The 57,671-nt window shown below is 50.6% G+C and carries 51 protein-coding genes (1 of these 51 running past the window's edge); 37 read left to right on the forward strand and 14 right to left on the reverse strand.

All coding sequences use genetic code 11. The annotated features are described in order from the left end of the window. Positions 1 to 136: 136 nt before the first annotated feature. Together K7P76_RS06905 and K7P76_RS06910 are read right to left on the reverse strand one after the other, a co-directional pair. Positions 137 to 1,267 (reverse strand): copper amine oxidase N-terminal domain-containing protein, encoded by a 1,131-nt coding sequence (locus K7P76_RS06905; RefSeq protein ID WP_232184482.1) that lies wholly within the window; start codon positions 1,265 to 1,267, stop codon positions 137 to 139. 80 nt (positions 1,268 to 1,347) lie between these two features. After that, positions 1,348 to 2,001 (reverse strand): GntR family transcriptional regulator, encoded by a 654-nt coding sequence (locus K7P76_RS06910; protein ID WP_232184483.1) that lies wholly within the window; start codon positions 1,999 to 2,001, stop codon positions 1,348 to 1,350. Between the two features lie 206 nt (positions 2,002 to 2,207). Here K7P76_RS06910 and K7P76_RS06915 point away from each other — a divergent pair, with 206 nt between their 5' ends. The 4 genes from K7P76_RS06915 (at position 2,208) to K7P76_RS06930 (ending at position 7,000) form a co-directional block, all read left to right on the forward strand. After that, the gene (locus K7P76_RS06915; protein WP_232184484.1) at positions 2,208 to 2,909 is read left to right on the forward strand and encodes a PIG-L deacetylase family protein; all 702 of its coding nucleotides are present in this window, start codon (positions 2,208 to 2,210) and stop codon (positions 2,907 to 2,909) included. Between the two features lie 30 nt (positions 2,910 to 2,939). Next, positions 2,940 to 3,986 (forward strand): zinc-dependent alcohol dehydrogenase, encoded by a 1,047-nt coding sequence (locus K7P76_RS06920; RefSeq protein ID WP_232184485.1) that lies wholly within the window; start codon positions 2,940 to 2,942, stop codon positions 3,984 to 3,986. After that, positions 3,983 to 5,143 (forward strand): mandelate racemase/muconate lactonizing enzyme family protein, encoded by a 1,161-nt coding sequence (locus K7P76_RS06925; protein ID WP_232184486.1) that lies wholly within the window; start codon positions 3,983 to 3,985, stop codon positions 5,141 to 5,143. Before K7P76_RS06920 ends, K7P76_RS06925 begins: the two co-directional genes overlap by 4 nt. Positions 5,144 to 5,293: 150 nt before the next feature. Then, the gene (locus K7P76_RS06930; RefSeq protein WP_232184487.1) at positions 5,294 to 7,000 is read left to right on the forward strand and encodes a S41 family peptidase; all 1,707 of its coding nucleotides are present in this window, start codon (positions 5,294 to 5,296) and stop codon (positions 6,998 to 7,000) included. 140 nt (positions 7,001 to 7,140) lie between these two features. On the opposite strand, the gene K7P76_RS06935 is transcribed toward K7P76_RS06930, so the two are convergent. Further along, on the reverse strand, positions 7,141 to 7,338 hold the full coding sequence (locus K7P76_RS06935; RefSeq protein WP_232184488.1) for a type II toxin-antitoxin system antitoxin: 198 nt from the start codon (positions 7,336 to 7,338) through the stop codon (positions 7,141 to 7,143). After that, positions 7,316 to 8,185 (reverse strand): SPFH domain-containing protein, encoded by an 870-nt coding sequence (locus K7P76_RS06940; RefSeq protein WP_232184489.1) that lies wholly within the window; start codon positions 8,183 to 8,185, stop codon positions 7,316 to 7,318. The genes K7P76_RS06935 and K7P76_RS06940 overlap by 23 nt, the downstream gene beginning before the upstream one ends. A gap of 218 nt (positions 8,186 to 8,403) precedes the next feature. Between K7P76_RS06940 and K7P76_RS06945 the strand changes: the two genes are divergently transcribed. Beyond that, positions 8,404 to 8,661, forward strand: a complete 258-nt coding sequence (locus K7P76_RS06945; RefSeq protein ID WP_232184490.1) for a sensor histidine kinase — start codon at positions 8,404 to 8,406, stop codon at positions 8,659 to 8,661. A 21-nt stretch (positions 8,662 to 8,682) separates the two neighbouring features. On the opposite strand, the gene K7P76_RS06950 is transcribed toward K7P76_RS06945, so the two are convergent. Beyond that, on the reverse strand, positions 8,683 to 9,753 hold the full coding sequence (locus tag K7P76_RS06950; protein ID WP_309244743.1) for a lactonase family protein: 1,071 nt from the start codon (positions 9,751 to 9,753) through the stop codon (positions 8,683 to 8,685). A 186-nt stretch (positions 9,754 to 9,939) separates the two neighbouring features. Here K7P76_RS06950 and K7P76_RS06955 point away from each other — a divergent pair, with 186 nt between their 5' ends. The 8 genes from K7P76_RS06955 (at position 9,940) to K7P76_RS06990 (ending at position 18,239) form a co-directional block, all read left to right on the forward strand. Next, positions 9,940 to 10,926, forward strand: a complete 987-nt coding sequence (locus K7P76_RS06955; protein ID WP_232184494.1) for a Gfo/Idh/MocA family protein — start codon at positions 9,940 to 9,942, stop codon at positions 10,924 to 10,926. Beyond that, the gene (locus tag K7P76_RS06960) at positions 10,923 to 11,792 is read left to right on the forward strand and encodes a sugar phosphate isomerase/epimerase family protein (protein WP_232184495.1); all 870 of its coding nucleotides are present in this window, start codon (positions 10,923 to 10,925) and stop codon (positions 11,790 to 11,792) included. The genes K7P76_RS06955 and K7P76_RS06960 overlap by 4 nt, the downstream gene beginning before the upstream one ends. A gap of 87 nt (positions 11,793 to 11,879) precedes the next feature. Then, a complete protein-coding gene (locus K7P76_RS06965) occupies positions 11,880 to 13,235 on the forward strand; it encodes a GGDEF domain-containing protein (RefSeq protein WP_232184496.1) in 1,356 nt (451 codons plus the stop codon). 126 nt (positions 13,236 to 13,361) lie between these two features. Further along, a complete protein-coding gene (locus K7P76_RS06970; protein WP_232184497.1) occupies positions 13,362 to 14,378 on the forward strand; it encodes an NAD-dependent epimerase/dehydratase family protein in 1,017 nt (338 codons plus the stop codon). A 3-nt stretch (positions 14,379 to 14,381) separates the two neighbouring features. After that, positions 14,382 to 15,449 carry a dihydrodipicolinate synthase family protein gene (locus K7P76_RS06975; protein WP_232184498.1) on the forward strand — a complete coding sequence of 356 codons (1,068 nt, stop codon included), beginning with the start codon at positions 14,382 to 14,384 and terminating at the stop codon, positions 15,447 to 15,449. A gap of 15 nt (positions 15,450 to 15,464) precedes the next feature. Then, positions 15,465 to 16,145, forward strand: a complete 681-nt coding sequence (gene sdaAB, locus K7P76_RS06980) for an L-serine ammonia-lyase, iron-sulfur-dependent subunit beta (RefSeq protein WP_232184499.1) — start codon at positions 15,465 to 15,467, stop codon at positions 16,143 to 16,145. Then, positions 16,142 to 17,074, forward strand: coding sequence for an L-serine ammonia-lyase, iron-sulfur-dependent, subunit alpha (gene sdaAA, locus K7P76_RS06985; protein WP_232184500.1), 933 nt, complete (start codon positions 16,142 to 16,144; stop codon positions 17,072 to 17,074). Before sdaAB ends, sdaAA begins: the two co-directional genes overlap by 4 nt. Further along, on the forward strand, positions 17,052 to 18,239 hold the full coding sequence (locus K7P76_RS06990) for a M20 metallopeptidase family protein (RefSeq protein ID WP_232184502.1): 1,188 nt from the start codon (positions 17,052 to 17,054) through the stop codon (positions 18,237 to 18,239). Before sdaAA ends, K7P76_RS06990 begins: the two co-directional genes overlap by 23 nt. 226 nt (positions 18,240 to 18,465) lie before the next feature. Here the strand turns inward: K7P76_RS06990 and K7P76_RS06995 are convergent, their stop codons facing one another. From K7P76_RS06995 to K7P76_RS07020, 6 genes are all read right to left on the reverse strand, one after another. Then, the gene (locus K7P76_RS06995) at positions 18,466 to 19,248 is read right to left on the reverse strand and encodes an IclR family transcriptional regulator (protein WP_232184503.1); all 783 of its coding nucleotides are present in this window, start codon (positions 19,246 to 19,248) and stop codon (positions 18,466 to 18,468) included. Between the two features lie 15 nt (positions 19,249 to 19,263). Beyond that, positions 19,264 to 20,022 carry an SDR family NAD(P)-dependent oxidoreductase gene (locus K7P76_RS07000; RefSeq protein WP_232184504.1) on the reverse strand — a complete coding sequence of 253 codons (759 nt, stop codon included), beginning with the start codon at positions 20,020 to 20,022 and terminating at the stop codon, positions 19,264 to 19,266. A gap of 3 nt (positions 20,023 to 20,025) precedes the next feature. Then, positions 20,026 to 21,342, reverse strand: a complete 1,317-nt coding sequence (locus tag K7P76_RS07005; RefSeq protein ID WP_232184505.1) for a M20 family metallopeptidase — start codon at positions 21,340 to 21,342, stop codon at positions 20,026 to 20,028. A gap of 20 nt (positions 21,343 to 21,362) precedes the next feature. After that, entirely contained in the window at positions 21,363 to 21,758 is a 396-nt protein-coding gene (locus tag K7P76_RS07010) for a RidA family protein (RefSeq protein ID WP_232184506.1), read from the reverse strand. A gap of 443 nt (positions 21,759 to 22,201) precedes the next feature. Beyond that, complete coding sequence (locus tag K7P76_RS07015; protein ID WP_232184507.1) at positions 22,202 to 23,308, reverse strand: alanine racemase; 1,107 nt, start codon at positions 23,306 to 23,308, stop codon at positions 22,202 to 22,204. 122 nt (positions 23,309 to 23,430) lie between these two features. After that, the gene (locus K7P76_RS07020) at positions 23,431 to 24,840 is read right to left on the reverse strand and encodes an extracellular solute-binding protein (RefSeq protein WP_232184508.1); all 1,410 of its coding nucleotides are present in this window, start codon (positions 24,838 to 24,840) and stop codon (positions 23,431 to 23,433) included. A 232-nt stretch (positions 24,841 to 25,072) separates the two neighbouring features. On the opposite strand from K7P76_RS07020, the gene K7P76_RS07025 reads away from it, so the two are divergent. The 8 genes from K7P76_RS07025 to K7P76_RS07060 all read left to right on the forward strand — a co-directional run bounded on the left by K7P76_RS07025 (position 25,073) and on the right by K7P76_RS07060 (position 34,216). After that, positions 25,073 to 26,392 (forward strand): enolase C-terminal domain-like protein, encoded by a 1,320-nt coding sequence (locus K7P76_RS07025; RefSeq protein ID WP_232184509.1) that lies wholly within the window; start codon positions 25,073 to 25,075, stop codon positions 26,390 to 26,392. Continuing rightward, positions 26,389 to 27,318, forward strand: a complete 930-nt coding sequence (locus K7P76_RS07030) for a Gfo/Idh/MocA family protein (protein ID WP_232184510.1) — start codon at positions 26,389 to 26,391, stop codon at positions 27,316 to 27,318. The genes K7P76_RS07025 and K7P76_RS07030 overlap by 4 nt, the downstream gene beginning before the upstream one ends. A gap of 404 nt (positions 27,319 to 27,722) precedes the next feature. Further along, positions 27,723 to 29,183: an ABC transporter substrate-binding protein gene (locus K7P76_RS07035; protein WP_232184511.1), complete on the forward strand. Its 1,461-nt coding sequence runs from the start codon at positions 27,723 to 27,725 to the stop codon at positions 29,181 to 29,183. Positions 29,184 to 29,264: 81 nt separating this feature from the next. Further along, entirely contained in the window at positions 29,265 to 30,194 is a 930-nt protein-coding gene (locus tag K7P76_RS07040; protein WP_232184512.1) for a carbohydrate ABC transporter permease, read from the forward strand. Continuing rightward, positions 30,191 to 31,015 (forward strand): carbohydrate ABC transporter permease, encoded by an 825-nt coding sequence (locus K7P76_RS07045; protein WP_232184514.1) that lies wholly within the window; start codon positions 30,191 to 30,193, stop codon positions 31,013 to 31,015. The genes K7P76_RS07040 and K7P76_RS07045 overlap by 4 nt, the downstream gene beginning before the upstream one ends. A gap of 24 nt (positions 31,016 to 31,039) precedes the next feature. Further along, positions 31,040 to 31,954 (forward strand): carbon-nitrogen hydrolase family protein, encoded by a 915-nt coding sequence (locus K7P76_RS07050; RefSeq protein ID WP_232184957.1) that lies wholly within the window; start codon positions 31,040 to 31,042, stop codon positions 31,952 to 31,954. A 21-nt stretch (positions 31,955 to 31,975) separates the two neighbouring features. Further along, positions 31,976 to 32,965: a Gfo/Idh/MocA family protein gene (locus K7P76_RS07055; protein WP_232184516.1), complete on the forward strand. Its 990-nt coding sequence runs from the start codon at positions 31,976 to 31,978 to the stop codon at positions 32,963 to 32,965. A 201-nt stretch (positions 32,966 to 33,166) separates the two neighbouring features. Further along, positions 33,167 to 34,216 (forward strand): Gfo/Idh/MocA family protein, encoded by a 1,050-nt coding sequence (locus K7P76_RS07060; RefSeq protein WP_232184517.1) that lies wholly within the window; start codon positions 33,167 to 33,169, stop codon positions 34,214 to 34,216. A 300-nt stretch (positions 34,217 to 34,516) separates the two neighbouring features. On the opposite strand, the gene K7P76_RS07065 is transcribed toward K7P76_RS07060, so the two are convergent. Continuing rightward, positions 34,517 to 35,113, reverse strand: a complete 597-nt coding sequence (locus tag K7P76_RS07065) for a Uma2 family endonuclease (RefSeq protein WP_232184518.1) — start codon at positions 35,111 to 35,113, stop codon at positions 34,517 to 34,519. Between the two features lie 480 nt (positions 35,114 to 35,593). On the opposite strand from K7P76_RS07065, the gene K7P76_RS07070 reads away from it, so the two are divergent. The 6 genes from K7P76_RS07070 to K7P76_RS07095 all read left to right on the forward strand — a co-directional run bounded on the left by K7P76_RS07070 (position 35,594) and on the right by K7P76_RS07095 (position 42,389). Next, positions 35,594 to 36,490, forward strand: coding sequence for an AraC family transcriptional regulator (locus K7P76_RS07070; RefSeq protein WP_232184519.1), 897 nt, complete (start codon positions 35,594 to 35,596; stop codon positions 36,488 to 36,490). A gap of 507 nt (positions 36,491 to 36,997) precedes the next feature. Continuing rightward, entirely contained in the window at positions 36,998 to 38,044 is a 1,047-nt protein-coding gene (gap, locus tag K7P76_RS07075; RefSeq protein ID WP_373692343.1) for a type I glyceraldehyde-3-phosphate dehydrogenase, read from the forward strand. Next, complete coding sequence (locus tag K7P76_RS07080) at positions 38,023 to 38,190, forward strand: GapA-binding peptide SR1P (protein ID WP_232184521.1); 168 nt, start codon at positions 38,023 to 38,025, stop codon at positions 38,188 to 38,190. Before gap ends, K7P76_RS07080 begins: the two co-directional genes overlap by 22 nt. Then, positions 38,187 to 40,856 carry a pyruvate, phosphate dikinase gene (ppdK, locus tag K7P76_RS07085; RefSeq protein ID WP_232184522.1) on the forward strand — a complete coding sequence of 890 codons (2,670 nt, stop codon included), beginning with the start codon at positions 38,187 to 38,189 and terminating at the stop codon, positions 40,854 to 40,856. Before K7P76_RS07080 ends, ppdK begins: the two co-directional genes overlap by 4 nt. 81 nt (positions 40,857 to 40,937) lie before the next feature. After that, positions 40,938 to 41,561 (forward strand): helix-turn-helix transcriptional regulator, encoded by a 624-nt coding sequence (locus K7P76_RS07090; RefSeq protein ID WP_255678403.1) that lies wholly within the window; start codon positions 40,938 to 40,940, stop codon positions 41,559 to 41,561. A gap of 12 nt (positions 41,562 to 41,573) precedes the next feature. Further along, on the forward strand, positions 41,574 to 42,389 hold the full coding sequence (locus K7P76_RS07095; RefSeq protein WP_232184524.1) for a pyruvate, water dikinase regulatory protein: 816 nt from the start codon (positions 41,574 to 41,576) through the stop codon (positions 42,387 to 42,389). Between the two features lie 584 nt (positions 42,390 to 42,973). On the opposite strand, the gene K7P76_RS33410 is transcribed toward K7P76_RS07095, so the two are convergent. Next, positions 42,974 to 43,780, reverse strand: a complete 807-nt coding sequence (locus tag K7P76_RS33410; protein WP_232184525.1) for an IclR family transcriptional regulator — start codon at positions 43,778 to 43,780, stop codon at positions 42,974 to 42,976. 196 nt (positions 43,781 to 43,976) lie between these two features. Here K7P76_RS33410 and K7P76_RS07105 point away from each other — a divergent pair, with 196 nt between their 5' ends. Next, positions 43,977 to 45,284, forward strand: a complete 1,308-nt coding sequence (locus tag K7P76_RS07105) for an aspartate aminotransferase family protein (protein ID WP_232184527.1) — start codon at positions 43,977 to 43,979, stop codon at positions 45,282 to 45,284. A 28-nt stretch (positions 45,285 to 45,312) separates the two neighbouring features. Next, positions 45,313 to 46,770 carry a M81 family metallopeptidase gene (locus tag K7P76_RS07110; RefSeq protein WP_232184528.1) on the forward strand — a complete coding sequence of 486 codons (1,458 nt, stop codon included), beginning with the start codon at positions 45,313 to 45,315 and terminating at the stop codon, positions 46,768 to 46,770. A gap of 140 nt (positions 46,771 to 46,910) precedes the next feature. Here the strand turns inward: K7P76_RS07110 and K7P76_RS07115 are convergent, their stop codons facing one another. Further along, positions 46,911 to 47,597 carry a phytanoyl-CoA dioxygenase family protein gene (locus K7P76_RS07115; protein WP_232184529.1) on the reverse strand — a complete coding sequence of 229 codons (687 nt, stop codon included), beginning with the start codon at positions 47,595 to 47,597 and terminating at the stop codon, positions 46,911 to 46,913. A 191-nt stretch (positions 47,598 to 47,788) separates the two neighbouring features. Between K7P76_RS07115 and K7P76_RS07120 the strand changes: the two genes are divergently transcribed. The 8 genes from K7P76_RS07120 to K7P76_RS07155 all read left to right on the forward strand — a co-directional run. Next, positions 47,789 to 48,622 (forward strand): AraC family transcriptional regulator, encoded by an 834-nt coding sequence (locus K7P76_RS07120; protein WP_232184530.1) that lies wholly within the window; start codon positions 47,789 to 47,791, stop codon positions 48,620 to 48,622. A 202-nt stretch (positions 48,623 to 48,824) separates the two neighbouring features. Further along, complete coding sequence (locus tag K7P76_RS07125) at positions 48,825 to 49,859, forward strand: LacI family DNA-binding transcriptional regulator (RefSeq protein ID WP_232184531.1); 1,035 nt, start codon at positions 48,825 to 48,827, stop codon at positions 49,857 to 49,859. A 26-nt stretch (positions 49,860 to 49,885) separates the two neighbouring features. After that, the gene (locus tag K7P76_RS07130) at positions 49,886 to 51,643 is read left to right on the forward strand and encodes a sensor histidine kinase (protein ID WP_232184532.1); all 1,758 of its coding nucleotides are present in this window, start codon (positions 49,886 to 49,888) and stop codon (positions 51,641 to 51,643) included. Then, the gene (locus tag K7P76_RS07135) at positions 51,631 to 52,986 is read left to right on the forward strand and encodes a response regulator transcription factor (RefSeq protein ID WP_232184533.1); all 1,356 of its coding nucleotides are present in this window, start codon (positions 51,631 to 51,633) and stop codon (positions 52,984 to 52,986) included. The genes K7P76_RS07130 and K7P76_RS07135 overlap by 13 nt, the downstream gene beginning before the upstream one ends. Positions 52,987 to 53,093: 107 nt before the next feature. Further along, positions 53,094 to 53,408: a hypothetical protein gene (locus tag K7P76_RS07140; RefSeq protein ID WP_232184534.1), complete on the forward strand. Its 315-nt coding sequence runs from the start codon at positions 53,094 to 53,096 to the stop codon at positions 53,406 to 53,408. Between the two features lie 20 nt (positions 53,409 to 53,428). Continuing rightward, positions 53,429 to 54,931, forward strand: coding sequence for a hypothetical protein (locus tag K7P76_RS07145; protein WP_232184535.1), 1,503 nt, complete (start codon positions 53,429 to 53,431; stop codon positions 54,929 to 54,931). A gap of 135 nt (positions 54,932 to 55,066) precedes the next feature. Next, complete coding sequence (locus K7P76_RS07150; protein WP_232184536.1) at positions 55,067 to 56,782, forward strand: type 2 periplasmic-binding domain-containing protein; 1,716 nt, start codon at positions 55,067 to 55,069, stop codon at positions 56,780 to 56,782. Between the two features lie 66 nt (positions 56,783 to 56,848). Further along, positions 56,849 to 57,671 carry the 5' portion of an ABC transporter permease gene (locus K7P76_RS07155; RefSeq protein WP_232184537.1) on the forward strand. It continues 80 nt past the right edge of the window, so only the first 823 of its 903 coding nucleotides appear in the window; it begins with the start codon at positions 56,849 to 56,851; its stop codon lies beyond the right edge, outside the window.

Consider the following 57,671-nt stretch of genomic DNA (forward strand, 5'->3'; position numbering starts at 1 on the left):
TGACCAAAATCGAAAAATGGTGGTTCAGGGATAAGCCTCCTGCACCACCATTTTTCGTTTTAACCATCGATTTTTGCTAAGTATGAGCTGTCTCATTCATAAACTTTCTTGCTTTTGAGACAGCCCCGTAATAGGCTTATTGTGTAAGAACAGGAAGTGAAAAAGAATATACTTTTTCGTCTTTATTAATCGGACTATTGTTTTTGAAGTACAGCGTAGGGCCGTCTCTATTCACGTATTGCAGGTAATCGCCTTTGTAAGGCACATCGTTCGTTGTGGCATATTCAATGTCGTCTGCATCGAGCAGTTTTTCGTATAGCTTGACGCTCCCTCCCGATTTTAGGTCAACGAGAGTGAGAAGTCCCGATCTGTTAGGGCGGATAAGAAGATAATCGTCCGCAATGCCTTCGATGAAATAGGTGTCATCATCGCCGCCGAGCTTAACCAGATCCAGCGTTTGTGTCACGTTGCCCGTCCCATCCTCGATGATCCGCAACGACTTACCGTCAGTGAGCAGCAAATGATTTCCGTACTGCGTCACATTGTCCGTATACCGCTGCCAATACTTCACATCGGATTGTCGGATGACGGCGCCATTTTTCAGAATAAGGGTAAAAACATGGTTATTGATATGGGGTTCCCCGTAGTTATCCAAGATCGTAACGAAAAGGAGCCCTTCGTTTGTTTTCTTGAAATCCATCGAGACCCCGTCGTATAGCTGGGAACCGAGATTCGCAATTTTCTTCTGGATGCCGTTATTGCCCGTAACAAACAGCTCGCCTGTTGATTTGACAATGCTATACGTATTGCCTGCGTAAGTTTCGCTGACGCCCGCATACGTATGCAGGCCGCTTGCGCTTATGAGCTGATGCCCCGCATCCCAACGGACGGAACCGCCCTCAAGCGTTTGAACGATGAATCGGGCGGGAACGTAAAGCTCGTCCTTATACATGAAAGGAGCGGCGCCCGCGTCGACGAGACGACCGTCCACTAATCCGATTTTACTCCCGATTCGGACGGCTGCATTTTTGCCGTAGCCGATAAATTCCGCGCGTTGATGCGCCTTATCCCACTGTACGGTCATCCCAGCCATCTCTACGATCGAAACGGGAACGTAGGCTGTTCCGTTTTTGACGAGGGCTCCCCCGGAAGATTCACCGCCGTTATCCCAAGAGAACCGGTAATTTGCGATTCCTCCCGCGTTCACGATGGAAGGAAACACAAGCGCCGCCGCAAGTGCCGCCACCCCAATCCACTTTCTTTTCAACGTAATCATCGCCCTTCTATACATAAAATGCTCTGCACATATAAGACGACTCTTGGAAAGGATAGTTGCAAATCGGGATTTTACGAGAAAAGGAAGGACTCGTCCCCCTTCATATGATGCTGCAGCTCTTCTAATATGCTGTCCATATCTTTGGAGGCCAGCTTGTCAAGCAGCGTCTGATGGTCTTGTACAATCGTATCATTCGAATAGTAACGGATATTCTTGATGAAATGCAGCCGCGTTTGGTTCAAAATACTGCGCCAGGTCATTAATACGGTTCTTTCTACTGCCAGATTGATCAAGGTCTCATGAAACAACATATCGAGCTCCACCAGCTGTTCTAACTTGCCCTCCTTGAAGCAAAGGGTCATACGATCGACGATTTGCTGCAGCTGAGCTATGAATGAATCGTCCATTTGGTGGATATACCGCTGAATGACGAACCATTCAAGATGCATGCGAATCGGAATGAGAATATCCTTCACTTCGTCGATAGTGATATCCGCAACGACGGTTTCGCGATAGGGGTAGGAAATAAGCAAGCCTTCTCTTTCCAATTGCCGGATGGCTTCTCTGATCGGTCCGCGGCTTACGCCCATCTGTTCGGCAATATCCATCTCCTTCAGTCGGCTCCCGGATTGAAGCTCCCCTGTAAGAATCGCATTGCGGATATCGTTCGTAACCTTCTCCCGCAGGGAAATGTTGCTTTGCTGGTCAAAAGTAAAGCCTGCCATCACAAATCCTCCTAGTCAACGTCCGTGAATTGCACTTTCAATAACCTTATCGAGAACATTGTTTCTTGTCAACAAAATCAGAATGACAATTCCACCTTCGAATTTTCTTAGTTTGAATATTGTTGACAATATTCATCTTGCTGTGATTAAATTCAATTTATAGGAGCAGCTCAACAAAATAATCAACATCGAGGGAGATCAATGAAATGAGGGTATTGGCAATCGGAGCGCACCCGGATGATGTAGAGGCATTATGCGGAGGAACACTGGCGAAATGCGCGGCAAGAGGCGATGAGGTAACCATTATGATCGCCACGAATGGTAATGTGGGGTCCCCTACTTTAAGCCGGGAGGAAATTGCCGAGATTCGCAAGAAAGAGGCGGAAGCTTCCGCGGCCTTGATCGGGGCGGATCTGATCTGGCTAGGATTCGATGACGAGTTTCTATTCCATGACCGGAGCACGCGGCTTGCCTTTATTAATGCTATACGTCGAGCGAACCCCGACTTCATGTTCGTACACGGTCCCAACGACTACCATCCAGATCATCGGATCTGCGGGGAAATCGCGATTGACTGTCGTATCCCGGTAACCGTTCCCTTAATCGAAACGGAATATCCCCCAATGGAGAAAATTCCGCATGTATTCATCATGGATAATATTGGTTCCATCGGCTTCGAGCCTGAGGTGTATGTGGATATTACGGAAACGATTGAGACAAGGGGACAGATGCTCAAATGTCATGCAAGCCAGGATATTTGGCTGAAGCATGTTTACGGGATGGATTATATCGAGTTTCTGGCTAGACCGGCTGCGATGCGGGGAATGGCAATTGGAGTCAAGTACGCCGAGGTTTTCCGCAGCTTGCCGATGTATCCGGTAAGCGGGGGGCCGCATCTGTTACCATAAAATGAACCAATCAAGCAGAGGTGTTAAATCATGAACGACGAAACGCAAAACCTGATTTGGGAGTGGACGGGGTACAACGAGGTGCAGTCGCGCACGCAGACTCGGCAATCGCCAGATAGTGATCAGGTCGAAGTGGCCATCCGCGCTATCGGTATATGCGGAACCGACTTGCACATCATGAGTGGCCATGCCGAATTTGGCAAACCGCCGCTCCCGCTCGGCCATGAATTGGCCGGTGTCGTCGTGCGTATTGGCAACGCAGTTACTCGCTGGCGGATCGGGGATCGCGTTTGCATTGACCCTTTAATCGGCTGCGGCACCTGTGAAGCTTGCTTGTCGGGAAACAAACACCGCTGCCCCGACGCCGGCGAAATTGGACTTCATTTCCCTGGGGGCTGGCAGCAGTATATGTTAGTACCCCAATTGAATCTGTATCGGCTGCCGGATTCCGTCAGCTTCGAAGAGGCGTCACAAGCGGAAACCTTGCACTGCTGTTTGGGCGGGATCGACAAGCTGGAAATTCGTTTAGGCATGGATGCAACGGTTATCGGAGACGGTCCGACAGGATTATATTACGTCCAATTGCTGAAAACAGCGGGAGCGGGGCGGGTTACTCTGATCGGCAAACGCGCGAGCCGGCTTGAGCTGGGACGCCTGCTTGGCGCGGATGAAACGGTAAATTTGTCGCCTTCTTTTTCGAATGACATACCTGCAATGGAATCTCAAGATATTGTCATCGACGCGGCCGGGACCGAAGCATCGCTTCAAATGGGTATCGAACTATTGAAAAGAGGCAGTCAATTGTTATTGTTCGGCTTGCCGGGAGCACCTATTTCGGTTGATATCCAAACAGTCGTAATGAAGGAGCTTAAGCTTCTAGGAACAACGAATGCTCCGCATGTGTGGCCGCGAGTCCTTAAGATGATGGCGACCGGTAACGTGAAGGTTAAACCGTTGATTACGCATCATTTTCGCTTTGAGCAGTTGGTTGAAGCAGTCGAATTTGCATGCAATCAATCAGATGAGATTATCAAAATCATTGTCCATAATGATCCAATCGAGGAGGCAAAACCATGAAAATTACAGCCGTCAAAACAAAAGCGATTAAAGTCCCGTTCTTCAAGGGGGAAAAATGGTCTGGAGGTACGCGATACAGCGCACCATCCTTAATCGTGCAGATCGAAACGGATGAAGGCTTAATCGGCATCGGGGAGTCGGTAGGCCCTACAATCCCGGTCATCCAAACGGTTGTGGACAAGGAATTCACGCCTTTTCTCATCGGCCGGGACCCGCTGGAATTGGAGTCTATCCTTGATCAGTTGGAGGAGTATAGCGTCAATTGGAAGCAGATTGGCTACTATGGAATGGCTGGCATCGAGATGGCGTTGCTCGATCTGCGGGGAAAAATATTCAATACCCCCGTATACAATTTACTCGGCGGTAAATGCAAATCGGAAGTGGAGTTTGCCGGCTACATTTTCATCGATACTCCGGAAAATAACGCGCAGGAAGCACGGACGTTCGTGGAAAACGGCTACCGCGAACTCAAGATGAAGGTCGGGCGCGACATCGATCTGGATACCGATCGGGTACGTGCCGTACGCGAAGCTGTCGGCCCCAAGGTTAAGATTCGGATAGATGCCAATCAGAATTGGAGCGTTCCAACGGCAATCAAAGCGATTCGCAAGATGGAGAAATATGATCTGCAAATGGTTGAGCAGCCAACCCGCCATCACGATGTGGAGGCAATGGCAGCTGTGGCAAGGGCAGTAGACGTTCCGATCATAGCCGATGAGGGCTGCGCTACGTTCGAGGATGCTCTGCGATTAATCGATAAGCGTGCCTGTGCCTGTTTCCTTGTATATCCGTCGGAAGCCGGAGGAATTCTCAAAGCGCGGCAAATTGTCGATCTCGCCAACCAAGCCGGCATTTGGTGCGTAACGGGGACATGGGCGGAGACGGGAATCGGCACGATGGGCAACGTCCATTTGGTCGCTTCGTCGCGTAACTTCCCGTTCGCGAATGACACGCATCTTAACTTCATGACGGGTGATGTGCTGAAGGATCCGATTGTCTTTAACCAAGGTAAAATAGCCGTAACCGACCGTCCGGGCTTCGGGCTTGATCTGGACATTAACAAGCTGGACCACTTCGGTCAGAACTTTGAACGTGAAATGGTGTTCTACGATCCGGTTGACCCGAGCTTTCAACCGCGAACGGGCAAAATATTGTAACCTTTTCTCATAATCCAAGATGACTCCTAAGCCTAAAGTCCAGTACGGGATTAGCCAAAGGTCAGATTATTAATTTCCAGTAAATAGCTACGATAGACACGAACATAAAATTTGTCTATCAAATACTAACCTACTGGAGAAGATAATCTGATGAGCGTTTATGGTTTGTTCGATTCCGTAAAGTGGCTAACCCCGTTGGAAATCATTCTATGTTTAATAAATTTAACCGTCTTGGTACGCTATGCGATTCCGGCTGCCAAACACTACAGATGGTTTGATTTCGTACCCAGCTTAGGAGTCATTATATCGATTGCCAGTGTCCTGTATGGTGACACGACTTTGCTAGCTATCGTGTTCTATTCGCTTACTTTAATTATTTTCTTAAGCACGTTAAAGAGGCTCCTTAAGCCAAAACCAAAGCTTGCATTTCCAAAGCGTAAAGTTCTAAAGGTCATCAGAGTCGTCGTGTGCGTCATCGGCATTGTACCTATTGTAATAGCGCTAATGAATGCGGGCGTATTGCGTTACAATCCGACCAGCGATTTGAGCGGAATGAGCTACTCCAAAGCTTTCCTGAAGATGAATGAGAGATTGTCCAAGGAATATCCTTTCGGAGAATGGAAGCACATCAACTGGGACGATCTGAGGAATAAGTACGAGCCTATATTCACGAAAGCCGAGAAGGACAACGATAAGGATTTATACTATAAAACATTAAGAGATTACCTGTTGTCCATTGGAGACGGGCATATCAAGATCGCAAACGACAACGTATATGAAAATAATAAGGTATTCAAGGACGAAGTCGGCGGCGGTTATGGAATAAGCACGGTTCAATTAGATGACGGTAAAGTACGAGTAAGCTTAGTGTTAGAGGGCAGTCCGGCTGCTCAAAACGGGATGAAATTGGGCGCGGAAATTGTATCCTGGGATGGGAAAACGGGAAAGGAAGCCTTTGAACAAACGACATGGAGCGAAAGCAACATGGCGACTAACGAAGTGAAGGCTTATTATCAAGGACGGTTTATGGCGCGGGCGCCGATTGGCAAACAAATCGAAGTGACATTTAAGAATAGGGACGATGATAAGCTAAACAAAGCAACACTAGTCGCCTATGACGACCAATTCGAGACGCTCAAGCAAACGAAAGTGAAAATGACCCAAGAGGATCTGGATGTTTCTCCGATTGAAGGCGACATTACGAAAGATGGATTCGGATACGTGAAAATTAAGCATTTTCTCCCCAAGTCCACTTTTACCGCACCCGAGAAATCTTTTGCTGAGAAGCTGAAGCAGTTTCAGGACAATAAGGTAAAAGGTTTAATTATCGATTTGCGGGATAATCCAGGCGGAGAGGACGCGCTTGCCGCAACGATAGCGGGATATTTCGTGAACGAAACGAAGCATTACGAATATGTCAGCTATTACAACAGATACACGGGCAAGTTCGAGATTAACCATAATGAAGTCGTTAAGGTAAATCCTATGCAGCCATACTTCGACGGCAACATCGCCATCTTGATCAATAGTAGGACCGGAAGTTCGGGAGAAGGGATTCCGCTCGTCTTGAAGGGCTTGCCGAATGTCCGGATTATCGGATTTACGTCCACGGCCGGTTCGTTCGGTATAGTAGGACAGCCGATAGAGATTCATATGCCGGACAATTATATCCTTAAATTCCCGGATGGCAGGTCGCTTAACAAAGACAAAGTGATACAAGGCGATGCCGACTATACAAGGCAAGGCGGAGCTGTTCCCGATATTAAAATTCCGCTAAACGAGCAGATGTTTACCGAAAAGTACATCGATGGGCAAGATGTGGAGATGAGTTATGCGATTGCGGCTTTGAAGAAGTAATTTGAATGTACAAAGAAATCGTTCCTTACGTAAATGGTTGGGTGGCACCTCTATTTTACCGAAGAACGGTTTCTTTTTGCGTTAACGGCAAAGAAGCTGCCCATAAGTATACTTGAACTTGTGGGAGCCTCTACTTTGCGTTATGTTTTTTTTGGCAGCCGATCTGCTTGCTTCAAGGCTTCGCGGATCAAATATTCGAGGTGTCCATTGACGCTGCGGAATTCATCGTTGGCCCATTGTTCCAATGCGCGATAGATGTCGGGATCGAGGCGAAGGGGAAACGCCTTTTTGTCGGCAGCTATATGCTTTCGCCTCTCATGTATATAACGTCCCCGCATTGATAACCGGGGTTGCGCCCTTGTCTGATACGATTGCAACCATCAGGTTGTTAGTCATGGCCGCACGTCGTTCGCTGTCGAGCGATATCCCCTTTTCTTCCAACTGACGCAATGCCATCTCTACCATTCCTACCGCACCTTCGACGATTTTATGCCGCGCGGCTACGATGGCGGTTGCCTGTTGGCGCTGCAGCATAGCGCTGGCAATCTCCTGCGCATAAGCAAGATGGGTTAGGCGAGTTTCCAGTATATGAACTCCGGCTAATTCTAATCGATTCTGGAGTTCTATCATTAATTCGCCGGCAACATCATCCGCATTTCCGCGCAGAGAGAATTTCTGGTCTTCCGAAAAGGTGTCATACGGATGCTGAGCGGCAATATGACGGACAGCCGTTTCACTCTGAATTTCTACGAATTTTTCATATTGATCTACATCGAAGCTTGCTTTCGCCGTGTCCACGACTTTGAAGACGACGACGGCAGCAATCTCCACCGGATTCCCTTCCGCATCGTTCACCTTAAGCTGCTGACTGTTGAAGTTGCGCACCTTCAGCGACACCTTCTTCTTGGAAGAGAAGGGAATGACCATCCATAACCCGCTATCCAGAACGGTGCCCTTATATTTCCCGAAGAAGGTAATGACCTTGCTCTCATTCGGATGCACGATGGTTAGTGAGGTCATGCCAATGAGGAATAAAACAGCTTGAATGATTCCAAGTACAATGAGGAGAATATTCGGCGTGTCTCCACTTCCCGCAGCAAATGAGAAAATGAGCCCAACTAGAAATAACAGGGATAGGAGCAATACGGTAAATCCATTCATGTGCCAAGCTTTCCGTTCTTTCATCGACAACACCTCGTAAGTTTTATGGTTTAGTTTAACCGGTGCTTGCAAAGGCAAACCATTATTAAAGATCAGCGAGTATCATAATGATATTTTTATGATATCATTTATTGAATAAATTTACAAATTTAAACGTTCAAATAAAAATGAACGAATCCAAAATCTTTGGACGTTGCGGGAACCGGAGTCCTTTTTCATAATGGAAGTTAAGCGCTTACAAAATGGAAAAGAGGGATGTTGATGAGAAGGATACGCCAGATCATTCTGTCCGTTGCATTGATTTTACGATTAATACAGGGGGCGAAGTTGTCCCGCTGTCCGAGGAAATCGAGCACGTTCGCAATTATTTGACGATCCAGGAGCTGCGATTCCAGAACAAATTTACCGTAAATTGGAAGCTGGACGAAACGATGTTAAGCATGTCGGTATTGAAGTTCATTCATTTCCATTTATACAATCCCTTTGACATGATTAAATAGAAGCTGATGGACCAATCAGAATCAAAGAACCGCTAAACCTTGCGATCCGAAATACGGGTAGTGGGTCGAAGCGGCAACCTGCAATCTGACTAGACTACCATCATCTTTGATATTAAAAACTGAGACTGTGCCCTGATTACCGTTAAGGGTGTAAAAATTGTATCCATCTTTGCTCACTCCAGCATCTATTGGCAGGCCGGTAGGTGTGCCTTCTGGTGTACTGGTAATATGCCCGTTAACCGTCAGTGCTCCGCTGCCATCTATAAGGTAGGTGGATATTGTGCCGCTAAGGGTATTGGTGGTATATGCAAAACGTTCATTCCTCGTTGTTGTAACCCAGCAAGCTGTCTTCTGGCCGTTCGGCACTGAGCCACTGATAACATTAAGAATCCCGTTGTCGCTCACTGAATAGGATGACAGCGCGCTAGATTGTACCTCCGCAACTAAAAGGATTCCTGACGATAAGAAACAAGCGCCCAACGGTCTCATACCATTAGAATCGTTAATGATTGGTCCTGTAACTGTACCATTTTCATTAACATGGAATACACTGAGACGGTTTGTAGTAAGCTCGGCTGCGACGATTTTACTACCATCTGGAGTGAATAAAACCTGGGCTGGCTGAGCATTAATTGTACTTAAAGAACGGTTGGAGCACGGAATATGAGTAAGACGTCCGTTATTATCTATGCGAAAACCAGAGATATTGGATGCAAAATTGTTAGCGGCATTACCTACATTTGAAACATAGAGAATATCACCGAATACATCTATGCTATTTGGCTGAGCACCTTCCGATGGCTTCACATCGGTGAGAATGGGTGCTCCGCTGTCGGTTATGACGAAACTACTGATACTATTGCTGCCTGCATTAACTGCAAAAAGGAAACGTCCATCGCGTGACAAAGTTAGTGAGCCTTGTGATGTAAGGGGATCGATGCCATCATTTGGTGCTGCAGGTGTCACTATCCTTGTACCCGTGCCTGTTCCATATGTTGGGTAGTAACCCATAAAGGTGAGTATTCCCTTCGTGTCCCGGTAAAAAGCAACGACTTCATTCATTGCTTCCCTATTGGTCATCATGTAAACCATCCTCGGCATTTTATGACTCTCCTCCTTCGAGCAGTTATTTGCTCAATGTTTAATATTATTCAATACTTCCAGACTAATACTTTATTTTCTCAAGACACATGTCGCGTTTGTGGATATACAGCTATAGGGATATTTGGTAACCTGAAGCTGTCTTATCCGATATTCATGACGCGGGAGGGTAATCGAATGAGCAAGATTCGAATCGGTATGATTGGTACGGGGGGCATTGCGGAGTGGCACGGCCGTCAATTGCTAGAGTTGCCTGAAGTCGAGATTGTCGCGATAGCTGACACCAGCGAGAAAAGCAGGGAAACGTTTATCGGCAAGTTCAACCTCTCAGACCCACGACAGTTCGCGGATTATGAAGAGATGCTTGATCTAGTAGAGCTGGACGCCGTCGTCATCTGCTCCCCTCATACGCTGCATTACAAGCAAGCGACCGATGTGCTGAACCGGGGTCTTCATGTCCTGATCGAGAAACCGATGACTTGCTCTTCCGCTGAAGCTAGACAATTAATCGAAACGGCGAAGAGGTCGGGGAAAATATTGCAGGTATCCTATCAGCGCCATTTTCAGCCAGAGTTTCTATATATTAAGGATGCCATCGCAAGGGGAGAAATCTCAATAACGGCGTCCTTGTACCAAGAGTGGAGGCAGGGGACGCCGGGAACGTGGCGTCAAAATCCGGCTTTGTCCGGAGGCGGGTTCCTTATGGATTCCGGCAGTCACATTATCGATGTCTTATTATGGACGACGGGGCTTACTCCGCTAGAAGTAAAAACGCAGCTGCATCAGCATGGCTCGCCTGTCGAGATCGACACCTTCACTTCCATCCGTTTCGCCGAAGGAGCGGTTGCCGGCCTGAACCTCGTTGGCTACGCGCCATGCTGGCAAGAAACCTACGTATTCTGCGGGGAGGAAGGCGGGATTTTCTACGATAATGGGAAGATCACGCTTCGCCGCTATAGGGAGGAGCCGATCATACCAGAGCTTCCGCCGCAAACCACGAACCAGGACAGGAGTTTCATCGATGCGATTCTCGGCCGGCAAGAAGTAGCGGTAAGCGGAGAATTTGCCTACAAGGTCGTGAAGTTCTCGGAAATGGTGTACGAAGCTGCCGGATACTCCCCTATCGAAAGTAAGGGGGTTGAAGAAGGAGGGCTTGAAGCATGAATTTACGCATAGGCATGCGAATTCCGCCTAAGATCGGGGAAGAGGGGATCCAGAAGGTTGCCAAGTGGGCGGCTAGTGCTGGCTTGGATGTTCTCGATGTGCCCGATTTGACGTCCGAAGTGAAGCAAGCGTTGGATCAAGCGGGTATTGGAATCGGTTCGGTGGATGCCCATCACGTTGGGCAACTGCTCAGCCGAGATGAGATGCGCCGCGCGGATGCGGTGGAAGCGATTAAGAAGCAAATGGATGGTATGGCGGCGCTCGGCGGACGGGTTCTGTTTATGTGTCTCGTACCCGAGGACCATACGCTTCCGCGCGCCGAAGGCTTCGCTATTTGGAAGGAGACGTTCCCGGATATCGTCAAGCATGCCGAGAGGGCCGGAATCTATATGGCAATCGAAGGCTGGCCGGGACCGGCGCCGCATTATCCGACGCTCGGATGCACGCCGGAGATGTGGCGGGCGATGTTCAAAGCGATTCCCTCGAAACATTTCGGTATGAACTACGACCCTTCCCATCTGGTGCGGCTTGGCATAGATCACATTCGAGTTTTATCCGAATTCGGCGACAGAATTAACCATTGTCATGGTAAAGATACGGAAATCTTATCGGACGAATTGTACGAATACGGTAATCTTCCGGCAACGTTCGGGGCGAAGTACGGGTTCTCGGAAGGTTCTTGGCGGTACACGATTCCCGGACAGGGAGAGGTAGAGTGGATTGAAGTCGCCATACGGTTGGATCGGCTCGGTTATCGCGGCGCGATCAGCATCGAGCTGGAAGACCATCATTATTGGGGCTCTCTGGATGCGGAGCGGCAGGGCATCCAGAATGCCGCGGCTCATTTGAAGATATATTTTAAGTGATCCTCCGTTGCCGAAGCTTAAACAAACATGCTATGCTTCATTAAAAGACTTTAAATAGACAATGTCTGTAAGCGACGGAGGATTTCCATGCAGAGCATAACCGACCCAACCACGGAGAAAGGCATTTCCATCGGCATTATCGGCCCAGACGCTTTAGTGAAGCGAATTTTGAGGGTGCTGAATTCTTTCCCTTCTTTCCGGCCGATTCCGAAGATATACGGGAAAGAAGATGAGGCACCCGGGCTGGCCGAGGAAATTTCGGGCGACGTAGAAGCGGTTCTCGTATCCGGTCCCATGCCGTACCGCAGAATCCGGGAAGAAACGAGCCTGAAAGTGGCGTTGCATCATGTGCCTTTAACGGATACGAGCTTCTACAGGGCGTTGTCCCGGATCAAAAATTCGCTCGGACCGGAGAAGACGTTGCGTGTTTCTATTGACACGCTTGGGATGCAAATGGTGGCCAAATCATTAAAAGAAATCAATGAAACCCGCATCACGGCGACTCATTTTGACGGTTCGTCTTATTCGTCCCGTGAAACCTTAATTGCTTTTCACAAAATTCTTTACGAGTCGGGTGCATGCGATGCGGCGATGACGGCAGAAGGATCGGTAGCTCAAGCGCTGTCTGAATTAGGCATTCCGAACGAATGGATTATCCCGACCGATCAGAATATTACCGTTGCCCTAGAGAGAGCCTTATTGTCGACGGAAACCCGGCAGAGCAAAGAAGCGCAAATTGTTGTCGGCCTTCTGAATGTCGATCATTTCGAGAAGCGGATTCATACCCACTCCTCGGAGCATGAGGTTCAGAAGTTCAAGCTGGAAATACACCGGATGCTGCTGGATTACGTAGAGTCGCTGGACGGTTATTTGACTCATCTCGGCGGGGATGAGTATTTGTTTTTTACGACACGCGGAATATTCGAAAGAGAAACCGGGGGCTACAAAACGATCCCGCTGGGCAGGCACGCCTACCAAAAATTCGGCCTATCCCTCAGCATCGGAATCGGATTCGGCCGTTCTGCCAATGAAGCCGGTACGCACGCAAGGGCTGCTCTTCGCAAATCGAAGGAAGCGGGCGGAGATACTTGTTTTATCGTCAGGGAGGACAAGACATTAATCGGACCGCTTGCGATGGCGGATCCGCTGGAGTTTGCCTTGTCTATAACGGATGCTGGATTAATTAAGAAGGCAGAGGATGCGGGAATGACCTCTGTTTATTTGAGCAAGATGCTGGCTCAAGTGGCTCGAACCGGCAGAACGGACTATATGGTGCACGAGCTTGCCGCCATATTGGATATTACCGTAAGGAGCACGCATCGATTATTGCTGCAGTGGATGGATCACGATTTGGTCCGAATCGCGGGAGTGGAGAAGGTTCCCAAAGGCAGACCGCGCCAAATTTTCCGCCTCTCTTTTCTGGAGGACAAAGTTGGAGGATAAACGGGGAGGAAACTCGATCCGCGGGGCTTCCTTCGTCTATTTATAGACAACTTAAAGATTTGTCTTTTATGTTTGAGGCTACTATGATGAAGATATCCTCAAACATCGAAGGGAGATCTGAAACAAGTGAGAACGGTAGAACAACTGGAGGCCAAGCTGGCCGAGCCATCGGAAGCACTCATTAAAGATATTAAGGAAATTGACGGGGATATTCTCCTGCTAGGCGTCGGAGGTAAGATGGGGCCGAGTTTGGCCAGGCTGCTGATGAATGCGATTAAGCAAGCGGGCGTCGACAAAAAAGTAATCGGGGTGTCCCGGTTTTCGGAACGAGGGCTGCAAGAGCAGCTGGAGGCGGAAGGCGTCGAGACGATCGCTTGCGATTTGTTAAACGACGAGAAGCTGCAAAGCTTGCCTGACGTTAAGAATGTGATCTATATGGCCGGCAACAAATTCGGTACGACCGGCAATGAATCTTTTACATGGGCGATGAACGCTTACCTTCCCGGTAGAGTGGCCGAGAAGTACCGGAATTCCCGAATCGTCGTTTTCTCCTCAGGCAACGTATATCCCTTTACGCCGGTAGGTTACGGAGGAGCGAGCGAATCGGTGTCGCCGTCGCCAATCGGTGAATACGGCCAATCGTGTTTGGGCAGGGAACGCGTTTTCGAACATTTTTCCAAGACGTATCAAATTCCAATGGTCATTTATAGACTCAACTATGCGATCGATTTGCGTTACGGGGTTCTGCTGGAAATCGCCAAATCGGTCAAAGCCGGCAAACCGATCAATGTGACGATGGGCCATGCGAACATTATCTGGCAGGGGGATGCCAACGAAATTGCTATCCGCTCCTTGCTCGCTTGCGAAGCACCCGCCAGTTTCCTGAACGTCACTGGACCGGAGACGATGTCGATTCGTTGGGCGGCGGAACAATTCGGCAAACGGTTTGGGACCGAGCCTGCGTTTGAAGGGGTTGAAGCCGATAACGCGCTGCTGAACAACGCATCAAAATGCCATCAAAGATTTGGTTATCCCCGCGTGTCGCTTCTGCAAATGATCGACTGGGTGGCCGAATGGGTGGAGGCCGATGGAGCGACATTGAACAAACCTACTCATTTCCAAGAGAGAAAGGGGAAATTTTAAGCCGTGAGCCGTATAAAAGAATTAACTTCAGAGCAGAAGCACGCACTTCACGACGGGCTTGTCATTCCCGCTCATCCGCTCGCGCTGGACGAGAATCGCCGGTTGGACGAAACGCATCAAAGGGCATTGACTCGATATTATATGGATGCAGGAGCGGGCGGGGTCGCCGTAGGCGTTCATTCGACGCAGTTTGAAATCCGCGACCCGAAGTTCGGCTTATATGAAAAGGTGCTTCGATTGGCTGCCGAAGAAGTTGAACGGGCAAAGCTTCAGCGCCCGTTTATCCGGGTGGCCGGTATTTGCGGTCCTACGGGACAAGCGCTTAACGAAGCTGAAATTTCGGCGGGACTCGGGTACGATGCCGGTTTGCTCAGCATGGGCGGACTGCAAGGGTGGTCGGAATCGGAAATATTGAAGCGGACGGAAAAAGTGGCTGAGGTCATTCCCGTCGTCGGCTTCTATTTGCAGCCTTCGGTAGGCGGCAAAGTGTTCAGCTTCGATTTCTGGCGGGCATTCGCCGATATTCCGGGCGTCGTTGCGATCAAGATGGCGCCGTTTAACCGCTATCAGACAATCGACGTGGTCCGTGCCGTCTGTTATTCTGATCGTAGAGATGAAATTGCTCTGTATACGGGCAATGACGATAATATCGTAAACGATTTGCTGACGGTTTACCGTTTTCGGGTTCAAGATCGGATCGTTGAGAAAAGAATGGTCGGCGGGCTGCTCGGACATTGGGCCGTGTGGACGAACAAAGCGGTGGAATTGCTGGAGGAAATCAAACGGGTCCGGACACAAGAGAACGTTTCACCGGAATGGCTGACCCGCAACATCGAAGTAACCGACTCGAATGCGGCGTTTTTCGATCCGGCTCATGGTTTCGCAGGCTGTATCCCGGGTATTCACGAGGTGCTGCGCCGGCAAGGTTTACTGAAAGGAACTTGGTGTCTTAACCCGCACGAAGAGCTCTCCGAAGGTCAAAAGGAAGAGATCGACCGGGTATATCGGGATTATCCGCATTTGAACGATGACGAGTTCGTCAAAAAACATCTCTCAAACTGGCTTTCATAGAAGGTAGTGAATGCGATGCGATTTAAGGATGTGTTTTCCATTATCGGACCGGGCATGATCGGACCGTCTAGTTCGCATACGGCGGGCGCCGTCCGACTAGGAAGAGTTGCGCGCGAGCTGTTCGGCGGACAGCCTAGGCAGGCTAATATTATGTTCTATGGTTCTTTGGCGGCAACGTACGGCGGACACGGAACGGATTTAGCCGTGACTGCCGGGCTGCTTCGGTTCGATACGGATGACGAACGGATTCCGGAATCGCTGCATTTTGCCGCTGAGATGGGGGTTGATGTCGTTTTTCAAACGAGCAGAAAACCTGCCGTTCATCCGAACACGTTAACGATTACTCTCCGTTCGGGACGCCGACGCTGTCAGATGACGGGCTGCTCGATCGGCGGAGGCAACATCGAAGTGGTGGAAGTGAATGGGTTCGATCTCAAATTTACCGCCAATTATCCGACACTCATCGCGTATCACGACGACCGTCCCGGCGTACTCGCGGACATTACGCGGTTGCTGAGCGAGGCCGGCGTCAATATCGGACATATGGATGTTGACCGAAAAGGCAGGCTAGGGGAAGCGGCGACCGCCATTGAGACGGATGGAGAAATTACGAAGGACCTGCTGGAGAAAATCAAACGGCTGCCCAATATGAAAGGCGTTAGTTACGTCGATTTGAACGGTGGTGTTCCGGTATGAGATTCAGGACATTAAAAGAATTGGCGCAAGTGTGCGTGAATGAAGGAAAGCCGATTTACCGGATCATGTTGGAGGACCAGGCGAAGGAATCCGGACGGACACCAGAGCAGGAATGGGACAAAATGAAAAGTTATTACGGCATCATGAAGGAAGCCGTAATGAAAGGGATATCCTCGGACAAAACTTCCCGCAGCGGTTTGACTGGCGGAGACGCGAAACGGGTGTTTGAATATACCCGCAAAGAGGACTCGTCGTTGGAGCCGTTCACGGGAATGGCGATGGCATACGCTTTGGCGGTATCGGAAGTGAATGCCTCCATGGGACGCATCGTCGCTACTCCGACCGCCGGATCTTGCGGCGTCATCCCGGGCGTATTCGTCAGCAGCCAGGAGCGGTTTGGCTGGACCGATGACCATATGGTGGAAGGGTTGTTCTGTGCCGGAGCTATCGGTTACGTCATCGCGAACAATTCTTTCATATCCGGAGCGGAAGGCGGCTGCCAGGCTGAAATCGGCTCCGCGATCGGTATGGCCGCGGGCGCTCTTGTCGAGCTGAAGGGCGGGACTCCGGCGCAAGCGGTTCACGCTGTCGGGCTGGCGCTTAAAAACACGCTTGGATTGATATGCGACCCTGTAGGGGGTTTGGTGGAAATTCCGTGTATTGTCCGCAACGGGTTTGGAGCCGTGAACGCGCTGGCGGCAGCCGACATGGCACTCGCGGGCGTGCAAAGCGCCATTCCTTCGGATGAGGTCATTCAAGTTATGCTTGAAGTCGGAAGCGCGATGCCGGACATTCACCGAGAGACGGCAAGAGGCGGGTTAGCTCAGACGCCGACAGGCAAACAAATTATTAAACAATTGGCCCAAGATAAAAAGAAGTCTCGTTCTGAACGGAAGGAGAAGGAGAATGACGACGAAAGCCATAAGTGATCTGCTTCCTTCCGCCAAAGCGATCGAACGCGAGCTGATCGATCTGCGAAGGAAGTTTCATCGGAACCCGGAGCTTAGCTTCGAGGAAGCCGAAACGGCGGCAGCGGTGGCCGAGTTATTGAGCGGTCTGGGACTTGAAGTGCGAACCGGCATTGGCGGGCACGGCGTCGTAGCCGATCTTACAGGAGACAGGCCGGGACCGCGGATTGCTCTGCGGGCGGATATGGATGCGCTGCCGATTCAAGAGGAAACCGATCTTCCCTACGCTTCCGAGAAGCCGGGCAAGATGCATGCCTGCGGGCATGATGCACATACGGCGATCTTATATGGTGCGGCCAAGCTGTTGTCGGAACGGAAAGATCAACTGGCCGGCAGCGTCAGGTTTATTTTCCAATCGGCCGAAGAAATCAATGCCGGGGCGAAGGCGATGATCGAGCAGGGGGTTCTGGAAGGCGTGGACGAAATATTCGGTCTGCATAATCTTCCTACGCTGTCTGCAGGGAAAGCGGGCACTCGGTACGGCGCATTGATGGGATCGGTCGACAAATTTGAGTTGACTATCACAGGACAAGGCGGACACGGCGCCATTCCCGATCAATGCATCGACCCTGTCGTCGCTGCTTCGGCCATCATTTTGTCGCTTCAATCGGCTGTCAGCCGGGAGATTTCTCCGTTCGATCCGGTAGTCGTCACCGTCGGAAGCATTCATGGAGGAGCGTCTTACAACGTCATTCCCGAACGGGTAGAGCTGTCCGGAACGGTTAGGACGTTTTCCAAGAGCGTACAGGAGACGATGCCGTCACGGCTGCTAAGGTTAATCAGCGAAACGGCCGAGGCTTACCGCTGCAAAGCGGAGCTTCGATATACGCAGCATGTACCGGTGCTTGTCAATCACGATGACCAAGTCCGACATGCTGAGGATGCGATCGACCTTATTTTAAGCTCGGAAAACCGGATTGAAGCTAATCCGACGTTGGCAGGAGAAGACTTTTCCGTCTATCTTCAGCATGTGCCCGGATGCTTCTTCTGGCTGGGATCGGGACCGGAAAATGGGGCGGAGCAAGCTTATGGACTTCATCATCCGAAGTTTTCCATTAACGAGGACTGTTTGGCGGTAGGGGCTTCTTTGCTGGCGGCGATTTCGATTACTCGGCTGGGAGCTTGAGGAGCGAGGGCACTTTATTGGCCTCCGCACTGACGCAATACCACTAACTCGCTCAGCCAGGGCACTTTATTGGCCCTCGTACCGACGTAATACCACTAACTCGCTCCGCCAGGGCACTTTATTGGCCTTCGCACCGTCACAACTCTACTAGCCCGCCGCGCCGAGGCACTTTATTGGCCTCCGCGGAGAGGCGAGTACCGTACGCACACCTTGAGAATTAACCGGTTCACTTCACAATAAGGTAACCCAGCTTTTGCGAAATCGTGCGGCCGGCTTCCTTCATCGTTGCTGCGATCTCCGCGAGCTGCTCATTAGGAAAACGATGGACGGCACCGGAGATGCTGATTGCGCCTGCGGCTTGACCGAACATGTCCAATATAGGAACGCCGATACATCGGGCTCCTTGCGTTATTTCTTCATTATCTACAGCAAAGCCTTGTTCTCTCACAAGCTCAAGCTCCTTATAAAAGGAGCTTTCTTCCGTTATGGTGTTAGGCGTCAGTCGGGGAAGGCCTTTGGCCTCGATCAATTCCTTTACTTTATCCCCATGGAGGAAAGCGGTAATGGCCTTGCCTGTAGCGGTAGCATGGAAAGGGGATTTAGAGCCGACCTTGTCCGACATTCGCAGGGCATAGGTTCCTTCAATGATCTCTACGTACATAATTTCTTGCTCCATAAGCACGCAGAGGTTGACCGTATCCCCGTATTTTTCGACTAGCTTGTTCATTTCGGACACGGCCGCTTGGCGTAAAGAGCTTCGCTCGAGCAAGTTTTTCGTGATGACCAACTGCTTGTATCCGAGGCAATATTTGCCGTCTTCTTCGCTGCGGGTGATGAACCCGCGTTTCTCCAGCGTCAAAATGATTCGGTACAACGATGATTTCGGTTGATTAACCAGCTCTGCCAGCTCTATCAAGCTCAATGAGTCCCGTGCGGATAGCACCTCGAAAACATCCAACGCTTTCTCGATGGAGTGGATCGCATAACGATCCTGTTTGTCTTTCTCCATGAATGCACTCCCCAACTAAGAAAGTTTAATGAGTTGACCTCCGTCAATGACCATGCAGTGTCCGGTCATATACCGCGATTCGTCGCTGGCCATGAATAATGCGGCTGAAGCGATCTCTTCCGGCTGCCCCACGCGATTCATCGGTATCGTTTTCAAGTATTCCGCAATGGCAGGGGGATTGTCAATGAGGGGCTTCGTCAACTGCGTCTCGATAAACCCTGGGCAAAGGGAGTTTACGCGAATGCCGTGCTTCGCCAGTTCCACGGCCATCGACATCGCAAGCAAATTAATTCCGCCCTTGGCCGCGTTGTAATGGGCTTGATCCGCTTCGGCGGCAAGACCGTTTACGCTCGACATCTGGATGATGGAGCCGCCGTTTCCGTGCTTGACCATCTCTTGGGCAACGCGTTGGGAGACAAGGAACGTCCCCTTCAAGTTAATGTCCAGATGCCAGTCCCAGTCTTCCTCTGTAATTTCCAGGAATGACGCTGTACGGTTGACGCCCGCATTGTTCACGAGAACGTCGATTCGGCCCCATTCCTGCAAAGTATTTTCGACCAACCTGTCTACGTCCGTTCGGAACCGAACATCCGCTTCGATCGCGATGGCTTGGCCGCCTAGGCTCTGTAAATAAGTCGCTGTCTCTTCGAGAGCTTCTTTACCGAGACCGGCAACGGCGACCTTCGCGCCTTCGGCAGCGAACCGGGTAGCAATCGCCCGACCGATTCCTTGAGAACCTCCCGTTACGAGCGCTACTTTATCCTTAAGCCTCATTTGCTAAACCTCCTCGTTTCCCAAAACTCCACACCAGTCGATGATGATTTCAGCATACCACTGAATAAGTGCTTCATAAGACGCGATATCGAGAAATTCATCCGCCGCATGCGCGTTGCCGCCGCTCGGTCCGAGCACTAACGCCGGGGTATCGCTGTATAAGTTAAACATAAAGCCGTCGCAGGCAAAGGGCGATCCTGTCGGAGGTTCCGGGGGGCGGCCAAGGACCTTTGTGCCGGAATTCGTGGTCAACTCCAGAAATCGAGCGGTATTATCGTCGTTCTTCATTTCGCTGGCGGACAAATAGCGGATTAAGGGCCGAATTTGCGGTTTGCATTTCTGCAGCAACGGATAATTGGCAAGCTGGGAATTATAGAATGCCCACAGATCCGCGATAATGCCCTCTCCGGTCATTCCCGGATAACCTTCAATCCAGAAATTGAGCTCTCCGGTTTCGGGAAGCTTTTCTTGCAGCTCGCGAGTGACGTCTCCGGAAAAAATAGTAAGCAGAGTGACTTCCGCTTTCCGGTCGTGCCACCACGAAGGGACTTCTAGGTTTTCTTTTCGATAATCATTGTAGGCACGCAACAGATTGGCGAATTCAATCGTCGCCTCAAGCGCGCTTATCAATTCTTCGCCCGCGAAAGCAATTCCGCTTTTGCCGGTAAAGGTAGCCTTCCAGATCCCGCCGCCGAGATGAGCCGGATAAACCCTCATGTTCGATGGCTCCGGAATGATCGCCATGTCCGGATTCGGACCGCGAAGCCGCCCGGCCAGAGTGCCGTTGGCGCCACCGTGCTCTTCGTCCACAACGCTTTCGACATATACGTTTCCTGCGATCGGGATGTTAAGATCTTGCAGACATTTGACCGCCATCAATGCAGCTGCCATGCCGCCTTTCATATCGTAAGAGCCCCGGCCGTATAATTTGCCGGATTCGACCGTCCCTGAGAAGGGGGGATAAGTCCAAGTTTCGGTTCCTTCATATACGGTATCGGCATGCCCGGAGAACATTAAGGAACGTCCCGTACCTCCGCCGAAAAATCGTCCGACCACATTCGGACGATTGTCATAGTTGCGAGTATTCATATAAGCGGTATGTTCCCGCAATCCGGGCACATCGGCAAGATCGTACAAATCTACCTCTGCATTTTGCGCGCTCATCCATTCGGCGAAGTACCGTTGGTACTCCGCTTCATGACCGGTGGGAGGATGGTTGACGCTTTCGATTTGCACGAGCTTGGAAGCTAACGCAATCGCTTCCGTCCCGTTTTCCTTCATCCACCGATTAATCGATAGGGATAGTTCATCGCGGTTCATTGTGGGCTCACCCATCCTTGTCAGTCGATTTGTTCCCGCTTGCTGGGTGCATATGCAATAACGTCGATTTCTACTAAGTAGGCGCCCATATCAACCGGAGCGGTCGTTCTGGCCGGATAAGGCGCTTTGAACACCTCAGCATACGTCTTGTTATAGCCCGGGAAGTCTTGGGTTCGACTGACAAAAGCATTGGATTTAATGACATGGTCAAGTGTCAGCCCAGCCTTCTCGAGTATGATTTCAATATTGCGGATGCACTGCCGGGTTTGCGCTTCGATCGTATCTCCTACGACCTCTCTCGTTACGGGGTCAACACCTACTTGACCGGACACGTACACGAAATCGCCTGAACGAATGGCGTGAGAGAACGGAAGCGGAAATTGCGGAGCATTTTCAACATGGATAGCTTTAGACATGATAGGATCATCCTTTCGATTTTTATTAGCGCCAGAAAGATAAAATGCATAGGCAAAGTGGGTTTCCTAATTTCACCCGAAGTCGCACCGATGGCCCCAGTAGTCGTACGAGACGTGGAAACTCTAAGTCCAAGATGTATTTAGTACAGGTGTTTTGCGTGAAACTCGATAAATGTGCCAATCAAAATGTATTTACTACAGGTGTTTTGCTTAAATTATACCGATTCACACCGTTTACTCTAAATCACCTGTACTTTTTGCAGGTGGATAGGAAGAAAAGCGGAATCTGTATTAATCACCTGTACTTTTTGCAGGTTGATCCATTAAATAACGGGTGGGCGAACCGAACTAGAACAGGGAAACCCCAAAAAGAAATTCTTCCGGATTTGCTCACTCGATAAATAAACCACTGTTCCAAGGACGTTAAGCCGTTTTCTCAACAGTTAACGTATCTTACCCCGAGCATCGACGCTAATCATACGATCTATGTGGTTTCCGCGAACCCCTTGCAACTCGTTGTGCAAGTTCGTCGTCGTGCAGCAGTGGTTCGGCAGAAACACAAGTTGGTCACCGATTTCGAATTCGATGCCTTCCGGCACGTGCACGTTACCGTGTTCCTCGCTCAGCTTCTCTACATAAACGCCTGGGTAATCGCGCGAGGTGCCATAACCCGGCACATGTGCACTGACGTCGCTGCTGAAGGTTTTCGAGCCGGCATCGACGATAACGGTTCCCTTCCGCGGGGTGCTGACGACCGTGGCTACTACGTGCATGGCGCATTCTTCAGGCGTGATGACGCCGATCGCAAGCTGCGCGATGTCTCCGAATACGTATGCTCCCGGGCGAATTTCCGTCACTCCCTCGACATCGCTTATGTACTTGGAAGTTGGAGTAGAGCCGACGCTTATTTCTTCGATATGTATTCCCGATTGCTCAAGCAACTGCTTAGTACGGACAAGTCCTTCCGCTTCTACTCGGGCTGCTTCCCTTACTTGATCCGGCGTTTTTTTGCCATAGGCAAATCCGCCGTGCGTCATTAACCCGATCACTTGCACATGGGGGAGTTTTGCAATCTCTCGAACGAGCTGCGCCGTTTCTTCACCGGGCTCTTTCCCGCAGCGATTCAATCCGGTATTGACGTCGATATAGAGCTTGATAACTTTGCCGATCGATTGGCCCAGATCAGACAGCCCTTGCGCTACTTGCACGTTGTCGATGCTGACGATGACGTTAGCACGCTCTATCAGCCGAGCCAATCTTCTCAGCTTCACCTCGCCTACGATCGGAAAAGCGACGAGAAAGTCGGCTATGCCTGCATCCGCCAACACTTCGGCTTCCCCTAGCTTGGCCACCGTAATCCCGCAAGCGCCGTAGCGCATTTGTTCCTGTGCAATCCAAACGCTCTTGTGCGTTTTGAAATGCGGCCGCAGCTTAACGCCGGCTTGACGCGCCAATTCCGCAGTGTGCCTTAGGTTTCGATCCAAAACATCGAGATCGACCAGTACGGCGGGGGTTTCCAGCTCGGCCCACGGTTGTCGATTTTGTTGCACGTTTACTCGCCCTCCTCTTGAGGTTTCATCTATCGAAACTAATGTTTCATTTATCTGAATGGTAACTGACGATTTAGGGTTTGTAAATACAAAAGTTCGCATTTCCCATCGTTTTTACGCTTCTACGACAACCGCAATAAATCTGTCGCCTGATCGCATAATGTTTGTTCATCGATCAAGTCGGACCAATATTGTTTTAACAAGGATCTCAAAGCGTTGAAGGATGCCATTGATAAATTCAAATCTCGGTGCATGCGATAGGAGGACATCGTTTCACGGAACATAAAAAATCGCGAAGGGCGATTCATGCCATTCATGCTCAAGGATGGTTCCAAGGGAGTTTCCGCTGCCTGTTTTAATGCAGGTATACTGAGCGTTTTCTCCCGAATGATTGTCTGCGCCCTGGGTGATCCCAAGTAGTCGATGAGCAGCATCGCCGCTTCTTTTTGTTTCGAGTTTCGGCTTACCGCTGCTCCGATTACGTTCAGAAGCGAACGCGGCTCGTAAATATAAGGCAAAGGGGAGACATCGTAATTCAGATTCGAGTCCTTGAAGTCGTTAATGGCCATGTAGGTGGTCAGGATCATGGACACTTTTCCTTGCGCGAACAGTTCGTTGACATCGTCGCTGTTTTCGGACAGATAGCGCGGGTAGATATTGCGGTTGTCGATCAACTCTTTGGATAGCCGAATGCTCTCCATCAAACGAGTGCCGTTCAGGCGGAACGATCCGTCCGTCTCTGGCTCGAAACGCATGCCGCTCTGCAGCAAAAGGGCGGGCCAACGGTTGTCCGACAGCAGGTAGAAATACAGCCCATGCCGTTTACCCGGTATGGTCAGCGCAGCCGCATGGGCAACGACGTCATCCCATTTCCAACTTCCGTCCGGTTCGGGGACATTTGATTGGTGAAAATGGGAGCGGTTATACGCGAGCACAATGGGGGAGAAAATGACCGGCTTGGTCAATAAGCGATGATCATGAACGAATGCTTCCTGCGTGAAGCGGTACAATTGCGTATCCAGAGTCAATGGTTCCAGCATGTCGGCGCAGCTATTATCTACGATGTGTTGGAAGTCGAGGTTATTCAATGTAAACGCATCGAGCAGGTCGTTTTCCATATATTCCTTAACGGTGCTCATGTAATCCGTGGTGGATCGCAGCGGCACCTCTTTGACCCGAATTGACGGATGCAGGCTGTGAAAATCTTCTAAAAGCGACGAAAGACCGAAATCACGCTCGATGGAGGCGCTGTAACCGAATGAAAGCGACACCGAAGCTCTAGAGGCGTTGTCCGTCACACGGCTGCCTACCCGGTCGACTTTGACGATCAGCCCTTCGCCGACCAGCATATCGAGCCCTTTGCGAACCGACTTGTTGCTTAAATGAAATTGCTCCGCGAGCTTCATTTCCGAGGGCAACAATTCCCCGGGCGAATAAGCGCCGTGCATAATGTCGGAACGCAAGCGATCGACCATATGCTGCAGGCGGATTTGAAATGATTTCCGTCCGGCTTGGGAGTGGGTGTTGTCCATGAGATCCAGCCTTTCCGCTGTTTTTACTGTATATCTTACTTGAAAGTATGCGAGTTGTACATCAGATTTGGATGGAATAAACAGCAGAAATAATAGGATTGACATCCAAAATAAAAAGTTGATAAGTTAATAAGGGTTAATACATTAAATTGTACATCAGTTTGGGGCGTATGGGCTGACAATTTAGAAGATATACATCAGCTTGTATGTCGAATATATCAAAAGCAGGAGGATGGAACGAACGATGATCCGGATCAGCGAAACGAAGCATGCGATTATGAAGGAGCCGCTGCTGTCCCCATTTGGATTCAAAGGAGCCTATCTGACGGAATTATGGCAGTCTGTCGCCGGTCTCCGAGCGCAAGACGGAGCTTTGGGTATCGGGGTTGGCGTACAAAGCGTGTTATGGTCTGACCCTCGGGTATTCGTGCGTTACGGGGAAGCTTCCGGGAACAGGCTAATGGCCGATTTGACCGAATACGCATTGACGCTCGCGGAAAATGCCGAATTTGACACACCAATCGAGCTTCTGGACCGATTGTTTCCGGATGTGTATGAACATGGCCGGAAATCCATCGGAATTTCCGATCTTCGCAGCACATTTGCGCTCAACGCGCTCGTTACCGTGGATCATGCCGCGTGGGGATTGTATAGCAGAGGGAAAGGCAAGAGCTTCGAGGAGTTGGTGCCGGATGCGTATCGATCCGCTTTGTCGGAACGACAGCGGGAGTTGGCTAGCATCCCGGTCGTTGGCTATGGTTTATCTGAGGAGTCGATCGGGCAGATTTTGGACGAAGGTTATTTTCTCCTCAAAATCAAAATCGGAGCCGACCCTGACGGTGATGGCGACCAAGCGAAGATGCTGGCATGGGACCAACAACGATTGTCGCAAATTCATGCCATTGCATCGCGATATGAAACAGCATACACCCAGAACGGGAAAATCGCTTATTATCTGGATGCGAACGGCAGATACGACGGGAAGGAGCGCATGCTGCGTTTTCTAGACCATGTGGATCGGATCGGCGCTTTGGATCGGATCGTGTTGCTCGAGGAACCGTTCGACGAGGCGAATGCGATCGACGTATCAGATGTGCCGGTCCGATTCGCAGCCGACGAAAGCGTGCACGACGAACGGGATGCAAGGGAGAGAATCGATATGGGCTACGGTGCCATTGCGCTTAAGCCTGTCGCCAAAACGATGAGCGTAAGCCTGAAGGTGGCGAAGCTTGCGCGCGAACGGGGCGTGCCTTGCTTTTGCGCCGATCTGACCGCGAACCCTGTTCTGGCGGATTGGAACAAAACGTTGGCTTCCTATCTGTCCCCTTTGCCGGAATTAAAGATCGGCGCGATTGAAATGAACGGACGTCAGAACTACCGTAATTGGGAACAGATGCAAAGCTGGCATCCTTATGCGGGAGTTGCTTGGACCGAAGCTGTTGAAGGCATCTTTAGGTTGGACGAGAGTTTTTTTGCCGCTTCCGGAGGAGCACTCGAGATAAGCCGTCATTATGAAAAATTATTGTACGACGAAGGAGGTCGACCGGAATGAAATCACTAAGAATCGGTCTTGTGGACTTGGATACTTCCCACCCCGGCAGTTTTGTCCCCCTGATCCGCGGCTTGGGACATGAAGTGACCGGAGTGTTCGATAGCGGGACGGTCTATCCGCCCGGATATGCCGAAACGTTTGCCAGAGAGCATCAGATTGAACACGCTTGTGAGTCTTTGGAGGAATTGGTTGGCCGAGTAGATGCGGTATTCATTCACAGCTGCAATTGGGATTTGCACGTACATCATGCGCAACCTTTCGTGGATGCGGGTAAAGCCGTATTCATCGACAAGCCGATGACCGGGAATGTTGGCGATTTGCAGAAGATGATCGGTTGGGCGAAGCAGGGTGCCGTCATTACCGGGGGATCGGCGTTGCGTTATTGCAACGAGGTTAGGGAGTGGAAAGAACGGAAAATCGCTGCCGAGGAATGGGTATATGGTCTTGTCGGCTGCGCGGTAGATGAATTCAACTACGGCGTCCATGCCTATACGATGCTCCACGGATTGCTCGGACCGGGTATCGAATCCGTGCGTTATCTGGGGGAAAACGTGCAGCGGCAGATCGAGTTGACTTGGAAGGACGGCAGGCAGGGGACCGTAAGCATCGGGAAAACGGCTGGGTATTTGCCCTTCTACGCGACTCTAGTTACGCAAAAACAAGTGGATTATATCAGCGTGGATAATAGTCGGTTATATCAAGCGCTGCTGGAAACCGTACTTCCGTACCTGGCCGGGGAAGCGCCGGCGCCTTTGCCGTTCGAAGAGCTCGCTGAGGCGGAAATGGCGGCAATTGCCGCAAAGCTGTCGGTCGAACGGGGAGGGAAGCCTGTTCGGTTGAATGAGATTCCGTCGGACTATGCGGGGTATGACGGGAAGGCTTTTTCCAAACAGTACAAAGCTTTAATATTTCCTTCAGAAAAGTGAGCGTAGAAAGAGGGGAGCATTCATCGGAGCTGGCTCACAGTCCTACCTTGGGTTCCTTGTATCCAAATAGATAAGTATGTAAAAAGCATAAACGAGCGGTCTTCTGTAAGTTGGAAGATCGCTTATTTGTTTATGGCTCTCCATTTACGCACATGTTCTATTACGATGAATAACATCGCTAATACCCGTTCAGAAGACCTCTTATTCAGATTTGCGATGCAAAACATCGCTAAATGATGATTTAAACGGCCGTCTTGAATAGAGATTTGCCGTCCTTTCCTTGACACGATAGTGCAAAAAAAACGGAAGTATTGATAAAGCTAGCAATGTGATTAAGCGATATGATTTGAGATAGAAAGAAACGGCTATGCGAAGTCCAAACTAAACTTGGAGGGTGTCAAGTCATGAACAAAGCAAATCTACGCGGTAAAATGTTCGCAATCATTGCAAGTCTTTCCTTGGTGTTCGCACTTGCCGCCTGCGGAAGCAAAAACTCGGATAATGGAAACAACGGCGCATCCTCGCCAAGCAGCACGTCCACGTCTTCCGAGTCTTCGAGCGAGCAAAGCGAAAGCGCTTCACCCAAAAGCGATGTAAAGCTGACTTTATCGCATTGGAAAGTTTCGTTCGATCCCGGCTTCAAGGCGGTAGCCGAAGCGTTCAAACAAAAGACCGGTATTACAGTCGAAACGCAAACGACAACTCCTGATGCGGCGTATAGCCAGAAGCTCATTGCTTCCGCGGCAGCAGCAAGCTTGCCGGATATTTGGGCGACGGATGCCTCTCCCGCTTACCGCGCATTCGACGGCAAGGCTTACGAATGGAGCGGCGAGCTAAGCAAGGATGAGGCATGGAAGAAAGGATTTCTTCCGGCTGCACTGTCCGGAGTCACGGTTGCTCAGGCCAATATCGACGCATGGGCAAAGGACGAAAAAGCCAGCGATTGGCAAAAAGCCACAAAGCCTGGTCAAGTCTATGGTATTCCCATCGACGTAGGCGCGTTCTATATGATTTACGGAAACAAAAAGATCGTAGAGCAGGCTGGCTTGGAAGCAAAAGAGCCAGCTACGTTCGAAGAATGGGTATCCATGATGAAAACGGTGAAGGAAAAAACGGGTACTCCGGGATTCGTATTCGCCGGCAACGTTGGCGGCGTCTACAATGCATGGTTCGTCAATCTGGTCGATTATATGAAAAACGGCGAAGAGTCTTTCACGAAGTTCATGAATAGGGAAGAAAAGCTGTCCGATCCAAAGCATATATGGGCGTTGAAATTCATCGAGGATTTAACGAAGGACGGTTTGTTGCTGCCCGGCGCGGCTTCATTGGATATCGATCCGGCGGATCAAGCGTTCGCTCAAGGCAAAGCGGCGTTCAGTCTGGGAGGCACGTTCACTTATGCCAACCTTACCGCAATCGGTATGAATGCGGATGACGTATTCAGCTTCAGGGTACCTGCTTTCAAAGATTCAGTCGTCCCGGATGCGAAAGTATCCCCGTTCCCGCTTGTGCAATTGGTTGTCAACAATGAAGGACCGAGCAAGGAAGCGGCAATCGAATTCGTTAAATTCCTGACTTCGGAAGAAGGCCAAGTTCTGTACGCCAACAATGCATACGATTTACCGTCGGTGCAGATCAAAGACGGAAGCAAGCTTAACTCTTCCATTCAAGCCATGGCTTCATCGCTCAGCAGCGAGAGCAACTGGTGGTCAGAGAATCCGGCGATCTGGCAGCAGGTTTTCAAGGAAGACTGGAAGGTTCTCAGCACGGGTATGGTCAAGGTGATGCTCGGAACGAGTACGGCTGAAGACGCGGCAGCCGAATACGATAAAGCTGCGGCGGCTTACAAAAAAGCAAATCCTTAAGAAATATCCATAACGCAAATGGATCAAGAAGAAAAGAGGGGGTGCGCCCCTTCTTTTCTGTCTTGCGGATGGGAGGAACGGATGAATTATCGGAAAGCCGCGAGGCGGGAAGCGCTGGCAGGGTATTTACTGATTGCTCCGGCTGTAGGGTTGTTTATCGTCATTGGTTTATTTACTGTTCTTTTTTCAATCGTGCTTTCTTTCTTTAGTTTGCCGCAGGGACAGCTAATCTGGAACGCCAAGTTTGCCGGATTGGATAATTTCAAAGATTTTTTGTTGGGCGGCAACTACATTCTATCGGGATTTTTCCGACAAGCGATCGTCAACAATATGTGGATTGCGTTTGCGATGGTTGTTATCGTCATTCCTCTAGCGCTGATTATCGCGGTGTTGTTGGAGAAAGCGACAAGGGGCGTACGTCTGTTTCGGACGATATACCTGCTGCCGATGGTCACCTCTTCCGTAGCGATCTATTACGTTTGGCAAGGCTTATATGATCCGACAGGCTCAATCAACCAATTGTTGGCGTCCTTCGGTCTTGATTCATGGATAGCGAAGAACGGGTGGATCGGGGAAATTCATACCGCTTTACCGGCGATTATCATTACCATCGTATGGGGCGCGCTTCCGCATAGCCTGATCCTGTTTTTTGCAGGACTGCAAGCCGTGGACACGCACTTGTATGAAGCCGCCGAGATTGACGGCGCTAACGCTTGGCAGAAGCTGACCCGAATTACTTGGCCGATTCTGAAACCGATAACGGTTATCGTGATCATCATGAATCTGAACGTGGCGCTGCAAGTATTCGATCAAATCTGGGTGATGACCAAAGGCGGGCCGGCTGGCGCAACTCAAGTCGTTAACGTGCTTGTCTATCAACAGGCATTTTTCCAGGACGGGGATATGGGCGTCGCGAACGCAATGGGCTGGACGATGTTCATGCTGACGTTTATCTTGTCATTGCTTAGCTTGAAGTTATTCGGGGATAAGAGCGGGAGGGAATCGCATTGACTAGAGCTAAGACGGCTGCTCTTTATTGCATTCTTCTGCTGTGGAGCGTCCTCTGTCTTTATCCTTTGTTATGGATGGTCGGTGCTTCGCTGAAAGCTCCGATGGATGTCATGAGCACTTTCTCGTTGTTCCCGCAAGGAAAATGGCATTGGGAAACCTACGCGGAAGTGTGGAACCGGTTGAATTTCTTCTCCTACTTCTGGAACAGCGTCATTGTGACGTTATCGACGCTTATCGGCATTAACGTGCTTTATTCGATGGCGGCTTTCGCCTTTGCAAAGCTGCGTTTTCCGGGAAACAATGCTCTGTTCATTCTCTTTCTAGGGATGATGTTCGTCCCTGGAATTACGGTTATGGTGCCGCTCTATTTGACGGAAAATTATTTAGGCATTCTGAATACGTACATCGGCTTGATTCTACCTTCCATTAATGGCGCGGCACCGATGGCGATTTTCCTGTTCCGCAATTATTTTCGCAGCATACCGCATGAATTGTTCGAATCGGCCAAGATGGAAGGAGCGGGCATTATGCGCACCTTGTTCCAAATCTACCTGCCGCTCTCGATTCCCATCCTTGCGACGCTTACCGCGATTAATTTTCTAGGCTCATGGAACAGCTTGATTCTTCCGATGGTCATTCTCAGCGATCAAAGCTTGTTTACGTTGCCGATCGGGGTGATACTGCTGGATTCGGGCGTATTCCGGCAATGGAACGTTCTGATGGCGGGGTCGTTAATCTCGATCGTTCCGATTTTGCTTTGTTTTGGCTTCCTGCAGAAATATTACATTAAAGGGTTGTCCGCCGGGGCGGTTAAAGCCTAAGGAAGGGTGAATACCTTGAAAAATGTGACGATAAGCACGTTTAATTTCCACTATGGGGTTGTGGAGTCGGAAGCGGATGTGGAGGCAAGCATCCAGCAAATTGAGCGTTACCTTACGCAACGGATCGGGCAGGTGCTGCCGGATCAGCCGGATCTGATCGTGCTGCCGGAGTGCTGCGATATGCCTTCGGGATTAGCGGAAGATGCCCTACAGAATTACTATCGTGCTCGCGGCGAGCGAATAAGGGATGCTTTGTCTTTAATCGCTAAGCAGAACAGCTGTTACATTGCTTATCCCTCTATTCGGCTTGACTCGGATGACAAGTGGTGGAATTCCGTTCAGTTGTTAGACCGGAATGGTGATGTGGCGGGCGTCTATAACAAGAACCATCCTGTCATCATTGAAATCGATGAAAACCAGATCCAATGCGGAAAAGAAACGCCCGTTATCGAATGCGATTTCGGTCGCGTGGCGTTCGCCATATGCTTCGATCTGAATTTCGACGAGCTGAGATTGAAATATGTCCGTGAGAATCCGGATCTGATCTTGTTTCCATCGATGTTTCACGGCGGTTTCATGCAGCAATATTGGGCGTATTCTTGCCGGGCTCATTTTGTAGGAGCGATAGCGGGAGGACTGCCGAGCTCGATCGTGTCCCCCGTAGGGCAAGTGGTGAGCTCAACGTCCAGTTATTATGATTTCGTCAGCGCGACGATTAATTTGGACTGCGCCGTTGTTCATTTGGATTATAACCGCGGCAAGCTTGAAGCGATTAGGCAGAAGTATGGCAAGAAAGTCCGGGTTACGGACCCCGGTTACGTGGGCTCGGTTCTTCTGTCCAGCGAGACGGAGGAGTTTTCGACGGAGGATCTCGTTCGCGAGTTTGAAATCGAGAAATTGGACGATTATATGGCACGATCTAGATTGCATCAACAATAGAAGGCAAGGGAGATGATCCTTTTGAGTTCGTTTAAGGTCGGAATTATCGGTTGCGGCGCATTAGGCAGGACGCATGCGGATTGCATTAAAGAGCTTGAGCATATGGAGACGGTCTCTTATTGCGACGTCTATAAGCCAAGCGCGGAGAAGCTTCTGGAGCAATTCGGCGGTAAGCTGGCTACGACGGATGTGGAAGAACTGCTCGGAGATTCGGAGATCGACGTTATATACGTTACTACGCAACACGATACGCATGCGGATTTATGTATTCGCGCTTTGCAAGCGGGCAAGCATGTTCTGGTGGAGAAGCCGATGGCTATGACGGTTGAGGATTGCGTTCGTATCGGCGAGACGGTTAAAGCGACAGGCAAAAAGCTGTTTACGGCGTACAAAATGCGATATTACAACATGCTCTGGAAAGCGAAGGAATTGATTCCGCAGCCGATTATGGTCGTTATGCAAATGATGGACAGCCGCTGGGGAGAAGGGATATGGCCTAACGATCCGGTGAAGGGCGGAGGGAACGTGTTAAGCCAGGGATGTCATTCAACCGATGTCTTGCGTTTCGTAGCCGGAAGCAACCCTAAAGAAGTGTACGCGGCTGGAGGGAATTATTATCAGCAGAGCGGCGTTATCGACAATCTGACGGCCGTATTCCGCTTTAACAACGGTGCGGCAGGAACTCTCATTCAAGGAGACTGCAATTGTCCTCCGGTAACGAGTAAATTTTTCATGCAGCTGTTTGCCGAGCATAAATCCATTACGATCTCCGAGCGCTTGACCAAGTTAACGTATGCAGAAGACGGAAAAGAGACGGTAGTTTACGAGGGATCTGAATCCGGATTTCTGGAAGAAAACCGGGCGTTCGAGAAGTGCCTGGTCGAGGATACGCCTCCGCCAATCGATCATATTGACGGTTTATATTCAACGCTGATGGTGTTGCAAGCGATTGAATCTTTGAAAAGCGGGAAGCCGGAGAAAATTGCGGAAATCGTAGAGCGGTATGTTTAAGTAATTGCCGATAGCAATTGGACAAAGGCCGGATTGACGCATAATCCGGCTTATATAACCATGCCCAAATTACGTCAATGTTGAGACGAAAATGCAACACGATTGTGCAAAAAATACGGAACGTCTGATAAATATCATTCGCCGGTAAGGTCGTATGATGGGTTTATAAATACAATTTTAACGACAGTGGGAGAGAGATCAATGACTAAATTACGTATGGGAATTGTCGGCTGCGGCGGTATGACGGCGGAAGCACATATTAACGGGCTACTGGAGCTAACGGAAGTGATGGAAGTTACCGCGGTATGCGATATCGATATTAAACAAGCAAACTTGTTGCAAGTAAAGCTGCCTAACGCGATCGCCGTAGCGGATTATCGTGATCTGCTTGATCATGTGGATGCTGTATTAATCGCGTTGCCCCATGATTTGCACTATGAGGTTGGCATCGCATGTCTTGAAGCGGACAAACACGTTCTGATGGAGAAGCCTTTGGCCAATACAAAGGAAGAGTGCGAGGAACTGATACGGGTATCCAATGAACGGAATTTAACGCTTATGACCGCGTATCCTGTCCGGTTCTGGCCGATCGTGCGAAAAATGAAGGAGCTAATCGAGGCTAAAACCTATGGTGACGTGTTCCAAATGTCGGTTTGGACAGAACAGCTAACCCATCCCCCGGAGGGGCATTGGGCTACGAAAGCCAAAAGTTTGGGTGGCGGGCAGTTTTTCAGCCATGGCTGCCATTATGTTGACTTGATGCTCTGGTTTCTGGGCAAGCCGATTAAAGGCACTCATTTCGGCACCAACTTAGGCACGCCTTGGATGGAGAAAGAAGGTACAAGCAACGTCGTCATCGAATTCGAGAACCGGGTTCTCGGCTATCATATGGGAACATGGGGCGCTCGCGGCAGCCGCCTAGGATATAGCATCCATATCCACTGCACCGAAGGGATGCTGGAATATAACCGTGCGGAAGGCAGGCTCTATCTGCATTCGCAAATGAAAGAGGAACGGGCTTCGACGGATACGACCTCCGATGTGCAAATCCTGATGGAAGAGAAGGAAGCGGGCAAACAAACGCAGTTCGAGATTATGCATTTTCTCGAATGCGTCCGCGACCGGAAGCTGCCGCTTACGAGTGGAGATATCAGCCTGCAGGGCTTGAAGGTGATCTGGAAATTGTACGATGCCGAGAATGTCGGCACGATAGCCGATTTAAGAGGACTCGGTTTAAGCGAGATTTATTGAGGAAGCGTAAAATCATAATCGATATATAAAAAAGAAGCAGCCAATTATGTAAAGGCTGTTACTGTTCAGGCGGATATTACGAATGAGCAATCGGTCTGCGGAATGAGGGATCGGATCGCAGGCTCGCTTGGTCCATGATTATTATGGCGAGCAAATTCTGCAAAATTCTGAGAACCAGGTGAGGAAGGCTCGTAAAAGCAATTGAAGTAGGCGAATAGGATAGACTTGTAAATGCACGCGGAGATCCTATTGCCGCGTGCATTTTTGATACTTCGACAGCAATAAATTGACGCGCGAATGCTAGTCAAGCATCTCCGGCTGAACTGGCAGGCTTTGAACGATCTCATTCATGCTGAATGAGGCACAGGGAACTGTCTTGGAGTGGATCGTTTCTTCTCCGGCGTAAACCTCGATCAACTCGTAGCGGTCTCCATCCAGTACGTATTGCTCCAAAGTGAAGTTGGAGAGGTCTATGATCCAGTATTCAGGAACGTTGTACTTGGCATAGACGATGCGCTTTTTCACTTTATCCCGTCTGCGTGAATGCTCGGAGGTAATCTCCGCTACAAGATCAGGAGCGCCGTTAATTCCTCTATTGCTAATGATGGATATTCTGCTGCGATGGATCATAGCGAGATCGGGCTGTCGAACCTCCGTATCGGACAAGATGACATCGATTGGTGAAGGAACAATAATAAATTCGTCTCGACAACTAGAGTTGAGTTTAAATAACAACTCAGCACACAATGTTTGATGCGTAAATGAAGGAGAAGGGCTCATAAGCTCCAATACGCCGTCCGAGATCTCATAGCGATTGCCGTCGTCGATCATATTGGCATAAATCTCGTAAGTAACGGATGACTCCTTCATGACCTCATCGAAAGTCTTCTTTTTCATTCTCATGGTCTCCTTTTCAAAAAAAATAGCACCCCGGCAAAGAAACACGTCTTGTGTTTAACTTTGTGAGGTGCTTCCCCGACTTTATTTACTTCATTATGATTGAACGAAGTTGGGCTGTCAAACTTTGCGAGTAAGAGCAGGCGGAAGTTTCGGACGGCGATAATCGCGAAAAGAAAGGCAAACAGGGATCGCTTGGTCAAGTTCGAACCGATAGGTGCGATTACCCAAGAATCCCCCACCTCAGCACAACAACGCAGGTGGCGGGAGTGTTCAATTTCCTCCATTCAAGTTATTCGTACCTCGTATTCAACACGGGTTAATAACGAACAGAAAGCAGCTCCTTCCTTATTTATTGGTCGAGCCCATCTTCTGTGTAATTTCGCGGAGTTATTTATTATAATAAGGGCAACGCAGGGTATCGATCTTTGTCATTCTTTCCGATTTTTTTATACTTTCGCGTTAAGGGAGACGATCCGGATGGCCTACAAACGAGTAACACTTAACGAAGAGATCGTCATTAACCAAATTATTACTTTTCACTACTATGAATTGCCCGGATCCTATGTTACCAAAGGGGAGAAACATAATTTTTGGGAGTTTGTCTATGTCGATAAGGGAGAAATAGATGTCCGATCGGACAGCGGTGCATTTTCCGTCAAGCAAGGAGAAATCGTCTTCTATAAACCGAATGAATTTCATTCCGGCAATTCGAATGCCAAATTCCCGCCTAATTTGATCATTATTACTTTTGACTGCGACTCGGAAGCTATGAAAACATTCGAGAACAGAAGATTCAGCGTAGATGAGCAGGAGAGAAGATTGCTCACGCAATTAGTTAACGAGGGGTATAATGCGCTGACGCCGCGTCTCGATAAACCCTATAAGAAGGAAATGCATATCAAGAAAAACTCGTTATTCGGAAGCCAGCAGTTGGTCAAGCTGTATTTAGAGACGCTGTTGATTCATTTTGTGCGCAGGTTAAGAACAACCGACACTCTCTCCAAGCTGGCGTCCACGATGAATGAAAAGAAGGATTCCGATCTGACCAAGCAGATCATCGAGTTTATGAATCGAACGCTTCACAAAAGCCTGACTCTCAAAGACATTTACAACAACTTTACGGTGGGCCGTTCGCAGCTTCTGCGGACATTTAAGATGAGTACCGGACATGGGGTCATGGAGTACTTTAATCAATTAAAAATCGAAAAGGCCAAAACATTGATCCGCGAGGAGAAATACAATTATACCGAGATTGCCGAAAAGCTTGGATATAGCAGTATTCATTATTTTTCGCGTCATTTCAAGCGTTCAACGGGAATGACGCCAACGACCTATGCAAGATCCGTGAAGGCGAGGATCGTAAATCATCGGTAATCAAATAGCGTGAAAAGGAGGCTGTCCCTTTGGTCTGAAAAGATCAAAGGGGCAGCTTTTACTATGTTTGTTAACGTATAGCGGAGCAGGTTGGCGGTGCTCGGCCGGAGCGAAGGCCAAGAAAGTGCCCTCGCGAAGCGTGTTGGCGGTGTTCAGTCGGAGCGAAGGCCAAGAAAGTGCCCTCGCGGAGCAGGTTGGCGGTGTTCAGTCGGTGCGAAGGCCAAGAAAGTGCCCTCGCGGAGCAGGTTGGCGATGTTCAGTCGGTGCGAAGGCCAAAAAAGTGCCCTCGCGAATCGAGTCAGCTGTGCTCCATCGGTGCGAACTCTATTAGTCGATCGTCACCACCATTTTTAATAAATGAGGGTTTCTTTTTGTCCCAACTTTTATTACTCATAAATCAATTTTTAATTTTAATGTGAGTTATAAATAATCTTTATTAGTTAACTATTGCATTATTTATGACTCATAAATATAATTATGACATAACATATGCGGGAGGATGAGCGAGTGCGAGTCGGTCTTAGTGGAACAGGACGAATAGGCAGGTTATGCATACGTAAAGCCTTGTCGCTAAAGTCGCGAGATTTTGAATTAACGGTCATTAATACGACTAGTCCGGTGGAAACGCTGGCACATTTGCTTCAATACGATACAGTTCATGGCAAATGGGATGCGGAAATCGAGGTCGATAAAGGCCAATTAATGATCAACGGCAATCGTATATCCATCGTTTCGGAGAAAGATCCAAGCTTAATTCCTTGGCAGGCGCATGGCGTTGAACTCGTCATAGACTCGACGGGAAAATTTAACAACCGTCTTGCGATGGAGAAACACCTGTCAGCCGGAGCCCAAAGAGTGCTTATAACAGCACCGGGAAAAGATGTCGATCTGACAATCGTGATGGGGGTTAATGAGGATGGATATGATCCGTCGAAGCATCGCCTGCTTTCTGCCGCCTCTTGCACTACGAACTGTTTGGCCCCGGTTCTCAAAATTATGGATCGAGCTTTCGGGGTAAAACAGGGATGGATGACGGCGGTGCACGCGTATACCAACGACCAGAACCATATGGATAATCCGCATAAGGATTTGCGGCGCGCCCGTTCTTGCGCGAGTTCCATCATCCCGACTTCTACGGGAGTGAGCAAGTCTTTAATCGATGTTCTTCCGGGACTGGCTCCGCGTATTAAAGGAATTTCCGTGCGCGTTCCGACCCAAGACGTCTCACTGCTGGATTTGCAGCTCGTTTTAACGAGTCCCGTACAGGCCGCAGATGTAAAAAAAGCTTTTCAAACCGCGATTACTGGAAAGTTGGGAGCTTACATCGATTATAACGAGCTGCCGTTGGTTTCTTCGGATTATATCGGTAACGATAAATCGGCCGTTGTTGATGGGTTAAGCATTATGACGCATGAGGATCAGGTGAAAATATTAGCTTGGTATGACAATGAATGGGCTTATGCCAGTCGAGTCATCGATGCCGCTCGCTTGATTGCCGAAGTTGAAAGACGGCTTCTCAAAGGGGGAGAACCATGCGTAACCACGACAGCGTGAATACGAAGAACGAGTTGGGGATGGTTATTTGCAAAGTATGCAACGAAGTCCTTTATACTTTGCCGACGAATCGCCTGAAAAAGTTTTATGTGGTTTGCCATAAAGAGCAGTGCGTAAGTAAAACCAGAGAGGGCGATATGAAATGACGTTGAAAATGGTCTATTCTTTTATCGAAGGAAATGCGAAAATGAAAGCTTTGTTGGGAGGAAAGGGTGCGAATTTAGCGGAAATGACTCGAACGGGTTTGCCGGTTCCTCCCGGTTTCACCATTACGACCGATGCATGTCATGCTTTCTTTAAAGCAGGCAATCGTATATCCGAAGATCTTCAACAACAAATTCAACTTGGGCTGAAGCAGCTTGAAAGAGAAAAGGGTCAAATATTCGGCGACCCGTCCCATCCTCTCCTAGTATCCGTTCGATCGGGATCCATAACCTCGATGCCCGGTATGATGGATACGATTCTAAATCTCGGATTAAACGATGAGACGGTAAAAGGATTAGTGGCATTAACCAATAATGACCGTTTCGCTTATGACTGTTACCGGCGGTTGATCCAGATGTTCGGCAGCGTCGTTATGGGTATTGAGGCTTTTAATTTCGAGCGTCTCTTGATTCGTCTGAAAAAAAATCTCGGCGTCGGGCAGGACCAAGAGGTTACGGCGGATGGTTGGCGACAACTCATTGCCGAATACAAGCTTTGCGTAAAGGCATATTCCGGAGTCGATTTCCCGCAAAATGTGTATGACCAGCTCAAATTGGCCGTGGAAGCCGTTTTCAAATCATGGCATAACCATAGGGCGCAAGTATACCGCAAAATCAATCGAATTCCGGATGAACAAGGAACCGCCGTTAATGTGCAAAGCATGGTATTCGGCAACATGGGGGACGATTGCGGTACCGGCGTCGTATTTACGAGGAATCCTTCGTCAGGTGAAAATGCTTTGTTCGGCGAATATCTCATCAATGCTCAAGGCGAGGATGTCGTTGCAGGCGTGAGAACCCCGCAAACCATTGAAACGCTGAACGATAAACTGCCTGAAATATATGACCAGCTTGAGCGAGTGTGCAAGCAATTGGAACAGCATTACAAGGATATGCAGGATATCGAGTTCACGGTTGAAAACGGGAAGCTGTACGTGCTCCAAACGAGAAATGGAAAACGCAACGCCCAAGCGGCATTAAAAATGGCCGTCGACCTCGTCTTGGAAGGCGTGATTAGCCGGGAGGACGCTTTGCAAAGAATCGAAGTGTCCCATCTCGACCAATTGCTTCATAGGGGAATCGATGAAAGTGCGGTTACTGACGTGTTAGCGGTAGGACTGCCGGCTTCCCCGGGTGCCGCGATCGGTGTCGTCGCGTTCGATGCGGATACCGCCGAAGAATGGCATAAATCAGGTAAACAGGTGATCCTCGTTCGCTCCGAAACGACACCGGAAGATATTCATGGCGTACTTGCAGCGGAAGGCGTTCTTACCAGCCGCGGAGGAATGACTAGTCACGCTGCGGTTGTGGCACGGGGAATGGGCAAGCCGTGCGTTTGCGGTTGTGAAGGCGTGCGCATTGATTTGCAAGCTAGGCGGATGTTCGCAGGTGAACGAATCATAGAGGAGGGAGACTGGATTACTTTGGATGGGGTGAGCGGAAGAGTCATCCGAGGTGCCGTCCCCTTGAAAGAAGCAACCGTGACGAACGAGCTTCTCCAGATTTTGCAGTGGGCCGATCAAACCCGCAAATTACGAGTTTACGCCAATGCGGATAATCCCGAAGACGCGGAAATCGCACGCGGCTTTGGAGCGGAGGGAATCGGGTTGTGCCGGACGGAGCATATGTTCTTCGCTCCATCTCGTTTGGCGGTCATGCAGCGAATGATCATGGCCGACTCCCTGGAAGAACGCAAGGCAGCGTTGGATCAGCTCTTGCCTATGCAGCAATTCGATTTCGAGGGTATTTTTAGAGCGATGGATGGGCTTCCCGTCACCATTCGGCTGCTCGATCCGCCTTTGCACGAATTCCTGCCCAATGCGAACGAGTTACAACAGAAGCTTCAGAGCACGGATTCTGAAGAGGAAAAGGCGCAACTGCAGCAAATGATCCGCAAAGTTAATGCCCTGCATGAATCGAATCCGATGCTGGGTCAGAGGGGCTGCAGATTGGGTATCGTTTATCCGGAAATCTACGATATGCAAATCGAAGCTATTTTCAAGGCCGCGTCTGTGTGCATGGATGAGGGAGTTGCCGTACATCCGGAAATTATGATCCCTCTTGTCGGAGATGCGAGCGAGTTGAGAATATTGCGGGAACTCGTCGATGACGTGGCCGAACAAGTGCTCAGCGCTGATAAAAATGGGGAAAACAAGTATAAGGTTGGGACGATGATCGAAGTGCCGCGCGCCGCTCTTACAGCTCGGCAAATCGCGGCCCATGCGGACTTTTTCTCGTTCGGGACGAATGATTTGACGCAAATGACTTTCGGCTACAGCAGGGACGATGCCGAAGGTAAATTTTTATCGCATTATCTGGACAAAAAACTTCTTCCTCATAATCCGTTCCAAGTGCTAGACTCGGAAGGGGTAGGACAATTAATCGAGCTTGCAGTAACGGCAGGACGCGCTTTGAAGCCGACGTTGAAAACGGGGATTTGCGGAGAGCATGGAGGGGATAAGGATTCCATCGCTTTCTGCCATCAAACCGGATTGGATTATGTCAGTTGTTCTCCGTATCGGATTCCGATGGCTAGAATAGCCGCCGCCCAAGCCGCGATCGAACAGAAGAGCCCGGCGGAGAAGCAAACGGAAGCAAAAGCAGTGTGATCCATCAATCGGATCGGTTACAATGGTGGAAGATGTACAACTCAATGGGAGGGGACAACGATCGAACTATCATCCCGCCAATTGGATATCATCGAATTGGTCCAGAAACGCGCTCCGATTACAGGAGAACAAATCGCTGAATTTCTCGGATTAAGCCGGCCCACCATCCGGTCCGATTTGGTATTGCTTGTGATGTTGGGTTATATCGATGCGAAGCCTAAAGTCGGTTATTTTATCGGTAATACCGTGATGAAACAGAATTCCGAGGTTACCCAAATTACGCAGCGACTTGTCCATGAAGTGATGGGTATCCCCGTGGTTCTTCGGGAAACGGCGACCGTAAGCGATGCGGTCGTCACTCTTTTTCTCGAAAATGTAGGAAGTCTTATCGTCATTGACGCATCCGGCGCGCTGGCTGGTATCGTCTCGCGAAAGGATTTGCTGAAGGTGACGCTGGGCAACGCCCAGGCTTCTTCCGTTATGCTTAATATGGTGATGACCCGTTATCCCAACATCGTCACGGTATCCCCTGACGACACGGTCCGCGAGGCGATACGCAAAATGATTTCACACCAAGTGGATGCTTTGCCTGTCGTACACCCTATCGATCCATCGGAAGGTCCGCCCAAAGTAGAAGTGATCGGCAGAATAACGAAAACAACCATAACGAAGTTGCTGTTCGATGCGACTGCGGGCGATTTATAGGGGGAATACAGGTTGAATGAACAAATAAACACCATCTTTGTTTGCTCCGATTCAGTAGGGGAAACCGCGGAGGCTGTCGTTCGCGCGACGGTTCGACAATTCGATACCGAGAACGTGAACATTAGGCGTTGGGCCCATATCAAATCAGAAGAAGAGATTCGTAAAATCATGGAAGAGGCCGCACGAATCGGCAGTTTTGTCGTGTACACGCTTGTTCTTCCCGAATTGAGAGAGATGATCCGGCAAGAGGCCGTCCGTTTAAAAGTGTTTGCCGTGGACGTTATGGGACCTGTGATGGAAGCTTTTATACATACGTTCAACTTTTCTCCGAAACAAAAGCCCGGCCTTCTTCACCAATTGGATCGGGAGTATTTCAAAAGGGTAGAAGCCGTTGAATTCACGGTAAAATGCGACGATGGGCAGGACTCGGCTTCCTGGAAACAAGCGGATCTTGTATTGCTTGGCGTCTCGAGAACGTCCAAGACACCGTTAAGCATCTTCTTGGCGCATAAAGGCTACAAAGTGGCCAACTATCCGATCGTTCCGGAAGTCAAGCCGCCTATGGCTCTGTCCGAATTGAAGGACTGCAGATTCATTGGGTTGACTATGAGAGCGGAAAGCTTGGTTAATATTCGAACGGAACGCTTGAAAGCGATGGGGCTGCCCTCCGGAGTCACCTACGCTTCATTGGAACGTATTGTCGAAGAATTGGAATATGCCCAATCTATCTTCCGGCAGCTAGGTTGCATTGTCGTAGATGTCACGGAACGGGCGATTGAAGAGACGGCGGGGACGATCATGGAGGCTTTGGCTTTCGAATCGAAATAGTGAAAAATGCACGCAGCGAGAAGATCGCCGCGTGCATTTTTATTGTCGCAAACGAATTACTCGATTTTATCGACTAAGTCCCCGCCGCTGCGCCCCCCTGAGACAGAATTACACGGTTTTTCCGTCTAACTCCCCGCCACTGCGCCCCATTGAGCCAGAATTACTCGGTTTTTCCGACTAACTCCCTGCCTTTGCACCCCAGTGAGCCAGAATTACTCGGTTTTTCCGTCTAACTCCCCGCCGCTGCGCCCCCCTGAGCCAGAATTACACGGTTTTTCCGTCTAACTCCCCGCCACTGCGCCCCACTGAGCCAGAATTACACGGTTTTTCCGTCTAACTACCCGCCGTTGCACCCCAGTGAGCCAGAATTACACGGTTTTTCCGTCTAACTACCCGCCGTTGCACCCCAGTGAGCCAGAATTACTCGGTTTTTCCGTCTAACTCCCCGCCGTTGCACCCATTGAGCCAGAATTACTCGGTTTTTCCGTCTAACTCCCCGCCGTTGCACCCCATTGAGCCAGAATTACTCGATTTTATCGACTAACTCCCCGTCTTTAGTCTTCTAACCAACAATCATCCGGAACTTAGCCATTCAATCGGTTGCTCTGAGCTATCCCATGGTAATAAATCCGCAAGCTTAATTCTTTGGCGCTCTGCTTGACCCAATCTTGTGCACTTTGCCACAACTCATCGGTCAGCCGTGTCTCGGGGATGGAAATGCCGATCGCGGCTACCGCTTCATTATTGGCATTGCAGATAGGAGCCGCCGCGCAGCGGACGCCTTGAACGGCTTCCCCATAGCTATAGAAGAGGCCTCTTTCGCGTGCTTCCCGAATCTGTTCGAGCAGCTGGTCCAAATCGTTGATCGTCGATTCCGTCAGCTTGCCCAGCGATTTATCGGAATAGATGGAGGCGATTTCGTCATCGGTGTATTTGCTTAACATTGCTTTACCCATCGCAGTGGAATGGATCGGAAGCTTCATTCCCATATGGGAAACGAACCGGACGGGATGGCTGCTTTGCTTTTCGGAGACGTAGAGGATCTTATCCCGGTCCCTGATCGACAGGAACACCGCTTCGTTAATGTCGCCTACTATTTTCAATGCGATTTGCTGAAACTCGGAGATCAAATCCGTGTTCCGAGTATATTTCGTCGCGATTTCCAGCAGCTTGTGGCCTAGGCGAAACTGTTTCTCGCTATTATCGCTCTCCAGGTATCCCCGCTCCAGCAAGTTTTGAATGATCTTATAGGTGCTGCTCGTCGGCAAGTCCAGTCTCCGTGATATTTCTACCAAATTGAGCGGATGCTGTTCATCGGCAAGCAACTCCAATATATCCAATACACGGTCTGCAGATTTAACAAAAGCGACCTGTTTCCCAGCGTTTTCCACAAAAATTCCTCCTGTGAAAACAATTTCTTAATGGCAATAAGATACAGCTAAATTTACAGTAATAATCAAAAATTGTCTAACAGCTTATTTCATATTGTAAGCATACATCATAAATCATAAATAGAAAATTATTTTCTTGATATAAAATATATGCTTTGTTATTATGGAAAAAAATCACTACACGGGAGGAATTCAAATGAAAGTATTCGAAACTTCAAAATCAAAGTTCGCGCAATCCCGCAACTATCTTGCCGGCGGCGTAGCCAGCTCTTTGCGTGCTTCAATGAAGCCGGTTCCGCTTTATGCAGCTTCAGGAAAAGGTTCGCACATCCGGGATGTCGACGGCAATGAGTACGTTGATTACATGTTGGCTTACGGTCCATTGATTCTCGGACACGCGCATGACGGCTTAACCGAGAGCATTCTTGAAGCGATGCGCAAGGGATATACTTATGGCGTTCAGCATCAGGGGGAAATCGAACTCGCACAGCTGTTATGCGAAGTACTGCCTTGCGCGGACAAAGTGTCGCTCAGCGGCTCCGGTACCGAAGCGGTCATGCTGGCGTTAAGGTTGGCTCGCGCTCACACGGGCAGGAGCAAAGTTATTCGTTTTCACGGTCACTACCACGGCTGGTCGGACGCCATTTTCACCTCTTTTCCGAGCGCGGATATGAAAGGCCATGCGGCCAATAATGATTCAGCGGTTTCACCGGGGACTAACGGACAGAGCGCTAACAGCTTGTCCGATGTCATTTTGCTGCCATGGAACGATAAAGCTGCGCTTGAATCGACGCTCCGTACCCGGCATTTCGAGATCGCTGCTGTTATAACCGAACCTGTTATGTGCAACTCGGGCTGTATTCTTCCTGAGGATGGGTACCTGGAATTGATTCGGGATCTCACTAAAGAGCTTGGAATCGTGATGATTATGGACGAAGTCATTACGGGATTCCGGCTCGGAATCGGCGGCGCCCAGGAGAGATTCGGCATTACGCCCGATCTCGTAACCGTAGGCAAGGCGCTCGGCGGAGGCATTGCGATTAGTGCGGTCGGCGGCCGGGAGGCCATTATGAAGTTGGTGGATGACGGGGTAGTCAGCCATCTCGGAACCTTGAATGGTAACGGCGTGTCCACGGCGGCGGCGATTGCCACGATCCGCGAGCTCCGCAAAAATAATGGGGCCGCTTTCGCCCATATGGAAGGCTTGACCGGTACTTTGGTTGAGGGCATCCGTTCATTATTCAAGCAGCACGAAGTGCCGGGAATCGTTAATCAAATCGGTCCCGTATTTAATGTCATGTTTACGGAAGAAGCGGAAGTCCGGGACTTCGCCGCTTACAATAGACGCGATTCGGCCAAATACGCCCGCTTCGCCGAGCTGATGCTGGATGAAGGAGTGCTCGTTCGTCCGAACGGATTGTGGTATATGTCGACTGCGCACGGCGAAGCGGATATTGAGAAGACGCTTTCGGCGATCGACAACGTGCTCCTGAAGTTAAAATAAACTGAAGTAAAGGCGGAGGGAGATTCGGATGAGGCTCTTAGTAGCGGGCGTTTTCCACGAGACTAACACATTCGCTCCAGGGAAGACGGAAGTCGAGAATTTTCAAGGTGAATGGGTAGAGGGGACGGAAGCCTACTTCGAACGATACAAAGGAACGCGGACGAGCATGGGGGGATTAATCGACGCGGCCGCCGCCGAGAATACGGAGCTGGTATGCGGAGCTTATTTGTCCGCCATGCCGTCAGCTATGGTGTCTGCTTCAGCCGCGGAAGCGCTTCTTGAAAAGGTGGTTTCCACGGTTGATGCGGAAGTCGACGGTATTATCGTCATTCTGCATGGGGCTATGGTGGCAGAAGGGATTGCCGACATGGAGGCTGAAGTCCTTCGTCGCATTCGGGCGAGAGTTGGACTACATGTGCCGATCGCGATTACGTTGGATATGCATGCGAATGTCAGCCAGGAGATGTTGGATCAAGTGCAGATCGTGACCGGCTATGACACTTACCCGCACGTCGATCCTTATGAACGAGCCGTCGAAGCGCTTGTGCTATTGGCACGTACGGTGCGGGGAGAAATTACACCCGTCCAAGCGCTTGCCCGGCCGGGAATGCTGGTCGTGCCGCCGGTGATGCTGACCGATGAAGCGGGTCCGATGGTGGAACTGATGGAAAGGGCATTCGAGATGGAGCGGGAACCGGGCGTGCTCAGCATTATGGTTGCGGGAGGATTTCCATACAGCGACGTGCCGGCTGCAGGCATGGCTTTCGTCGTTACGACGGATGGAGATTCGGCGCTTGCGCAAAAGCTGGCCAATGAGCTTTCATTCATGGCTTGGGAACGACGGGAGCGACTTGTAAGCCCGGCCTATCTGCCGGCGGATGCCCTGCGATTAGCCATGGAAGAGCCGAAAGGCCCGGTTGTCCTTGTCGAAGGCTCCGATAATGTCGGGGGCGGAGCTCCCGGGGACGCGACATTCCTGCTCGAGCATTTGATCAACGCCTCGGTTAAGAGCCTGATCGTAATTTATGATCCGGAAGCGGTTAAGCTTGCCCATAGGCTTGGAGTCGGCGGAATGTTTGAAACCGAGATCGGCGGCAAAAGCGACCGGTTGCATGGCAATCCGGTTGCCGTTCGAGGACGAATTCGGTTGCTATTCGACGGGAAGTACACCCACATTGGCCGTTATATGACGGGTCAGAGAGCGGATATGGGGCTGACCGCCGTTATTGAAGTCAATCAATTAACGATCATTGTTACGGAACGAAGGACGGCACCTTGGGATCCCGGACATGTCGTTTCCCTTGGGCTGCGCGCAGAGGACTACCACATCATCGCGGTTAAAGCGGCAATCGCTTGGAAGACGGCGTTCGGGGACATTTGCACCAAGTCTATTCTCGTCGATACTCCCGGCTGCTGCGCGGTGGACGTGCACCATTTTAACTATAAGCAAATCGTCCGGCCGATCTATCCGCTCGATCGTAAATAACGAGATGAGGCTGCTATTGAGATAATCAATGGCAGCCTTATCTCCGTTCGTCTATCGAAGCGCGACAGCAGCTTGTTGACCTATTCTCCGGGAGCAGATTTACTCCTCCGCCCATGCGTTTGGATATCGCCCCCTGACGGTCACACGACGGGAATCGGATACGCCCAAGGGAGATCCGGATCCGGATCGGCCGCGTCCTTATAGGTGCTGATCAACGCCCAGCGGTCTTTGCCGGAAACGTTCGAATATGAAGCATGTATCGTCAAATCGTGGAAAAAGACCGCCGTGCCGACCTTCGCCGGGATCGCCACGACTTTGCTTTCGTCGATATCCTCCGGCCGCAGCCGACTGGCGAAGCTTTCGCGGCTGTCGATATGGAGGGCGTGGCTGACCGCCGTTCGATGCGAGCCGGGAATCATGCGCAGACAGCCGTTCTCCGGCGTCGCCTCGTCCAGCGCGATCCAGACGGAGAGCTTATGGCTGCCCTCCCAGTACATCCAGTCCTGATGCCATGGCGATGCGAAATCTTTCTTTGCATCTTTGGCTACCACTTTGTCCGACAAAAACAGCGCCTGCTCTCCGATGATCGCCTTCAGCACCTCGGCAAGACGCGTATCGACCGCCATCCGCCGGAACAACTCGCTCTCCTTCGCCAACCCGACGAACACGCCGTGCATGGCATAGCCGTCCGCCTTGCCCGCCCCGTCCTTCCGTTCGACAATGCGCCGAATCTCCTCCTTGCACGCTTTCATCTCATCCTCGCCGAACAATCCCTGGATGACGACATACCCGTCTTGCTCGTATTGCCGAGCCCATGCTTCCTTCATGTTCCGTTCCTCCCAGTGTGCATCGTATGCGAATTGCAGTGCCGTTTGCAGTCTCATTATGCAAAACGGTGACCGCCGCCGTAAATGCCCGATTTGCAACTGGATATCGCAAAAGGAATCTCGCGAATTGTCATAACCCCCAATTCGTACTATGCTGGTGGAAACCCCATACATCGAAAGGAATGCTGAGCATGCACGTTAATTTCGCCCCGAAGCTGCATCCGTTCCCGCTGCCGCTGCTTGCGCTGAACGCCGGTTACCTGAAGCTGACGCGCACCGATTACGAGCCGAACCGCTGGCCTTTTTACCAGTTCGTCTGCTGCTATCAGGGTCATGGGACGTTTCATACGGAGAACGGCGTTCACCGACTGTCGCCGGGCACGATGCTGCTGATCAAGCCGGGCTGCGTTCATCGTTATGCGAAGGAAGACGAAATGTGTTATTTGTCGTGGGTATCGTTCGAGGGCGCTTTGATCGGGCAATTGTACGCGGATTGCGGGTTAAGCGCCGACGCCGCATACGCCATCGTGCACGATCGGACGCACCCCGCGCTTCATCTGGAGATCATGTCGGTGTTCGAGCAGGTCGACGATCCGTTCGCGCTAGGACGCATCTCCGCGATTCTGTACAAGATCGCCATCGAATATTTGCTGCAGATGCAGGCCAACACGGGGAGCGGCCGGAGCGCGGACAAGCCGGACCCCATCGCGGCGGCGGTCGACTGGATGAAACGGCATGTGCAAGTCCCCGTCGACATCGCGCGGCTGGCGCAGGAGCAGGGTATGTCGCGGCAGCATCTGAACCGGCTGTTCCGGCATAAGTTTGGCATTACGACGCATGAATATTATAGGGGACTGAAAATCGCACAGGCGCAAAAGGATTTGGCAGAGTTATCGGACAAGCCGGTCAAGGAAATCGCTTCCGGTCTTGGTTATGTCAGCGCCAGCCATTTCATCGACGTGTTCCGCAAGGCGACTGGCATGACGCCGGTTGCTTTTCGGGCATCGGTCATGCGCCGCCAATAGAGAGAATGAAATTTTAGGCAAACGTTTTCCAATATTTTGGTTGAAGAAAGAGTCCGATGGGCTTAGAACGTTGGTGTTTCTGAGGAACCATAAGCATTGACTTCCATCAAAAAGGGTCCTTATAATTAAAATCAGGAAAACGTTTGCCCAAAATATTGCATGCAAACGAGCAACGGCACTCCAGCGCGGTAAGGAGGAGTACATGGTCACCATCAAAAAAGTCGCCGAAGCGGCGGGAGTCAGCGTTTCCACCGTATCCAGGGCGTTGACGGGAAGCAAGAAAGTGAATGAAGCGGTGAAAAAAAGGATCATCAAAATCGTGCAAGAGCTGAACTATACCCCGAATTTATCTGCGAGAGCGCTTACAGGCAAGGGGACGAAGCTGATCGGCATGGTCGTTCCGGAAGTGGAAAGCAATTACTACGCCCAATTGATCGATCATGTGGAAACCGAACTGAGCGCCAGAGGGTATGCGCTTATGATTGCGACTACCGGTTTTGATTCGGAAAAAGGCTTGAAAACTCTCGACATTTTAATGGGCAGAAATGTAGACGGAATTCTGTACGCCGATTTGATCGGGAAGGGGAACAAAGGGCTTTTCGAAAAAAGCAAAATCAACCTTAGCTGTCCGACGATATTTTTCGATCCCGTGAGCGAGATTGCCGGGCGGGAGTGCGTCGTCATTGACGAAGCACATGGGATTGCGTTGCTGGTTCGCCATCTTGCGGAACTTGGACATCGGTCGATCGGCTTTATTGGAGAAGCCCTTTCTAAGGAAAGGAGACTGTCGCCTTTTCGGAAAGCGCTTGCGGATTCGGAGCTTGTATTCGACGAGAAATTCGTCAGAACGGATGGAGCAGAAAGATTCGAACTCGGCGGATACTTGAGAATGAAGGAACTTATCGCGTCCGGCGAGCTCCCGACGGCCATTATCGCTTCGTATGACTACATTGCGATCGGCGCGATGAAAGCGCTGCACGAGCATAGCATAAGAGTGCCTGAAGATCTATCGATAGCCGGATACGACAACATCAGAGAGTCCGAATATGTATTCTCCCCTCTGACCACGATATGTCCGCCGATCAAGGAGGCAGCTTTCCGGGCGGTCCATATTCTTACGGAAGCGATCGAGAACGAGAGACAGAGCCTTGCGGCCAGAACGGTGTTCTATCCCGAGCTTGTCGTCAGGCAATCGACGGGCGTTCCCGGGAAACAATCCATATCGGCGGGAAACTAAATCTGTCTTTGCGAGGTGGAGGGACAATGTTGCTCCGGAAAAGACGCGCTTCCATTTTCACCAAGCTGAGTTTAACGTTTCTTGTTTTTTTGCTGCCCTTTTATATGATGACGCTGCTGTTAAGCCAGCAGGGCGGCAAAAACATCCGCAGCGAAATCATGAAATCTTCGATGAGCAAAGGCAGCTATTATATACAATCGCTCGACCGGGAAATCGATCGCATTCTGAAACAGATGTACGAGATGATTGCGGATCGGGATCTTATGCTGCTGGGGATTTCCTCCGATCTGAAATCCTACGATCTTCAGCAGATCGTAAACGCGCTGCAAAAGAGATTGAGTCTGCTTAAAGCTTCCAGCCTGTACGTGGAAGAACCGATGATTTATTTGCCGCTCATGGGGCGAACGATTTCGGATTTCTCGGCCTCCGAAGGAAGCGGGCTGTCCGCGGAGGAGCTTGAACGGCTCGTTCGCAACGCCAATCCTGATCGAGTGATGCGGACGAAGGACGGCCGGATCTTCATGAGCCTGGGCTATCCGCGTAATCCGGTCGCCAAGCGCCAGCCGCTTTATGTCATCATTGTCGAACTCTCAACCTCGCGGATGCTTGAAAATATGCAGGGCGCGAGCAACATGGAACAGGGTAATCTCATTCTTGCCAATCCGGCGGAAAACTGGAGTATTTCGGACGGCAAGGACGAGGAGCTGTCGCAGCGGATCAAATCTTTATTCCCACTTGTGCACTCGGAAAACAACCTGTCCGGCGTACGTTCCTTGAAGGTCGGCAAGCTGAATTATTGGATAACTTACGCCAGTTCCGGACGGTTCGGCACCACATGGGTCGAATATGTGCCGGAACGGAATGTGCTTGGGGAACTGAGGCGGTATGAGACGGGAATTTATTTGCTGCTGTTTTTTTCTATTGTCGGCAGCCTGCTGTTCTCCTTGTCGCTGTATCGCATGATTCATGCTCCGCTGCGCAAGCTGGTGTCCGCCTTCCGATTTGCCGAACAGGGCAGTTTTATTACTCTGCATGTCGCGGAAGCGAAAAATGAATTTTTCTATTTGCTTAATGGATTCAACCAGATGACCTCGCGGTTGAAGGTGCTGATTCAAGAAGTCTATGAAAAGGGAATGATGTCCCAGCGGTCGGAGCTAAGGCGGCTTCAAGCGCAAATCAATCCGCATTTTCTGTACAACTGCTTCTTTATTCTCGAAGGGTTGATGGAAGATGAGGAGCATCGCAAAGCGCGCAGCTTTGCCCGCTTTCTACAGCAATACTACCGTTACATTACACGCGATGCGGAGGATCATATTGCGCTGGCGGAAGAGATGGAACATGCGCGTAATTATCTGGGTATTCAGATCATTTGCTACAAAGAGAACATTGACGTCGAATTCGAGCCGCTTGCCGACCAAAGCTGCTCGTTAAGAGTGCCGAGGCTAATTGTGCAGCCCATTATCGAGAATGCTTACAAGCATGCTTTCGTTTCCGTCAAAGGCGCGTTATGGATTCACAGCAAGATCGACAACGGATATGTGCGCATCTTCGTGGAAGACGACGGGAAAGGGCTGAAGGATGAGGAAATCCTGATCTTGTCGGACATGCTTCGCGTCCGTTCGTCCGAACGGGACGAATCCACCGGGTTGATCAATGTTCATCGCAGGCTGCAGCTGAAGTTCGGCGCGGATTGCGGATTAACGTTGTCCAGATCGCAGCTTGGCGGTCTATGCGTCGTCTTGACGATGAAAATGAGCGAGGAGGAATTCGCATGTACCGGATGATCATCGTGGATGACTTACCGGTCATCGTCGATCGGATCGCGCGTCTAATCGGCAGTCAAATCAACCTGCGGCTCGAGCTGTATCAGGCCTACTCCGGCCAGGAGGCGCTGCGCATCGCTACGCAGGTTCATGTCGATATTGTCTTGACGGATATCCGAATGCCCGGAATGGACGGCATGGAGTTGCTACGGGAAATTCGGCGGCATCGGCCGAGATGCAAAGTCATCTTCCTGACGAGCTACAATGAATTTCAGTATGCGAAGGAAGCGATATCGGGCGGCGGTTTCGACTTTCTGCTGAAATTCGACAGCGACGCCTCCATCATACGGTCTGTAGAAAAGGCTGTTGCCGTGACCGAGGGCGAGTATGAAACGATGCATCTGCTTCAGGAAGCGGAGCTGCGGCAGCAACAGCTGCTGGCCTTTCTGCAAGAGCAGTTTGTACACGATTTGCTGAGCGGAAGCGCGAATCCGGATACGGACCATCTTGCCGAGCGGCTGCAAGAGTTGAAAGTCGGCCTGAGCGCAAGCTTCCCCGTATATGTATTGGTGGCGCGCATGGACGAACCTTCGGATGCGATTTCTCCGTCCGAACGAAAGCGGAAGATGGACACGGTGCGGAACCGGGCCGCCAGACTGCTTAGCGGCCAGGCGGAGACGATCTCCGTCGCTTTCGGCGAATCTCAGGCGGTCTGGCTGCTGCAGCCGAAAGAAGGCTTCAATGCACGAACTTGCGGCGAGGTGTCGGAAGCGGTCCGGGAGCAATGGAGCGCTTCGTTGTTCCGCCTGCTTGAGCAGATTCAGTCCGCTTGCCGCGAGGAATGCAAGCTATCCCTGATTTTGAGCGATAAGTCTGTCCCATGGAGCGATCTGAGGGAAGCGTTCGAATCCTTGCAGTCCCTGTTGCGCCGACATGCCGCCGCTGGCCGGGAAGCGCGGCTGACGGATCGCAGCGCCAGAGAGATCAAGGAGCCGGGCAAGCCGAAAGCCGTCGTCTGGCTTAACGATTATATCCGGCAGCATCTCGGCGACGACCTCAGTATGACCCGTCTTGCCGAGATCGTGAACCTGAATCCGGCGTATCTGTCGCGGCTGTATATCCAGACGACGGGAACGGCCATCTCCGATTATATCAACGCGCTCCGACTGGACAAAGCGAAAGAGCAGCTCGCGCAAACGCACCTCAAGGTGTACGAAATCGCCGGGCAGCTCGGATACGATTCGGCGCTGTCGTTTGTCCGGTTCTTCAAAAAACATATGAATATGACGCCCCAGGAGTATCGCGAGCAAACGATGCCTCCTGCGGAAAGCTATAAGAAGGAAAACAAGTCCGATCCCAAATAGTATAAAAATGCATATAGAAGTGTCGGAATGCATATGGAAACGCGTTTGCCCGGTTTGCTACACTGCTTGCGTAACTCCGGATTCGCACGATAAGGGGGAGGAGCAGGATGAACTGTACGATTGCGCTGGGCCGGCAGGCCGTGCCGCTCGAACGCAAAGCCGCGGAGATGTTTGCCGACAGATTCCGAGTGCGAAGCGGGCGGGAGGCGAACGTCTGCGACGAAGGAGAAGGAGAAGGAGAAGGAGAAGAGGCAGGGGGAGCGCAAGGTGAATGCCTGATTGTCGTCGGCACGCCGGCAAGCTCCGGAGCGATTCGAGAAGCGGTCGCGAACAGCGAGCTGGATTTGCCGTCTTCGCTCGGAACGGAGGGGTTCGTGCTACGTTCGCGCCAGATAGCGGCTCGTCCCGCGTCATTTATGTAGCGGCGAATGAGGCTAACGGCGTGCTTTACGGATTAGGGAAATTGCTGCGGCAAATTCGATTTCTGGACGGGAGATGCGATTTGCCGGAGTTGCAGTTGACATCCAGACCGGATAAAGCGATGCGCGGTATATATTTTGCCGCGCATTTTGGCAATTGGTATTGCCTTACTCCGCTAAGCGAAATTGCCGCGTATCTGGAGGAATTGGCGCTATGGGGCGTCAATGATCTGATGACGTGGTTCGACTTGTCCAATTATTCCGATCTGCAGAACGGACAGTCCATGTTGGACAGAATCGAATGGATCATGCAGTATGCCGGACAGGTAGGCATGAGGACGACACGCGTCTCGGTATCCAACGAAGGTTTCTCCGGGCAAGTCGGTTTGGGGAGGCCGATGCTCGCGCGCAATGCGTTCAACGATACCGATTACCATCCGTTGCGCGCTGTCGATCGTGCATTTGGCGGCATGGATACGGATATATGCCCGTCGCAGCCGGACGGCAGGAAGCTCGTTTTACACAATAAGGAGCGCTATTTTTCACAACTGCAGCATGTTGGTTCTGTCGTGTTCTGGCCGTACGATCCGGGTGGCTGTAATTGCGAGCGATGTTTGCCGTGGCCGGGAACGTTCATGTCGTTAAACCGCGAACTCGCCGAGAGGATCGGACGGCTTCATCCGCATGCGCGTTTCCATGTGAGCGCTTGGTGGTTCGAAGCCCACCGCGAAGGTGAAGATGACGCTTTCTTTACGCAATTGGAAAAGGACAGCAAGCTAAGTGCTTCATGGTTCGACTGCATTTTTGTCGGACATGCGGAAGCCGCAAGATGGAAGGACGCAGGACGAACGGTGCCCAAGCGTCATCCGCTCGTGCTGTTTTCGGAAATCAGCATGTTCGATGCGATTCCGTGGGGCGGCAAAGGCGCTAATCCCGCGCTGCACAAATTTATGGACGAGTTGGATCGGCTCGGCGATTATATTGACGGAGCGATGTGCTACTCCGAGGGGATCTACGAGGATTTGAACAAGGTGGCCATTGCGCAAAAACTGTGGGACGAAAGGGTAAACCCCGGGGATATTGCGGCTGAATATAGCAACTATTATTTTGGCGCCGACTGTGCCGAACAGGCCTCGTGGTACGTCTGCAAACTGGAGGAGTTGGTGAGCGATCCAAGCATCGGTTCCATGACCGCGCATGAACTGGAACAGCAAGCCGGCGAAGTCGAACGGTCCATGAAGGAATGGGCGAGAAGCGACTGGCGCTGGCAACTCCTCCGGCTGCGCGCTGCCATGCAGGCGCGAATCGATACGTTGAAATCACTTGGCGAACACCCCGCTTTGCTCTCGGATCGGAGAGAGGTCGTTTACAAGGAATTTGAGGTTTTGTATGACGATCTGCAGTTCAGACTTTATCGCCATCATCCGAAGGATTCCTTGCAGCCTTGGATTTACGCGCCCGCCAGCCAGGCCATATCGGCATTTGTCGGCAAAACGGACTTGGTCAATCTGACGTCCCGTAAATAGTATTCAAATGCATATAAAAGTGTCGGAATGCATATGGAAGCGCATTCTTTACGTTTGTTACACTACTTGCGTAGGCAGTTGTCAGGCTCCGGAACGGCAGCTGTCTTCCTAAAATTGAGACAGGGGGAATGGTAAGTGTCAGTTGGACTTAAGAAGACAAGAATCATTACGAGCATTGCGCTCGCTCTGGTGTTAATGTTGGTAACGGCATGCAGCAAAACGGAGAACAATGCGGCTGAAGGCTCCAAATCACCCGAGGCCAGCACGCCTGCGGCCAGTGCGCCGGCGGAAACGCAAGCAGAAATCGATCCCAACGCGAAATTCGACCCGCCGGTCACCGTTACGACGGTTCGGGCAATCAACGCTGCGAGCATGACGTTTCACGAAGATGAATCCATTGACAAGAACGCGGTGTACGATTCTTATTTGCGGGATGACGGCGTTATCATCAAGAACGACTGGGCCGTAGACGTGAAAGCTTATGACGAGAAGCTGAAGGTCAGCATCGCGTCCAACACCTTGCCCGACTTTTTCCTCGTTTCGGCTGCGCAATTGCCGCAATTGCTTGAGAACGACATGATTATGGACATTACGGACGTGTATAACAAGTATGCCAGCGAGGCTACGAAGAAAGTATTGACCGGCGATGGGGGCGCCCAGATGAAATCCGCCACCGTAGATGGCAAGCTGATGGCGATTCCCGTAACGAACAGCCCCTTCAATTCCGCGCAATTCGTCTGGCTGCGCAAAGACTGGCTGGATGAGATGAACTTGCCCGAACCGAAGACAACGCAGGATTTGCTGAAAATTTCCGAGGCATTCGCGACCCGGGATTCGGGTGGCAAAGGGAAAGTATACGGGATGACCCTGAATCAGAACATTATGTGGAATACCGGCTTGTATAACCAGTACCACGCCTATCCTTGGTCCTGGGTAAAGGACGCCTCCGGCAATCTCGCGTATGGAAGCATCCAGCCCGAGATGAAGGCGACGCTCAAGCAACTGCAGGATATCTACAAGGCGGGGCAGATCGATCCCGAGTTTGCGGTGAACGACGACAATAAAGCGATGGAGCTCGTCGCGAACAACCGGCTGGGCATGCTGTTCAACCAGTTCTGGTATAGCGCGATCCTGCAGAACACGATCGTTAAGGACAATAAAGTCATGCAAAACTGGAAGGCGTACATGCTGCCTTCGATCGATGACCAACCGGCCAAGACGCAGGTGACCGCAAGCGTCGGCGCTTATTATGTCATCAACAAGAAAGCGAAAAATCCGGAAGCCGTCATCAAGCTGCTTAACCGCTGGTGCGACGTGCTGACGGGAGGCGTGCTTAAAGAAGGCGATCCGAAGTCCGAGTATAACTGGGGCAAAGAGCGTAAGGACACGGGCAAGGCGTACTACGGAATTAACCCGATCATCGTCTATTTGACCGACGTGAACGTGCAAGGCGGACAATATATTCCGGAGGCGCTGAAAACCGGAGATACTTCGAAAATCGAATGGAGCGCCGATTTGCTCGGCCGTTATAAAGCCAACAAAGACTACGAGGCGGGCGATTTGTCCAAATGGTACGAGACCCTGATCTCGGGCGACGGCGGCACGTTCCAGGGCATGTACGAATACTTTAAGCAGAACAGATACCAGTATGACGAGTTTTACGGCGCTCCGACGCCGACAATGACGGAGAAAATGGAATTGCTCAACTCCAAGGAAAAAGAAGTCTTCACCAAAATTGTTATGGGAACTTCGCCGATCGATGCGTTCGATACGTTCGTCAACGATTGGATGAAGCTGGGCGGAGAGCAAATTACGAAGGAAGTCAACGACTGGTACAAACAGCATCAATGATGGGCTACGCTGCCGGAGAGCGAAGGGAACGCCTTCGTTCTTCGGCAGTAGAACAAGGAGGCGGCGATGAATAGTGTAAAGCTCTGGAAACGGGATTGGCCACTGCATCTGATGATTTTTCCGGGCGCCCTCGTTGTGCTGATCTACAGCTACGGCCCGTTGTTTGGTCTAACGATTGCCTTTAAGAAGTTTATGCCCTCCAAAGGCATTATCGGCTCGCCCTGGAACGGCCTGCATAATATTCAATTCATGCTGTCGCTTCCGGATTTGCGGCAGGTGATCGAAAATACGTTTGTCATTGCGATAATGAAGATTGTGGCCGGACTCCTCGTGCCGATCGTCGTCGCTCTGCTGCTCAACGAGGTTAGCAAGACGGCGTTCAAACGGGCGGCGCAGACGCTCATTTATTTACCGCATTTTCTGTCCTGGGTCATTCTCGGCGGCATTATGATCGACATCCTCTCGCCTTCGGACGGCATTGTCAACAAGATTCTGAAAGTGTTCGAGATCAAGCCGATTTATTTCCTGGGAGACGGACATTGGTTCCGGTTCGTTCTGGTCGTTTCCGACGTGTGGAAGGAGTTCGGCTTCAGTACCATTGTCTATTTAGCGGCGCTGACAAGCATCAATCCAGTGCTCTATGAAGCAGCCGTCATCGACGGAGCCAACCGCTGGCGACAAACCCTCCATATCACGCTGCCCGGAATGCTGCCGATTATCGTGCTGCTCGCCACGCTCAGTCTCGGCAACGTACTGAATGCGGGCTTCGATCAAATCTTTAATCTCTATAATCCAATGGTCTATCACAGCGGGGACATTATCGATACGTATGTTTATCGGCTTGGCATTCAGCAGGCCCAGTACGGGATTGCGACGGCGGTCGGCTTAT

It is taken from the genome of Cohnella silvisoli (assembly GCF_021190915.1).
Classification (GTDB): Bacteria; Bacillota; Bacilli; order Paenibacillales; family Paenibacillaceae; genus Cohnella; species Cohnella silvisoli.

Bases quoted from the DNA above. Each gene is read 5' to 3' on its own strand.
- K7P76_RS06910 (WP_232184483.1), bottom strand. From the start codon at position 2,001: ATGGCAGGCTTTACTTTTGACCAGCAAAGCAACATTTCCCTGCGGGAG.
- K7P76_RS06915 (WP_232184484.1), top strand. From the start codon at position 2,208: ATGAGGGTATTGGCAATCGGAGCGCACCCGGATGATGTAGAGGCATTA.
- K7P76_RS06920 (WP_232184485.1), top strand. From the start codon at position 2,940: ATGAACGACGAAACGCAAAACCTGATTTGGGAGTGGACGGGGTACAAC.
- K7P76_RS06925 (WP_232184486.1), top strand. From the start codon at position 3,983: ATGAAAATTACAGCCGTCAAAACAAAAGCGATTAAAGTCCCGTTCTTC.
- K7P76_RS06930 (WP_232184487.1), top strand. From the start codon at position 5,294: ATGAGCGTTTATGGTTTGTTCGATTCCGTAAAGTGGCTAACCCCGTTG.
- K7P76_RS06935 (WP_232184488.1), bottom strand. From the start codon at position 7,338: ATGCGGGGACGTTATATACATGAGAGGCGAAAGCATATAGCTGCCGAC.
- K7P76_RS06940 (WP_232184489.1), bottom strand. From the start codon at position 8,185: ATGAAAGAACGGAAAGCTTGGCACATGAATGGATTTACCGTATTGCTC.
- K7P76_RS06945 (WP_232184490.1), top strand. From the start codon at position 8,404: ATGGAAAAGAGGGATGTTGATGAGAAGGATACGCCAGATCATTCTGTC.
- K7P76_RS06950 (WP_309244743.1), bottom strand. From the start codon at position 9,753: ATGGTTTACATGATGACCAATAGGGAAGCAATGAATGAAGTCGTTGCT.
- K7P76_RS06955 (WP_232184494.1), top strand. From the start codon at position 9,940: ATGAGCAAGATTCGAATCGGTATGATTGGTACGGGGGGCATTGCGGAG.
- K7P76_RS06960 (WP_232184495.1), top strand. From the start codon at position 10,923: ATGAATTTACGCATAGGCATGCGAATTCCGCCTAAGATCGGGGAAGAG.
- K7P76_RS06965 (WP_232184496.1), top strand. From the start codon at position 11,880: ATGCAGAGCATAACCGACCCAACCACGGAGAAAGGCATTTCCATCGGC.
- sdaAB (WP_232184499.1), top strand. From the start codon at position 15,465: ATGCGATTTAAGGATGTGTTTTCCATTATCGGACCGGGCATGATCGGA.
- sdaAA (WP_232184500.1), top strand. From the start codon at position 16,142: ATGAGATTCAGGACATTAAAAGAATTGGCGCAAGTGTGCGTGAATGAA.
- K7P76_RS06990 (WP_232184502.1), top strand. From the start codon at position 17,052: ATGACGACGAAAGCCATAAGTGATCTGCTTCCTTCCGCCAAAGCGATC.
- K7P76_RS06995 (WP_232184503.1), bottom strand. From the start codon at position 19,248: ATGGAGAAAGACAAACAGGATCGTTATGCGATCCACTCCATCGAGAAA.
- K7P76_RS07000 (WP_232184504.1), bottom strand. From the start codon at position 20,022: ATGAGGCTTAAGGATAAAGTAGCGCTCGTAACGGGAGGTTCTCAAGGA.
- K7P76_RS07005 (WP_232184505.1), bottom strand. From the start codon at position 21,342: ATGAACCGCGATGAACTATCCCTATCGATTAATCGGTGGATGAAGGAA.
- K7P76_RS07010 (WP_232184506.1), bottom strand. From the start codon at position 21,758: ATGTCTAAAGCTATCCATGTTGAAAATGCTCCGCAATTTCCGCTTCCG.
- K7P76_RS07020 (WP_232184508.1), bottom strand. From the start codon at position 24,840: ATGGACAACACCCACTCCCAAGCCGGACGGAAATCATTTCAAATCCGC.
- K7P76_RS07025 (WP_232184509.1), top strand. From the start codon at position 25,073: ATGGAACGAACGATGATCCGGATCAGCGAAACGAAGCATGCGATTATG.
- K7P76_RS07030 (WP_232184510.1), top strand. From the start codon at position 26,389: ATGAAATCACTAAGAATCGGTCTTGTGGACTTGGATACTTCCCACCCC.
- K7P76_RS07035 (WP_232184511.1), top strand. From the start codon at position 27,723: ATGAACAAAGCAAATCTACGCGGTAAAATGTTCGCAATCATTGCAAGT.
- K7P76_RS07040 (WP_232184512.1), top strand. From the start codon at position 29,265: ATGAATTATCGGAAAGCCGCGAGGCGGGAAGCGCTGGCAGGGTATTTA.
- K7P76_RS07060 (WP_232184517.1), top strand. From the start codon at position 33,167: ATGACTAAATTACGTATGGGAATTGTCGGCTGCGGCGGTATGACGGCG.
- K7P76_RS07065 (WP_232184518.1), bottom strand. From the start codon at position 35,113: ATGAAAAAGAAGACTTTCGATGAGGTCATGAAGGAGTCATCCGTTACT.
- K7P76_RS07070 (WP_232184519.1), top strand. From the start codon at position 35,594: ATGGCCTACAAACGAGTAACACTTAACGAAGAGATCGTCATTAACCAA.
- K7P76_RS07080 (WP_232184521.1), top strand. From the start codon at position 38,023: ATGCGTAACCACGACAGCGTGAATACGAAGAACGAGTTGGGGATGGTT.
- ppdK (WP_232184522.1), top strand. From the start codon at position 38,187: ATGACGTTGAAAATGGTCTATTCTTTTATCGAAGGAAATGCGAAAATG.
- K7P76_RS07105 (WP_232184527.1), top strand. From the start codon at position 43,977: ATGAAAGTATTCGAAACTTCAAAATCAAAGTTCGCGCAATCCCGCAAC.
- K7P76_RS07110 (WP_232184528.1), top strand. From the start codon at position 45,313: ATGAGGCTCTTAGTAGCGGGCGTTTTCCACGAGACTAACACATTCGCT.
- K7P76_RS07115 (WP_232184529.1), bottom strand. From the start codon at position 47,597: ATGAAGGAAGCATGGGCTCGGCAATACGAGCAAGACGGGTATGTCGTC.
- K7P76_RS07120 (WP_232184530.1), top strand. From the start codon at position 47,789: ATGCACGTTAATTTCGCCCCGAAGCTGCATCCGTTCCCGCTGCCGCTG.
- K7P76_RS07125 (WP_232184531.1), top strand. From the start codon at position 48,825: ATGGTCACCATCAAAAAAGTCGCCGAAGCGGCGGGAGTCAGCGTTTCC.
- K7P76_RS07130 (WP_232184532.1), top strand. From the start codon at position 49,886: ATGTTGCTCCGGAAAAGACGCGCTTCCATTTTCACCAAGCTGAGTTTA.
- K7P76_RS07135 (WP_232184533.1), top strand. From the start codon at position 51,631: ATGTACCGGATGATCATCGTGGATGACTTACCGGTCATCGTCGATCGG.
- K7P76_RS07140 (WP_232184534.1), top strand. From the start codon at position 53,094: ATGAACTGTACGATTGCGCTGGGCCGGCAGGCCGTGCCGCTCGAACGC.